The organism is Tenacibaculum gallaicum (assembly GCF_003387615.1).
GTDB classification, from domain to species: domain Bacteria; phylum Bacteroidota; class Bacteroidia; order Flavobacteriales; family Flavobacteriaceae; genus Polaribacter; species Polaribacter gallaicus.
In genome coordinates, this window is sequence record NZ_QUNS01000007.1 from 57,672 (window position 1) to 115,342 (window position 57,671).

The window sequence follows — 57,671 nt, forward strand, 5'->3', positions numbered from 1 at the left end:
TTAACGCACCCTAAACATAATGTTCGTAAATTATACCATGCTTCTTTAGATAAAAAATTAAGCATTGCTGATTTAGAAAAATTACGTGGTGATGTAATTATAGAAGGCAGAAAAGTATTTATTGATGCTGTTTCTTATGTTGAAGGCGAACGTAAAACTGAGGTTGGTATTGAGATTCACTCTGGTAGAAACCGTATTGTTCGTAAGATTTTTGAACACTTCGGATATACCGTTACAAAACTAGACAGAGTTATCTTTGCTGGTTTAACTAAAAAGAATTTACCTCGTGGTAGATGGCGTGAATTAACACAACAAGAAATTAACACATTACAAATGTTGTAAAATAAAAATCCCGAGTTTAACACTCGGGATTTCTTTTTGATTATTTCTTTGGTTTTTTATGGTCTTCCTGTACCTCTTCATCTCGATATTTACAACATTCATGTAAATTGTCATAGGCTTCTTTAGTTGCTTTAAACTCTTTCGTATCATGCCCTACACCTGCCACACTTTTCTTAACCGTTTCTGCAGTTGTTTTACGTTCATCTATAATTAAGCTTAATTTATGAGTGTTTACATCCCATTTTGCAAATTTTACTCCTTTAGTTTTTAATGCTGCTTTTTCTATACGTTGTTTACACATCATACAAACACCATCTACTTCGAAAGAAGTTTTGGCATTTTTTTTCTGAGCAAATGCTGATGTACTTAAAAGCAAAACAACTGCTAATAATATATTTTTCATAAGTTCTTTGTTTTTATTTATTGAATTAATTAATCTATTTTAAATCGTAATCCTGCGTAGAAGTTACTTCCAAAAACTGGTGCATATATAATAGTGGTATCAAAATTTGCTCCAAAAGGATTATCACTTCCCAGTATAGGATTTTTTTGTTTGTAATTTGTAATGTTTTCTGCTCCAGCATACATTTCAAACTTTTTTGAAAACACTTTTGTTATTTGAGTGTTTAACAAATTATAGCTATCTGAATATGTTGGCAACTGGTTGTTTGTATTAGGTAATCGTTGCTCTCCTATCCAGTTATAGGTTACGTCAAATTTCCAGCTAGCATCGCTTTCCTCCGTTTTAGTTTCGTAAGATACGTTGGCAAAAAAACGATGTTTTGCTTGTAAAGCTTTCGCTAAGTTTCCTGATTTATAATCTGTAGAAACATCATAAAACTTATACGAGAATCGAGCATTGAAATATGGAATAATATTTTGATTCATTTCTATCTGGAAGCTATTTGCTATACTTTTCCCTTCTAAATTATAAAAAGAAATTTCTTGTGGATTCTCCCAATCAACTACTACTTGGTTTGAAAAGTTTGTTTGATAAAAATCAAATGTAACATCTCCTTTTCTTCCAAATAATTTATATCCTTGCAAAAACGACACCCCATAATTCCAAGCCTCTTCTGGGTCTAAACCATAAATATTTCCGCCTGTATTTTCAATAGTAATCGCTCGTGATGAAGCAAAAAGCTGTTGATTCTCTGCAAAAATATTAGCACTTCGTTTTCCTCTTCCTACAGAAGCTCTTAACACTGCTCTTTCCCAAGGAACATAACGCATGTGCAATCTTGGTGTTACAAAAGTTCCTAATAGGTTATGATGATCTAATCGAACGCCTGCTGTAACGCTTAAATTATCTGCATTATCATAAGCATATTCAAAAAAAGCTCCTACAGAGTTTTCTTTTCTATTAAAATTCGGAGACAACATCTCACTAATAAACTCTTCGTAGTTATCATAGGTAAAGCTAGCACCTGTTTTGAATTTGTTACGAGTATCTCCGATAATAGAGCTAAACATAAAACTGCTATAAAAGCTTTGATGCTGAATATTGTAATCTCTCAATCCAAAATATGAATCTTGTTTATGATTACTATACGCTGCTTGAAAGCCCATATTTTGAAATGGCATATCAGGAAATACGTAACCTACTTTTACAGAAGTATCAAAACGTTTGGTTTTAATTTCGCTTCCCCAAACAGTAGTTGATCCTTTATCTATTTCTCGGTTAAAACCAACTTCCCCTACTTGTTTTGAATCGTCTAAATACCTAAAATTGATAAAACTTACCCAACCTTTTTCGGCATCAGTATATTGCCAACGATTCATCACATTAATTTGTTCTGCTAATGGATTGTCTAAAAAGTTATCCTTGTTTTTATCAAATTTTTCTCCTCTATAATTACCATGTACATACAAACCTGTTTGCCATTTTTCACTTACTTTTTGATTGAAATGCGTATTGAACTCTAACCTACCTCCTGCTGCTCCATAAGCGTTAAGGTAAAATTTATGATTGGTTGATGGTTTTACTAACTCAGTATTTATTTGACCTGAAATACTTTCAAAACCATTCACAACACTTCCTGCGCCTTTAGTTATTTGAATACTTTCTACCCAGGTTCCAGGTGTAAATGTTAATCCGAATGCTTGTGCAGCTCCTCTAATTGACGGAATATTTTCTTGAGTAATTAACAAATACGGACTTGTTAATCCTAACATTTGAATTTGTTTCGTTCCTGTTAAAGCATCAGAAAAGTTAACGTCTATTGACGGATTGGTTTCGAAACTTTCTGACAGATTACAGCAAGCCGCTTTTAACAATTCATCACTATTTATAGTTACTAAGTTTTGTGTTTGCAAATACGACCGTTGGGTAGAGTTTCTTTTCGCAGAAACCGCAACCTCTTCTAACGTGTTACTTTCTGTTAAATAATGACGAACAGGCGTTAAACTATTAACTATTATTGTATCTGTTTTATAACCAACAAAGCTTATTACCAACTTTTGATACTCTTTTTTATATGGAATACTAAACGTTCCTGTTTCATTAGTGGTTGTTCCTACACTTGTATTTAACCAATACACATTGGCTCCTAATATTTCTAAATTATTATTATCTTTTATCACTCCCTTTAACTCTTCTTGAGCAAAAAGTGATAGAGAAATCAGTAAAAAAATACTGATTATAAAGTTTTTTCTCATTGTTTATTTTATCATACTACATTATACAATTCTTATTTTTTTAAGTAAGAATTGTAAATCATATGATAAAGACTTCGTGAAGTACCTGTATATTATAAAACAGTTTGGGTGGTATATAAAATTCATGTGGAACAAACTGTTTTTCTAAATCTTGAAATAACAGACTGTTAAAAACATATGAAGTAACCGCTGTAGCAACCTTTATAAAGGTTATTTTTTCTACAGACGATTTTTGAATTTGAGTTTGCCCTTTTATAAGCTCTGCATCATCTTTACAACATGATGCTTCTATTGCTTTACTCTCGCAGCTATCTTCTTCTACATCATCACAGCTAGCTACACTTCCTACATAAGAAACAGCCACTAAAAAATCACCACAAAAATGCTTTTCTACATTAAATGAGAATGTAGATAGCAACACTGTTATTGCTAAGGTTATAGCTGTTATTTTAGAAAAATGTTTCTTCATGCCTTGCAAAGGTACAAATTTTTAAAACTTTGTTTTTTAATTTCCTTTAACTTCTATTTATTTAATGTTTTTAGTAAAAAAACAATTTCATCATCTTTATATGTAAAAATAAACCTTTAGCACAACAAAAGCCCGGATAGCAAATAATATTATTTGACCTACAAAATAAAAAAACCTTTTCTTTTTTACTTAAATACTTTAAAACAATTGTTCTAACATCCTTTCATTTAATTTACTTAGTTTAAAACCATGTATCTTTTAAAGTAAGTGATGCTACCTCATACTTTTCATCTTCTGGAGGGAGAAATCCTTCTCCTTTTTCATTGGTAAGCATGTACACAACTTTATCATTAGCAAAGGTAAATTCATACCATTTGTTAGCAAGTACCGCTTCTTTTTCTCCAAAAACACATGGACTCCAATTCTTATGCGTTCTTTTATTAAAAATTTCTGAATCCTTAGGCCTTTTAATATCCGGAGCGTAGTACTCTTCGTCTTTCCAATATTGTTCTCTTTCGGCTTGTTGTTCTGGAGTTACTTCTGGGGTAGGAATACCACAACTGTAATATAACGGTGGCGGAAATCCTTCTGCTTTTCTGCGTTCAAAATCTTTTTGACGATACGGATCAAAAGCATCTCCTGGTGGCAAAGAACGGTTTTTATCCATATACCAAACGTAAAAAGATAGTCTATCCATAACTCCTGTGACAGATAATATAAATCCTCCAAATTTTACGTTTGTGTATGGAGCTACTAAAGTTGGAACTGATATTTTTCCTTTATGAGTTAAAATTAAAATAACTTCTTTAAAATAAACAATTGCAGGAGTATTTGACCAATAATTAGGATAAGAAAAAAGACCTTGCATTCTATCCATTATTAGTTTTTTATTTTTAAAAATAAATGTTTTTATAATAAAACACAAACCAAACAAAAAAATTGGTGCTGTAACAGGAAAAGGTGCTCCGGTACTAAAACTTCCACCGATTCCAAAATGTAAAATTAAAGAAAAAAGAATAATCCCTCCCCCTGACTTCAAATCCCCTTTTGGGTAATAATAGTCAAAAACAAAATATTCATCATCTACATGTAGATATCCTTCTTCACCTTTTAAATGTATTAACTTTAATTTCTCTGGGATTCTTACAATTTCTAAAAGAAATGCCTTTTTAGTTTTTTTCCTTTTATAAGTAGCTACTTTATTTTTATCTAACTTTATATCAATCATTCACTTTTTTCTTAAAAGGTTTATCTTTCCATGCCTCTTTAGATAATAATTTAGGAAGTATATTTATTGCTACCGGCCCCTGATAATTGGAATATTTTTTAATAACCTTTCTTATCAATACTTTCTGCTTAAAACCATGTATCTTTTAAAGTAAGTGATGCTACTTCATATTTTTCATCTTCTGGAGGAAGAAACCCTTCTCCTTTTTCATTGGTAAGCATGTATACAATTTTACCATTAACAAAGGTAAATTCATACCATTTATTAGCAAGTACCGCTTCTTTTTCTCCAAAAACACACGGGTTCCAACTTTTATGGGTTCTTTTATTAAAAATTTCTGAGTTTTTAGGCCTTTTAATATCCGGAGCGTAGTACTCTTCGTCTTTCCAATATTGTTCTCTTTCTGCTTGTTGTTCTGGAGTGGCTTCTGGAGTAGGAATACCACAACTGTAATATAACGGTGGCGGAAACCCCTCTGCTTTTCTACGCTCAAAATCTTTTTGACGATACGGATCAAATGTTTTACCTGGTGGTAAAGGTCTGTTTTTATCCATATACCAAACAAAAAAAGATAATTTACTTTTAACCTCTATTCCTGCTAAAATAAATCCATTAATTCTCCAATTAGAATATGGAGCCATTAATGAAGGAGCTCCCATTTTTCCTTGTGGTGCATTAAGAAAAATAGCGTCTTTAAAATTTACTATCACTGGAGTATTTGACCAATAATTTGGGTATGAAAATAAACCACCTAGTCTATCCATAATTAATTTTTTCTCTTTAATTGCCAAAGGTTTAATCATGAAAGATAAGCCTACAAGAAAGATTAATCCTGTAATCCAAAAAGGACCAGTTACTAAACTACCCCCTGCCCAGAAATGAAGTATAATTGAAAAGATAATTATCCCTAAGCCTGTTTGCAAATCTCCTTTAAAATCATAATAATCGAAAACATAATACTCATCATCAATCCTAATAAAATCTTCTTTAAAATCAGAGTATCTATCTTTTGGCCTTTTTTCTATTTCTAGGAAAAGAACCTTTTTATGTTCTTTTCCTTTAAAAGCAGTTATTTTATTTTTGTCTAACTTTATATCAATCATTTACTTTTTTCTTAAAAGGTTTATTTTTCCATGCCTCTTTAGATAATAATTTAGGAAGTATGTCTATTGCTACTGGTCCTTGATTATTGGAATATTTTTTAATAACCTTTTTTACCAGTACTTTTAGTTTAAAACCATGTATCTTTTAAAGTAAGTGATGCTACCTCATACTTTTCATCTTCTGGAGGGAGAAATCCTTCTCCTTTTTCGTTGGTAAGCATGTATACAACTTTACCATTAGCAAAGGTAAATTCATACCATTTGTTAGCAAATACCGCTTCTTTTTTTCCAAAAACACACGGGTTCCAACTTTTATGCGTTCTTTTATTAAAAATTTCTGAATCCTTAGGCCTTTTAATATCCGGAGCGTAGTACTCTTCGTCTTTCCAATATTGTTCTCTTTCGGCTTGTTGTTCTGGAGTGGCTTCTGGAGTAGGAATACCACAACTGTAATATAACGGTGGCGGAAATCCTTCTGCTTTTCTACGCTCAAAATCTTTTTGACGGTACGGATCAAAAGCATCTCCTGGTGGCAAAGGACGGTTTTTATCCATATACCAAACGTAAAAAGATAATTGACTAATAACGTCTACTATAATAAAGACAAAACCATTTATTGACCAATTAGAATAAGGGGCCATTAGTGTTGGGGTACCCATTTTTCCTTGTGCCGCATTAATAAAAATAGCATCTTTAAAATTTACTATCACTGGAGTATTTGACCAATAATTTGGATATGAAAATAAACCACCTAGTCTATCCATAATTAATTTTTTCTCTTTAATTACCAAAAGTTTAATTATAAAAGATAAGCCTACAAGAAAGATTAATCCTGTAATCCAAAAAGGACCAGTTACTAAACCACCCCCAGCCCAAAAATGAAGCACCACTGAAAATATAATTATACCTAATCCTGTTTGTAAGTCTCCTTTAAAATCATAATAATCAAAAGCATAATACTCATCATTAATACAAATAAATTCTTTTAAAAAAGAGGATTTTATATCATAAGGTTTTTTTGCTATTTCTAGAAAAAGAACTTTTTTATGTTTCTTTCCTTTAAAAGTAGTTATTTTATTTTTGTCTAACTTTATATCAATCATTTACTTTTTTCTTAAAAGGTTTATTTTTCCATGCCTCTTTAGACAATAATTTAGGAAGTATGTCTATTGCTACTGGTCCTTGATAATTGGAATATTTTTTAACAACCTTTTTTACCAGTACTTTTAGTTTAAAACCATGTATCTTTTAAAGTAAGTGATGCTACTTCATATTTTTCATCTTCAGGAGGAAGAAATCCTTCTCCTTTTTCGTTGGTAAGCATGTATACAACTTTACCGTTAGCAAAGGTAAACTCATACCATTTGTTAGCAAGTACCGCTTCTTTTTCTCCAAAAACACATGGACTCCAATTCTTATGGGTTCTTTTATTAAAAATTTCTGAATCCTTAGGCCTTTTAATATCCGGAGCGTAGTACTCTTCGTCTTTCCAATATTGTTCTCTTTCTGCTTGTTGTTCTGGAGTGGCTTCTGGAGTAGGAATACCACAACTGTAATATAACGGTGGCGGAAACCCCTCTGCTTTTCTACGCTCAAAATCTTTTTGACGATACGGATCAAATGTTTTACCTGGTGGTAAAGGTCTGTTTTTATCCATATACCAAACCATAAATGACCAAAATCGATAAGGTGCATAATTATTTATGTGATAGTTTGTTAAAAAAGAAGTTTGTCTTAATTTTAAAATTAGAGCCCCATAACTTCCTTTTCCTCCAATGACAGCCACTAAATCTTCAAATTTAGTTGTTATTGGCTTTTTAAGTAAATAATCTGGATAACTTATCAATCCTTGACTTCTATCTAAAATAAACTTCTTTTTATTTCTTTTTAAATAATGAAATATTATATAAATAATTCCCATTAACATGGGACTTGAATAAAAGTAAAGAGCTTTTCCTCTTATATTCAATAATAAAATACTTAATAAACCTAATAAAAAAGCTCCACCTCCAATATAAAGATAAAATACCATATCATGTGGATTATACACATATATACTATCATTCGATTTTAATATCTTTTTACTGTACGTCTTCGAATAATCGATATCTTCATTTTCTGGAGAATTAATAATTTCTATTCTTATTTTTTTAAACACCCTTTTTTCTTTATTCAAATCAACAACATTTTTCGGGTTTAATTTTATTTCCTCCATGCCTCTTTAGATAATAATTTAGGAAGTATGTCTATTGCCACTGGTCCTTGATAATTGGAATATTTTTTAACAACCTTTTTTACCAGTACTTTTAGTTTAAAACCATGTATCTTTTAAAGTAAGTGATGCTACCTCATACTTTTCATCTTCAGGAGGAAGAAATCCTTCTCCTTTTTCGTTGGTAAGCATGTATACAACTTTACCATTAGCAAAGGTAAATTCATACCATTTATTAGCAAGTATCGTTTCTTTTTCTCCAAAAACACATGGACTCCAATTCTTATGGGTTCTTTTATTAAAAATTTCTGAATCCTTAGGCCTTTTAATATCCGGAGCGTAGTACTCTTCGTCTTTCCAATATTGTTCTCTTTCTGCTTGTTGTTCTGGTGTAGCTTCTGGGGTAGGAATACCACAACTGTAATATAACGGTGGCGGAAATCCTTCTGCTTTTCTGCGTTCAAAATCTTTTTGACGATACGCATCAAAAGCATCTCCCGGTGGTAAAGGACGGTTTTTATCCATATACCAAACGTAAAAAGATAATTCACTATTAACATCAACTGTTGATAATGTAAAACCACCAAATTTAACATTCGTGTATGGAGCTACTAAAACTGGGACTGCCATTTTCCCTTTGTAGGCAAAAAAAAGAGCTGCTTCTTTAAAGCGAATAACTACTGGTTTATTAGACATATAATTGGGGTACGAAAATAACCCATCCATCCTTGATAAAATTAGCTTTCTATTTTTGACAATGAATGTCTTAATAATAAAACACAAACCGAACAAGAAAATTGGAGCCGTAATAGGGAAAGGAGCTTCAAAGCTAAAACCTCCACCAACCCCAAAATGAAGTATAATAGAAAATAATATTATACCCCCTCCCCACTTAAGATCATCTTTAAAAACATAGTAGTCAAAAGCATAGTATTTATCATTTAAGCAAAGAAAATAATCAACATCCTTTAAATTAATTTTATAAGGAGAAGTCCTTATCTCTAAAGGTTCAGATTTTTTAGTTTTTTTTCTTTTATAGGTAGCTACTTTAGTTTTATCTAGCTTTATATCAATCATTCACTTTTTTCTTAAAAGGTTTATCCTTCCATGCCTCTTTAGATAATAATTTAGGAGATATGTTAATAACTACATGTCTTGGTAGCCTGTGTCTTTAAACACTTTTTAACAAACCTTTCTTATCAATACTTTCAGCCTAAAACCATGTATCTTTTAAAGTAAGTGACGTTACTTCTTATTTTTCACTTTCTTGTTGTATAAACCCTTCTTCCTTTTCTGTGCCAAAAACAATTAATTTTCTAATTTTTCAGTTTTAATAATTTTTCCTTTTTCATCATATACCATTGCTTTTTCTATTTTACGTCCTTTTTGGTATTTTTTATAGAGTTTTAATTTACCATTCTCATAATACCATTTTTCTTCTCCATGTTTATCTCCTTCTTCATATTCAATTACTTCATCAAATGTCCCCTCTTTAAAATATGACACCCATTTACCATGTTTTAAATTATTTTTATAACTTTTTATAAATTCTAAAGAGTGATTATCATTATTATAATATTTTGTTTCCTTTATCTTATTCCCTTCTTTATCATATTCAAAAACCTCATTTTTATGTCCATTCCTATAAAAAGATTGCATACCAGTAGTTAAGCCATTTTTCTTTTCAAAAAAGAATTTTATTTTATTATCTGTATACCATGCCCATTTCCCATTTTTCTTTTTATCTAAATATTCTCCAGATCGATATAATGTTCCATCCTCATTGTAAGTTTTCCATTTAAATGATGTTAACTCTTCATTTATCAACCTACCTTCTATATCATATTCTTTAGTCCATTTATAAACTCCTGTTCCTTCTCCATAACCTACTTTGGCTTTTTTGGAATTATCATGATACCTTATTATCTTACCCTGTACATTTCCTTCTTCATTGTACATCGCTACCTCAAATAACTGACCATTTTCATGATATTTTTTCCACTCTCCATTTTTTTTATTATTAAAATATTTTCCTTTCTCTTGTAATTTACCATTCTGGTAATATGATTTCCACTCACCTAATAAATCGCCCTTTTCATTTTTTAAACATTGCTCTTTTAACTGACCGTTAGGATAGTATTCTATATGTTCTTTTTCTACTTCATCAATAGTAGTTTCAATAATACTCTCTTCAATTATATCATCTTCTTGAGCAAATACAATGCTTGGTATTGCTAACAATAAAAAATTTAAAAATAATGTTTTCATTTTGTTTATTAATTTTACCAACCTCCAATACGTTCACGCTCTGCTTGCTGTTCTGGTGTAGTTTCTGGTGTTGGTATGTTACTTGGAAATAATGGTTTTGGAAAACCTGCTGATTTTCTACGCTCAAAATCTGCTTGCCTGTACTCATCAAAGGCAGTACCCGGTGGCAATGGACGGTTTTTATCCATATACCATAGATAAAACGACAAATCTTCGTAGCAATTATTACCTAACGTGCATAAAAACAAAGAGTATGTTTTATCTGGCCTTACTATTTGGAGATTAAATGCTCCTCCTCCTTGTACACTAGGGCTAGACATTGAAAAAATAACCTTATCAATAGGCATGGTAATATTTTGATGCCACATAAAGCCAGGAAAAGTGACTAAACCATCCTCTCGATTCCAAAGAGACTCTTTATATGGCATGGTATAATAATAAATTGCAAAAAACAAAAACCCTAAAAAAAATAATAAAGTTACCAAAATAAATATTACACTTTCTTCATCAGATGTTGTATAGGTAAATAAAAAGCTTACAAAAAGTAATAAAAAAACTCCCCCCCCCATATTGGTAGGATTTTTGGGGCTGTTGGGGTTTGTAAAAACTTGTCATTCGCATAAGGAAAGTTTTCTGAATTTACATGGTTTTTACTTACTACTTCTTTATTGTGCGTAATTTGCATGGAAAGCATTCTGCTAAATCCTCCTTTTTTTACTTTTTTATCACCATGCTTATATTCAGTATGCGTAACTTTTCTTTTATAATCAAAAGTTTTTTCTACCATGGTTTATCCTCTTTTAAATTAGCTAGGGTGTCAAACACTAAATCTTGTTTATCAATATTCTCTTTTCCTGAACTTGAATAAATACTACTACGCAAACTAAACTTGGCTCCGATATATCTTTCTGGCTTGTTACGTAACGGATGTGGAAAATAATGATTGTTAGCTTTGTCAATACGCATTCTTATCGCCAATACTATTTCTAAATCTTCTTGTTTAATAAGTTTTCTTTTTTCTAAGATTTCTGTCTACACAGAAATGACAGTTCCTTTTACCATCCACCTATACGTTTACGTTCTGCTTGCTGTTCTGGTGTGGCTTCGGGTGTTGATATTTTACTTGGATATAAAGGTTTAGGAAACCCTTCCGCCTTTCTACGTTCAAAATCTTGTTGACGATATCGATCAAAAGCATCTCCTGGAGGCAAAGGCCTATTTTTATCCATATACCAAATAGTAAATGCCCAATAGTTCTTTATGTTATATTCCGTTAATAAACCTCCAACTCTATCTTTACTTTTACTTGATACAAAAGCTAACATACCACTAATAACTCCTGGACTAGAATTTATATGCTTAACCCTTGCAAAACCAGAACTAAAAGGAATAGTTACTGTACTTCTAAAATTTCTAGGCATAACTATAACCCCATTCATCCTATCAAAGACTAAGTATTTAATAGGTGCAACAAAACCATAGATAACCGTTACAACTCCTGGGATTCCAAAAATCGTCAGTATTATAATTTTTGGCCAAAAATCGTCACTCTTAAAAAAGAAAGAAATTATTATTGGTACAATTATTAACACTATACCAATACCCCAAGACATCCAGCCTCTTGCTGTTCTTTTTTCTTTGTAAAACAAATCGTTGGCTTCCTCTATAAAATACTTATTACTTTCTACTGTTTCTTGCGTAATACCTTTCGGTTTCTCTTTAATTGTCTTTGATAAGTACTCCATTATCTTTTCCAAGTATTAGGGTTATACACTTCATCTTCAGTTCCAATTCTAATATTTGTTCCCCACACTTCATCTAAAACATCATTAATCCTATCCGCTATAATCATATCACCTGTAGGAGCTACCCAATCGGTAGCTGATAATTTATACCCCATATAACGGTCATTACCATTTTTATGTGGCCAATATTCATTTAACTGTTCGTTTATAATGGTTCTACTTATAAATACAAATTCTGAGCTTAAAGAAATTTTATTAAGAATAGCCTTGGATAAAGTATACGAAACTTCAAGCACATCTGCTCCATTATCATCTGAAGTAACTTCTACTTTATCAGCAATCAACATTTCATCTGAACTTGAAACTTCTTTAGTACCTTTTACAAAAAGTCTCATCGCAAAATCAAAGCTACTCTTATTGTATAAGAATTTACGTAAGTGTACTTTTAGAGTTACTTTTTTTACTTTTTTATACTTAACTCCCGCACTCAATTGAATTGCATCTCTTATATAATCTCCCCAAGATTTATCTGGTTTATCTTCGTAGAAAAATTGTGTAACATTTTCTTTTACACGATAGCTAATTAATAAATCATATAATAATTGTGAAGCCTTTTTAAAATCACGCCACTCTTTAAAATCGCTCTCCACCAGACGATCTCGTTCATTATATATTTGCTGTATATAAACAGAAGGAGCTTCATTTCCTGCAACTAATTGATGTTCGCTTCCTAATACATTATTTTTCAAAAACTTTTCTAGAGGTGTATCAGTAAAGTAAATAGCTAGTGCTACTCCTACCAACACTAAGACAAATAAAATAGCTAATGGCCAAAAAGTTAAAAAACCAAACGCAGCTCCAGTTGCAAAAGCAACAATACTATCTGCCAATAACACCGCACTTAATGCTCCAGTGATTGCCCATGTAAGTGAGGCATCATAATCTCGCGCTTGGTAGGTTTCTATACTATCCCATACACACATAGTAACACCTACACCAGACCCAACAAACCCTGTTATTTTAGATATGTTACCTATTGATCTCACAGCACTTACACTCCCCCCTCCTTTATTTGCTAGCATTTTAGCCTCAGCATAACTGGTTGAAGCAGATATTAAACTTAACACTCCACCTGTAGTATCTATTCCATTTTTAATATTAGCTTGAGAACTTAATTTATTTACACTAACAGCAGTACTTATTACTTCTAAACCTGCCATAAAGGCTCTAAACTTAGGGTGTTCTAGAGCTTTCGTTATCCATTCACTGGCTTTATTACCCGCCCCTTTAATAGGAACTTCAAAACGTTTATTTGCTACAATTTCTTCTGGTGTTCCCTGTAACGCTGAAGCCTTTATCCTTATATGCCTATGTCCACTTCTATAATTTGCTAACTGATCTTCTTCTACCCATTTTGACATATTTAGAAAAAAACCTTTTTTTGAAATACTGTTTTCAAGCTCTTTTCTTTTTATCTGAATAACAACTTCATTTTCGTACTCAAAAGATTTTATATATCCTAAAACTACCTCAAAACTTGATTCTGAAGTTGCATATTTTGCATAACTCTCTGTTATACTTTTAAGAGTATCTATAAATTTTTTAGACAGCGAAAAACCTTTACTAGCATCTAAAATTGTTTCCTGTAATTCTTCTAATTTAACTTTTTTACTTAATAACTTTGAAATTTCATCATCATCATTTTCCAACGTTTTAATATAAAAATCTTTCCAACTATCTTCTTTTCCTGTGTAATCTTTTTTTAGGTCTAAATGTCTATCTTTATCATGCTGATGTGCAGATAAGACCTCTAAATGAGAAGCTAGAATATAATTACCTTCAAATACTGCTTGATTCCCTCCTTCAGTATACAGTGGCAAGTAACATTTATAATAATCATTTGACAAAAAAGTTCCAAAGTCTCCTCTTATGTTTGAAATTACTTTTCGTAACTCTTTTCTTTCCTTAACAGCTAAAATTTTTAATAACTTGTCTTTATCTGTAGTTTCAGCATACTCTTCTTTCATTTTCTCATCATTATAGATAAGTTGATAGGTGGTTAATGCTGTTGAAAAGAGTCCACTTACTTGTTCTTCGTAATCAGAAAAAGTACTAGATCTATTTTCTCCTTTTTCTATTCTAGTAAAAATGTCTTCTTTACTTTGCCCTGTTTGTATAGACTCAATAATCGCTTCATGTTTCTGATGTTTTGTAACAAGTACACTTCCAATATCATTAGCACAACCAATAGGGTCATTTAATGTAACAAACATATCTTCATAAAAGTCATTATTTCCTTCATCTGTTTGTTCTTCTTCATCAACATGAATTTCTCTTAAATCATCTCTAAACTCTCCACCTTGAAGATGATTTTTAAACGAAACTACTTTTACATCTTTATACGAAACTACTTCGTCTGACTCGGGGTTACATCCTACTTCAATGCCTACACAATTAATAGTTTGCATAAACTTTTGCTTCTTTTCATCACTACCGTTAACTTCATTAAAAAAAGCCTTGCTCCACTGAACTGGTGAATAAGCTATGTAATATTCTCCTGGAGTATTTATAGTAATAAATGATCTAGCATTACCTGTAGCTTTTCTTATATCTCCATTATTATCTTTAGTCCAGACAATACCCTTTAATTTTCCTGATTCGTTTACTTGATACTCTTTATATTTATTATTATCACTCTTATTAATAATATAAATATATCCTAGTCTTAAAAATGTACGAGCTAAATAAAAGTTTTCAATTTCTGGTATTTTATTATTAGCTACTTTTACCTCATCAACACTATACTTTTTCTTTCCTTCCAATATACCATCTATATCTATAGCAGTATCTTCGGTAGATTTTTTCTCAAAAAAACCATACCTAAAAAGGTGAAGTTTGATTCCTTTTTTCAAAGCTTCTTTTTTGGGACTTGCTACTGGTTCTGTAACTCCACCTCCTGTACATTCAAAAAAATATTCTGCAATTACTTCTTGATATTCCTTTTCTTGATATTCTACTAATAAATCGTCAGCCATTTTTTGTTTCTTTAATTTTTAGAAGATTCTTTTTCCTTTTCTGTAGCATCTTCAACCTCCCAAGTAACTTCTACTTTTTTATCTTGTACTGTTCCTGTTAATTCTACCACTTCTTCTTCATTTGTGGTTGTACTACCGTTTTCATCAGTAGCTTCAACAGGCTTCTTTACTTTAAACGTAATACTTTCTCCTTCTGGTATATTATACACATAAGCTCGAAGTGTTACTTCTTTTAACACTTTTGATTTACGTATTATATTCTTCTCTTTTAGCCATTGCAAGTTATAAATTCGCGGTTCTCCTTGCTCTTCTTCTTTTAACTTTTCTTGGTTTTCTTCCGCTTCTTTTATTTTACTGTTATGAGCTAATCTATCTACAATGCTAATTTTAGGAAACGGTATCTTGTTTACAGGCATATTAACTGAAGGAACTGGTACAGCGCTACCTACTATGATATTAGCTTCTCCTGCTGTTATTGTTCCTCCATGAGCTGTTAAGTCTCCCAAACATGCTACGGGTTTTCCGTTAATTAAAATATTAGGAAATCCTTGCGCTATGGTATCTGGTGGGCCTACACAGGTACATATACTACCTATAGTGGCCACGGGTTTTCCGTTGGCTAATACATTTGCTTCTCCTTGTGCAATAGGACCGCCCACATGAGGTACGGTTCCACTACACATAGGGCACACGTGCATGCTTCCTACTGTTGCAACTGGTCCTGGCATAATTATTATGTTTTAAAATTACATTATATCAAACTTACCACTTGCTCCTTGTACTACAGTCATCTGTCCTTGCACTTTGGTTTGTTGTCCTTTTAACTCGGCTGCTGCTTGCCCCTCAATTGTAGTATTTTGTCCTTTTATATCAGTATTACTACTTGCTTCTATAGTTATATTCGCACTACTTGTAATACTGGTATCTTTGTCAGCTTGTGCGTTAATTGCTCCTTTTGACAAAATTGAAGTATCTTTTTCTGATGCTGTTTTAATCTCTCCTTTTGCTTGTAGCTCAATGTTCTCTTCTGCAATTATTTTTACATTTTTTGCAGAAAACTCCATAGTTTCAGCAGACTGAACAAATAATGACTTTTCTTTAGTATCAAAGGTTATGATACTTCCATCTTTATCTTTGATGGTTATTTTCTCTTTATCTTTTGTGTCATCTAACTCAATAGTGTGTCCACCACGTGTAATAATACTCTTTCGTACATTTTCTTCATCTCCTCCTGCTCCGTTTTTACCTGTAAACATGCTTCCCATAACAAAAGGACGGTTAGGATCGTTATGCTCAAAACCTACCATTACTTGATCTCCTATTTCTGGTATGAAAACAAAACCTCTATTAGTTTTAGTAAGATCACTGCTTCCTGCATCAGGAGTCATTACACGAATAAAATCTGTTTTTGCGCCAATAGCTTCTTGCCAGTAAAACTGAACTTGTACACGTCCTTTACTTTCTGGGTCTTTATTACTTACCACCGTTGCTACTTGATTGTTAGCTACTGCTGACACTATGTTTTCGTTTAATGGTAAACTTTTTGTATTTGCAGGGATAGCTTCAAAAGTATTAGAATATGCTCCTCCTACATCTGCAAAGTGGCTTATTTGAGTTATAATATATTCTCCATACTGTTTTACAGTATATTTTCCTTCGTCATACTTTGCTGCACTTACTTTTATTACGCTTCCTAAACTTAATCCTTTCGCTCCTCCACTTGCCTTAAGTACATTACCTCCTGCACTTAAACCTTGTAAACGTTTTTGTAAATACTCATCTAATGATGATTTGTCTTGTAAAAACACATCACTTACTCCAAAGTCTTTTACTTCTTTATAAACTTGTTCTGATGCTTTAAGTGCTGTATTTGCTAAATCGTTTAAGCCTTCGTTAGTTGCTTTTAAATCGCCTTCAAAGAATTGATCATTTAACGAATCGTAACTGTAGGTTGCTAAAGTAGGATTGTACGTTTTCGTTTTTATTTGTAGTTCTTTTAAATCTTTACTGTATTCTAGCTCTATTAGCTTTTGACCTTCAGATTCGGGTTTTCCAAAAACAACATCTACTCCATCAAAATAAAACCATTCGTTATATTGATATGCTAATCTTTGCAGGTATTTGTAGTCACTCTCTGCATATTGACATTGGTAAGGAATTACTGTAGTATATGCTGGACTAATCTTGTTTTTTATAGCGGTAGTATCCATGATCTCTGAAACAATACTTCCTAGATCTTTTTCTAACCAAGATTTTTGTTGTTTCCCATTTTCTAGTAAAACTGTCTGAGACAACCCTTTAAGTATTAATTCGCCGTGTAATCCTATTTCACTATGGCGCATTGATACGTCTAATACAACTCCTATAAAGGCTTTACCTGAGACATTGGTGGTAAGCTGTTTTCCTAACCATTCTTTTGATTTTTCTAACGTATAGCTTCCTGCTTCTTCAACAGTTTCTATATCTACTAAAACTTCAAAGGTATGATGCTTGTATAAAAATTGATTAATTGTAATTGTTTTATAGCTCTTTACAAAGTTACCATCAATGGTAATTTGCTTATCTAACGCTTCTTCTTTTATCTTATGCATGGGGGTGTTTTTTCTTTGTTATAGTTAAAACTATCAACGCTTTTTTTGAAACAAAAAAAAGACCTTCTTTTATAAAAAAGAGAAGGTCTTTAATAAATAAATTATATAAAACTAAAAGTTATTTAGTCCTTCTCATTAAGCTACTGGCCAACGGTTATCTAAGTTAGCGTTACCAATAAGTAATTCTTCAGCAGAGAAAGTAACTGTTAATTTCATTGGAACTTCATTGTTTACATCTAAATCTTCTTTGAAATAAACGATGTAAGCATTTTTGAACTCCACTTCTTTCATTTTTGAATCTTCATCTGTTTTCTTAAAAACAATTTTTCCGTCTACAGCTTTAAATTGGCTATTTACCATTGCCTCGATTACAGATGTATCTGATGTAGATTCGATAGTTAAAGTAACTCTACCTCCATTTACACTTGAAGATGGTTTACCTTTTGTATCTGTGTTTCTGTTTAAGCTATACTCAGCTTGTAATACGTCGAATTCTTTTCCTCCGAATTCGAAACTTGCTCTAAATGATCCCATAGTTTCTTTTTTTTGGGTTAACTAATTAATTTAAAAATACTTTTTAGAGCTTTCTCAATAAAAAAAAGAGAAAGCTTTAAACAACATAAAACCTTCTCTTTTTTTATTTTTTGGCGCCATTCTATAAAGAAGAAAGAAGATAACAAATATTGCCTTATGTGATGTAAATGTATGTTATAGTTTTCTTACTGCCAAATTTTTATGTAAAAAAATTGTTGCTTTTTTAAATTCTTCTTTTCAAGAAAATTGAACATTCTTAGCTAAACAAAGACTAGTACTGGTTAAGTTGACTTTTACCTTCTTTTTATTAAGTCTTTGAAAAATGTTTTATTTTGAATCCCATATTTTCATATAAAGTAATGAGTTCATCTTTATCATTATAGTCTTTAATATCTTTTACTTTCCAACTAACTTTTTCTTTTGTATTCTTATCAATAAGACTAAATAAATGCATCATTGCAATTTCTTCGAAGCCTTTGTCTTTTCCATTTCTATCTTGTAAAAAAACTTCTTTACTTCTAATTTTATCCCACATTTTCACCCATAGTCCAGATTCTTTTACTAAAGGTGTATTCATAGTGTCGATGTCAAAAACTTCTATTTCATTTTCTTTAGAGTTTATCGTTACCAACACGGAAATACCTTTATTGGTTGTTTCTATTACACATTTTGTTCCTTCACCTATTCGTTCCTCCAGTAAATACTTAACTTTTTTTAAACGGTTTCTTTCAAGTTCTATTCCTTGCTCTTTCTTTTTTAATTCTTTTATTTTTTTTCTAAATATCAGTTTAAAAATCATATATATAAATTTAATTGAAAAACTGCTACTAACACGTTTATAGTTATAAGAAGAAAGAATTGTATTATACTTTTAAATTGGCTGCTACCATACTATAATTTTATAGTAGCTCTTTTTCTTCTTCAAAATATAAGAATGTTAGATTTATTCTTTTTTTAGCAGTTACACAAAAGTAGTAAGTTTTTTATATTGACTGACAGTAATTACTAATAATATACTTGTGTAAAATTAAAGAGTGTTAGAGTTTAGTTACTAATTATAATAGTTCACTTCAGCAGTAGCTAATCTTGTAATATTATTACCTCAGATTTTTTTAGATAACCAGAGGTGGTTTTTACTCCATCAAAATACACTTTTACAGAATTATTATTAATTTCCTCTAAGTATGTTTTATCGTTTTGAATTAAAAAAGCTCTTTTTTTCACTTCTAAATTTTCGTCTTCATAAAAATAACTCTTAGGAACATTAACAACCACCTTTGAAGAAAGCTCAGCAATATCAAACTCTTTAATAAGATTAATTTCTTCTTCAGATTTAGAAATTGATTTAATTACTTTGAACAAAGTAAAAGGTAAAGAGTGTCTCTTTACAAACGAAAACTGTTGACTTTCATCGTCCTCGTTAACCATGTATGAAAACACTAAAGAAGTCTTGAAGAGACTTAAATCTTCATCAAATTCAAATTTATCATCAAATTTAACTTTATTATTTTTTAAGTCTTCATCATAAGTTTCATAAATTAAATAATCACCCTGATCTTGAGCTCCTACTTGATTTGATTTAGAATCATTTGTAAAACCTATTTTACCAGTTTGATAGAATAAATTCTCTTCATCACAAACACCTTCGATACAAGTTAAATCTAAAACATTATTATCTTTTATAATTCTATAAGATTCACTTTGATTTAAATCTTTTTCACCTTGCCAAACACCTTGAATTTGGTCAATAGTTAGAGTACTTTTTTCTCTTGTAACATCTTTTACTTCTACAGTCTTTTCAATTATTTTTTGTTTTTTTCTTTGAAAGAAGGCTTTTGGCTTTTACAACTTACTATAAAAACTAATAGAATTAGAGTAAGTATTTTATTTCTCTTTTTCTTTTTTTCAAAACTCATATATTTCTGTTTTTATTATACACAGATACATACTATAAATTAACCAGCTGCCCCCATACCTTCCAATAAAATCCCTCCCTCTTTAGCTTTAATAAAATAAAAAATCAATGTGCTTTCACTAGAGTATTCTTCTCCATCATCTATAACCTTAACCATATAATTATAATAAACGGGTAATAGGTTACAATCAACATCATCTTCTTTTATTTCAAAAGTTGGTTTAGCATCATTTTTTAAAGCCTGTTCAAAAAGTTCATTGGGAAACTTTTCAAATGTTTCTATGTAATTTTCAGATAAGTATTCAGACATATCCTTTTTTAAATATTCTTTACTAATTTTTTGCAAAAGAGAAGATATTTTTACACTATCCTTACTTTGAAAACAATCTGAATTATTCTTTTTTATTTTTCTCTCAATAGAGCCTTCTATTTCAACTTGTTCTGAAGTTTTAACTTCTATAGTCTCTTTTTCTTTCTTTTCACAAGAAAAAAGCGTGAAAATTAAGATTAACAATAGGTGTTTCATAACACACTTTACTTTTATGAATCAATGGACATTCTAAACTATTAACATCTACCTGTCCTTTAAAAGCAAACTTAAAGTCTCAATAAAATATCTTTCTTTTGTAGCATCTTTTATTTCACTATTTAGTATATCATTTATTAGTTCTTCTTTCTCTGCATCATTTTCAAAAAATTTAGGTATGCTAATTTGAGTATCCTCGCTTTTTAAACTCTTCCAAAAAAATATTTTTAGGTCATCAGGCTCTTCTCCATCACAACTATCCAGAATACTAAATATTAAACTATTATTAACTATTTTTGGATTTATCAGTTCTATATCACATAAAATACTTTGGTTTGAGAACTCTATTTTGTCAATTACTTTTTCCTTTTTTAAAATTAAAACATCTATATATTTCTCAAAATTTCCATCTCCTAATTCTCCTTCTTTATCTATAGTAAAAACAACTGATTGCTCTTGATCAATTATTAGTTTTTTAACCACATTATTTTCATCATATACTACCTCCTGTTTTTTCACTTCCTGAGAATTATATTGTGAATCTATTACATTTAATTCTTTGTTTTTTTTATTCTCCTTACTTACATTACATGAAAGTAGAAACGCAAAAATATTAACGAGTAGAAGAAAGTGACTCAAAGCCTTCATTTGTCGATTTGATTTATTACATTTTCTATTTCTTCTTCTTTTTTAGTTTTTTTTAATAATTCCCATTTGCCATCTGTAGTAGCAGAATAAATGGAAATTACTCTATCCTTTTTATAATATTCACATGGATTATCTATAGTTTTATTAAGTGGTAAAAAAAAGTTCTTATGAGTTATCTCTGCCCATAAATTAAACTTTGAAAATAGGCTTTCATCTAAATTTCCATTAATCAACTCAATTATACTATCTCTACTCTCAGATGTTCTCCAATATTTTAAGTTTCCTTTTTGAGGTTTCAGGTAAATTTTCCCTGAAAAAAGAACACTATCATTTTGAATCTTACAACACCAGGCATACAATCGTAAACTATCGACAGTATCCTCTTGAAAGCCCATATCTTTATCTATGAAATTTAGAAACTTTTCCTTAGTTATAATATTTTCAGCCTTTGAAATTTCTTTTTGAGTTTTTTTATCAAAAACTTCTCTTTCTAAATTTTTATTTTTTGTTTTGCAACTAATTAATAATGCTATTATTGCAAATAAAAGTAAACAGTTTTTCATTTTATAATGTTTTAGTATAATTGATTGGTCTAAAATATCCTTTCCAGCCAGAGTGAGAACTCAGAGCCTTACCTGTTCTCTTATATACAGCTGTTCTTGAGCAACCTGTCCCAGTATGCCCTCCATTCTTTTTATTCGTTTTTTCATCAGCACTACCAACTTTTCCTATTGCTTCTAAAATAGTTACTAAATCCTTTTCTTTATCATATTTGTATACAATCCCAGTATGTCCAACTCCATTGGATTTTCTCCAAACAAAAATATCTCCTCTTTGAGGTTTAAAATTATTCTCTTTACTTTTTTCTACATGTTTTATTTTATTACTACCAACAGCTTTTCTAAAATTATCTTCGCTTGTCATAATTCCAGTATATAGAGTTTTAAGCTTTGGCATAACCCCTAACTTATATAAATATATTGCTACCGTTTCAGAGCAATCTAAGTTTTTCAATCCTTCTTCAGAAAGAGAATTTCTTACTCCTGTTTGACCATATTTTATATGTCTATCAACGAGTTTTTTCATTTCGTCTAAAACTCCATTTCTACAAAACAACTCAAACCATTTACTATCTATATCTAACCATTGATTAGGAGTAGTTCTTTTATCTAGTTCTCCGTTTTTATCAGGATTTCTTCCGTTATACACTACCTTTATATCATTAGGAGTGTGGGCATCAACTAATAAATACATAAATGCCTTTTTATCCTTAAGCTTACCCAACTCTTCTTTTTCTTCTTTGGTATCTTTACCTCCTAACGTGATTTTAAAAATTGCCCAATCTTTAAAGTCAGTTTTGTTAGTAATTTTGTCATCTTTTGTATAAGCTCCAACAACTGCTTCAGCTTGTGTATTTGCCCCTTTATCATGCTGTAACATTAAACCTTTTTCTTCAGTTTCTAATTTTAGCTTCTCAACCTTTCCCTGCTTTACATTTAACCAAACTTTTTTATTTGCTAAATTTGATGTTTTTACAACTACATAAACTTCATCACCTAAATTTGCTGACTTTAACTTTTTAAAAGTCACTTTATCTCCTATTTTTTCTTTTTTAGGTTGTGAACCAATACTTAAAGTTTTTCCTACATAAATGGTGTCGTTGGTTAAACCATTGTCTGCTTTTATTTTTGCTACTGTAGTATTGTGCTTTTTTGCTATTTTACTTAATGTATCTCCTGAAACAACTTTATACTTAACAGGTTCTTTTTTATCGCTTTTTTTATACGAAACAATTAAACGATAATTTTTCTACTTACCCTTCAAACTCCCCACAATCATGAATCTCTAGCTTTTTTAAGTCCCTTTTAATTATATAAAATTTATTGATTTGAGAATAATTCTCAATCATTTAATAATTATTTCTATATTTTTTTAAAATGACCATGAGTGTCTATTTGATATCTGTTTGTATACTTTACTTTTTCAACTTCTTTTTCTTCTTCTATATCGTAACAAGATTGTTCATCAATAGTTGTAATTGTATAATCTTTATCAATTTCAAAGCTTCTATCCCATGCACATTCATAATTCCTTCCTCCCACAACTATCAGCTTATCAACAGTTTTGTTATTATTATCTATAGTCTGTAATTCAAAATATGGCAAATAATAATCTTGTTCTTTATTTGAATAAATAAATAAAAGTACTTTATACTTATTTTTATCTGGAAACCTCTTATAAAAGTATCCTTTTCCTTTATAAGGGTAAGTATCTTCCTCTTTAGCGTATAAATCCTCTTTTAGTTTAAACTCAGTTTTATCAGAAAATAAAAAATTCAACTCAGATTTCTCATTTATTTCTTTTTTCTGTTTTAGGCTATCTATAAGAGCAAATAAAAAATCATTATTATAATCATATGAATACTTATAAGGTAACTTTTTAATAGAAACATTATCCCAATTAAATGTTTGTATATTTTCTACTGGAGGAACTTGAACAAGCTTTTTTTCGTTATCCTTGGGTGCTTTACAGGAAACAAATAAATAAATGAATAAATAAATAAATAATCTCATATTAAACCTCTTTAATTTTAGAAAAATCAAATCCAAAAATATGGATATGATGATAATGACGTACTTTTTCAGTTTTATAATGCTGAGTATGTGGCAATAATGTAGTTTTAGTGACCTTTACTTTTTCTTTTTTCTTAGTTTTAGGATTTAATACTTCTTTTTCTTCTATAAACCTCTCATAATTTTCAGATAACATTTTTTTCTTTCTTCCCCACCCAAACTTATATAATGCTTTATTAAATTTCACTTGTCTTTCATAATCAAAATGTGAGTGTTGTAGATACGTTTGACCTCCATCTTTATTTGTACTTAAATACCTTAAATCTCCAGCTTCTCCATTTATGTGGCTACTACTATTTCCAGGACCTCCATTAATATCACTAAAACCTGTAGAACCTAGATCTTCTATACCTTCCTCTATCATAGCACCAATTAACCCAGCAAAACAATCAGGATTTATATAGTATCTTTTTTTTGATGTTGACCATTTAGCTATCCCATATCTCACTCCTTTTGAAGAAAATTTATCTAAATTTCTAGCATCTAACAAAAATGTTCTTTCTATCGGGTTAGTTTTTACATTTTTCTTTTTCCACTTATCTACTTCAACCAATTTGGATTGCCCTAACTTATGTTTATTTCCTTTAACATCGTAATAGTTATATATAACTTCTTTAGGCTTTTTAATATTATTTTTTTCAATTTTTCCACTACTATAAATATTATACTCCAATATTGAGTTATCTTTCAACTCAAACCAATTACCATCACCGTAATACCAAAAGTTAGGGCGGTTATCAAAAATCTCCTCATATTTTACTTCTAACCAATTTTGATTTGCAGGCTCTGCATCTACAACCATAAACAGCTTCGTTTTTTTATCGGTTGTTTTATTTAGAGCTTCTCTGTATTTTTTCTGACCCTTCTCTTCTTTAGGTGATAGTGTAACTGCATCTATTGCAAAGTTTCTAAAATCTTCGGCATTTGATATGTTCTTTTTATTTTGCTCTGTAAATCTGCTTACATATGTTTCTACAACACTAGCTTTTTTACCATCTTGCTGTAAAACTATAGGGCTATCTTTTGCTACTAAGCAATCTTTTTCGGCTTGTTTTAAACTTAACTTTATACGTTTATTAGCCATATTTTCAGTTTCAACCACCATATACACTTCATCACCAAAATTAGCACTAACTAGTTTTGTAAACTCTATTTTTGGCAGAATTAAAGGAATATCAATACAATCTCCTTTTGTATATGAGTCTTTTTTAAGTACCTCTACTATATGAGCAACAGTAGTCTGCTGTTGCTTTTTTTGTAAATCTCCCTTAATGTTTTTATAAATGATTGTCGCTATTTTTTCCTTACGAGCTTTTGTACTTGTATTATTGCTCCCTTTAAAAGTATAACTTTCAGTTTCTCCTGTTTTCTCTGTGCCTTTAATCTCTTTTTTTGCTAAATAGGCTTTTTTTACTCGTTGAGTTTTTATTCTTAGAGTATTACTTGGTTTTACGGTTAATGTTGCCATAGCTAATTAATTTTGTATTGTTTCTCTTTCTCCTTCTTGTTGAACAACTACACGTAACTTCAATTTATGTTCACTACTAGTTACCTTAAAGTCTTTTATAATATCATTTTCTATAACCTTGTCATTATATACAAAATCTTTGGTGTGGTTACTTAAATCAATATCTATTGTTTGCCCTATAGCATTTTCTGTTTTCAATACTAAGTACACTTCTTCTCCTGTATGTGGTTCTGCTTGTTTATTACCTTCAAGGTCGGTATAATAACAGGTAAAACGTGGTGTTGTATCTTCTTTAGCTTTGTAGGGTGCAGCTTCTTTTATTGGTATAAAACTTTCTTGCCAGTGTTTTATATAGCGTGTGGTACTTTTTTTGCTCCAACTAGAGTTGTTAAAAAATCGGTAGTCTTGCATAGCTGGAGATATGGTTAGAGTTACCTGCATACCTGCTTGGTTGCAAAATTTTTCATGGTAATTGATGAGTGTACCATCTTGAAAATTATATTCAAAAATTTCTAATCCGTCATAATCATCTTGATAAAAAACAATTTTACCGTCTCTTAACTGATATAAGTCAAAAGGATATCGTATTTTTTTGTTTTCGGTTCTGTCGGCAATAATCCATTCTAAAAAACTATCATCGTACATTTGTGATTCAAATGTAACTGAGATGATTCCTCCCATTAAGGCAGAGGTAGGCTTTCCGTTCCAATCAATAAATCGATCGTAATTTAAATTTGTATTGAATAATTCTCGTTCTTCTCCACATACAAATAGTTTTGCTTTTACATTCATTTTTTTGCAATTTTCGGGGGTTCTTCCTAACTATTAACTAAGGCAATATCTCTAAAGGTATAAAGTACACTTCCCTTTTATAACCTTCTTCTACTTTTTGTAACTTATTTTTTAAAAATAATTCCTCTAATTTATCTATTTTTTCATACTGTTGAAAATAAAATTTTTCAAAACCATTTTTCCCTACTCTTTTTCTTGGTAATTTATATATTCCTAAACAGTAATAACCTTTATGATTCAAGGGAATCCCTGATTTAAAGTAAAATAAGTCCGCGATTGTTGCTTTTCTACTTAAAACATATCTATACGCTGTTTTGTTTAGTATTTTTATTTGTTTTTGATACAAACGTTTTATTACTCTTCGCTTTTTTCTTGTAATGGGTTTTGCCATTTGAGGAAACGTACTGCGATAATTTTCTATTAATTCTATAATTTCATCCTTATCAAAAACATAGCCTTTTTTTATAATACTATCGTTAAGCAATGATACTTTTTGGTATAATACTTCGTGTAAATTGTTTCTGCTTAATTGAAAAAGGCGTAAACTGTCTGTATTTAGCTCTCTGTATCTTGTTTTTATCGTCGCACTTGGTTCGCTTCTTAAAACTCCTAGTTTTTTATTGAAGTAATTTAAAGAGGATATAAGTTTATGATTGGTTAACGTAGATCTTTTTAAAACAGTATCTATCGCTTTTTCTAAAGACAAGGGAGTTAATGAACTTTCTATTCTTGGAAAAATAACGCCTCCATTAAAAAGACTATTATCTGGAGCATCGTACACATAAATATTATCTTCGTCTGCAGGTATTTTTTTTAGGATATTGTTTTCTACAATAATTTCATTATCTACAATAAAATTCTTGATAAACTCGTTATAAAACTTCCCTGTTTTATACAAAAACTCTTTGCTTCCTAATATATAATTCTGAGATCTTACACTTTTATTATTGTCTAATTGCGCAAAAATAATTTTAGGTGATTTTTTAGCTATTTTTTCAAAAAAAGCATCTTTTTGTCTTTTAATATCATTTGTGTTTTCTTTACTTGAAGCAATGATGAAGAAATTGTTTTCAAAACGTTTATTTTCATCTGAAAAATTATCTATTGCATAATTAACTGCTTTGGGAATAGACATTGTTTTTTCTACATATTCTACAGCTAAATTGTTTTGATTACTCTCTATAAAAGATTCTACAAAACTAATCCACTCTGAAAAGGAGCTTGTTTTTTCTAAGATTGCTGTTCCCTTTTTATCGACTAAAATTGCAGAAAAACTGTATTGAGCTTCGGTAGATTCTTGAAATAAGGTTATGTATAAACTTTGTAGTGAGTTCAGTATTTTTTTTAGGTGTTCGCTTTCTTCATTTTTAGAAATAAAGTGGAAGTTTACTACCTTCGACTCCTTTTTCATAAACTTTATTTCTTTTGTATAAAAGCTGTTTCCTTTTACATTAATAAGTTTATTTTTATCATGGTTCCAAACATGTACCGGAGCTATCAAGTCTTTAGTAACATCTGTTTTTAAGTTTTTATATCCTGTATATAAGTATTTCGACAACACATCTTCACCAGTAAGTTGAATTGTATCTTTATTACTAACTGCCAACAAACTATCAGTGTCATTTATAACATATACTTGATTTTGTCCAATACGTGTAATTAAGTTTGATGGTATCCAACCTACTGTTTGAGAAATAGAGTCTTTTAAAACGGGTTTATCTGACACAAATACTGCTTTCCCTTTTTCATCATACTTATAAGGGTATACGATTTGATTGGACACTAACTTCTTATTTGACTTTGTTCTAAAAAAAGGATCTTTAAACACATTTACAGAGTCTACTTCCATATAAGGTTTTAAATCGAAAAGTCTTAGTGTTTTATCTGTTCCTACCTTATATTTTATAGGTTTGTTATTACACGTTTCTAAAAATGAGTGATCATACTCTATTACATTACTTGCAGGAACCCACCCTAAATACTCCACCTGCTCCGTATCTTTAAAGTTAAATTTATCACCATAAAACATAGAGAACAATCCTTTAGGTTTCCCTATTTGATCTGGGTTGGCTACTACTACTTCATATGAATTTTCTTTTTCATCAATTACATACAGCGGGGTAAGTAGTCCTTTTTTCTTAAACTTTTCTTGTACATATGGTCCTTTATAAAAAGAGTTTTCATCTCTATCAGAAAAAACCATTTTTAACGAAGCATCGTGCTTAGTTTTTGCTTTTTTTAGATAGTTAAACCTATCTGTTTTTACTTCTTTTACTTTTTCATATTTTCCTATCGTTTGCGATACAATAGGGAAGGAATATAGCGACAGCAAAAAAATAAAAAGTGTTATTTTTTTTTGCATTATTATCTTAGTAAACTTTGTGTTACGTTTAATCTTTTGAAACATTTAATTGTATCTATTTCAACTTTATTTATAATTATTTTGCTTCTTTTTTTATTCTCTAAATAGTGTAAACCTTGGCAGTAACTAAAAAAGTCATTATACCTTCCTCCATTAACAATTACGAGTATATCTTCTGCTTGGTTACATGTATAGTTGTTTTTTATATAATTTAAATTTTTATAAAAAGTTCCCCTGTCTGTAACCTTACTATCTGCTATTGCTTGAAGTCTTTTTCTAATATCATTTTGCACAACTCCTAAGGAGTCTATCTTTTCTAATTCTTCTACTTTTTCAAATCGTGGTAAGATTCTTATATTATGAAATATGGGATATTTTAGTGTATTTGTTTGAAGTCTCACTCTGTAATCCCCTGGCTTACTGTACCTATAAATAACTTGTTCTTCATAGGCATCAACAGTTCCTGTTTCTCCAAACTCCCAATACCAAGTGTTTATTCCCTTACCTTCGGTAAAAAACACTAATTCTTCTCCTACATAACCTTCATCTACCCCATGTAATGTTACCAAAGAGTCTCTAGGTGATAATTTTGGTAAAGAAACTACACCTATTTTTTTTGATACAGTAAACTTATCATTTATCTTAATGGATACCAAGTACTTTCCTTCTTTACGATATTTATAATCTATATTACCTGGTTTTACAATGGAATCTCCATTACCCATATGCCATACTACTTTTCTCCCCTCAACTAAACTCGTATCGTTTAAAAGGAAAAACAGCTTTTCGTTAACTTCAAATTGATAATTGCTATTAGACTCTGATACATAAAAATCTAAGTTACTAAGCCTTGATTTGTAGGGTGCGAATATTGCTAGAATTAATACCAATAAGGCTATGAAAATTAAAACTGACAATTTAAATTTATTAGACATACTCTTTTATTTAAATGTTAGCTTTACACTCTTCTAAATTCTCTTTCAAAACTTTATTATTTCTTTTTAAAGCATTGTATTCTTCACTCAAATCGAAAAACATTTTAAGCGTTTTTGATGATTGAACTCCAAAAATATATCGGTTATTCATATCGTTATCTCTGTAGATTTTTTTGTACTGTTGTATTTCTTTATCTAATTCATCTAATACCTGAATCTGAATAACATCAAAAGGTATTTCTTGAATTTTTTTGTGTGTATTTTTTATTTTTTTCGTGTACTCTTCTTGAACATCAAAAATTTCTTCTGAAGCATCAATGCTATTTAACAACTCTTTGCTTTCTATTACAGGAACTTTAAAAACAAGTTTGGTTAGTATTATAAACACTACTGTAGAAATTATTATAAACAAAAGAGAGAACCTTATTTTTTCCCAAAAAACTTCATGATTATCCATAGCTTATTCTTTTTTTAAGTCTTTATTTATGTCTTTATACTTTTCTCTACATTTTTCTAGCTGCTCTTTATTAGCCTCTCTTGTATTAACTTCTTTATTATAGTTTTCAAGGAGTGACTGTATGTTCCTTATTTCCGATAAAAACTCACCGTAAATTTTATAGTAGTTATTTTCTTTTTTAGTACTATCAATACTTTGTCTTATTTCAACCCTAGTATTGGTAATAATCTTTTGCATTTGCCTATACTCTCCTATATTTCTTCTTTTATTTTTTAAGCTATATAAATTTTTAAAAAGTTCTTCCATTTTAAAATTTAACATTGCTTGTTTTTTAAAAACTTCATTATAATGAGATTGCTTACTCTCTATCAAAACAACTCCTTTTTCTGCTATAATTAAGGTGACATATAAACAGAAAAACACAACTACTGCTGTTAAAGAGAATGACGCAAAAAACTTAAGAATTTGTTTTTTTCTTTCTTTGTGATTTAAAGCCTTCATAAGAAATTTATATTAATCAATTATACTCCAAGAACTGTTTCCTCCTCTATTTCTGTTGAACTGCGATTTAGACTCTTCGTTAATTACGATATTGTCTTTTCTTTGTCCTATATACTCTAATTCACTCATCTTTTTAAATACACGCTCTAACATAGCTACAAACCTATTTAACACATCAAACGTTTCAGATATTTCCATATGATTGTATTTGACATTAACAGCATCTACTATAGAGTCTAGAAAATCAGAAGGTTTTATATCTGTCCATTGATAATAATACTGTAGTAACTGTTCTTTTTCTTTATCATCCATTATACTTAAACAAATAGAAAGTTTATTTGCTAGCACAACTAACCTATCTACCAAATACATAGGAGAGCTATTAACAGAAATATTTTCTAAATTAAAGATATTATCACTGTAATACTCTTGCAGCTTTTCACAGATTGAAAAAGTATTAGAAACTAATTTATTACTACTTTTTTGTCCGTTGTTCTTTTTGAAAATTTTAATAGAATAATTTTTAGACTTGATAAGTACTTGTAACAACCCCTTACCAAAACCTTCTAACCTTTCATTAGACGCTAAGTTAACTACTGGCGGAACATAACCTTCATCAATTGAAAACAATCCATTCGTCCATAAAACCTTTCCTATAACTAAAAAGTGTTCTTTTAAAAAACTGGTATTAATTTTTGAAACAGGAAGCGTATGTAACTCTAATTTTGGTAAAACATTAGGATGATGTAAGGGTACTACTTCAGGATCTGGCACACCTACTGGTAAATATTCAAAAGGAGATAAAGACAACATTATATAAAACTCTTCACTTTCTGTCTTATCAAAGTCAGATGTTTTAAGAGTTACTGATGGTGAGTTTGCTCCATACAAATCGCGGTGGTACATAATTCTGTATCCTTTTTCTGTAATCGCATTACATGACTTGAGTTTTATTACTAAAGAATTATCTCCATCACTTAAAACATCTAGTTGTAAGTTTTCAAAATCAGCACTACTTTCAATTAAACCATACTCATAATTTTTGAGAGAAACAGAATTATAATCTTTTACTGTTTCAATTGTATTATTATAGTTTTTAAAAAAATGTTCAGCAGATATTTTTACTCCGTCAGTCCAATTTATTGGTAAATAATTCATTTTATTATTTTTCTTATTCATCATCAATAGTATTTAAAGCAGTTCTTCTTATGTATATAGTTTGTTTATTTCTTATTCTGTTAAATTTACCGTCTTTTTCAGCATCTAAAACTTTTGTGAATAGAGGGAAATTAAACCATCTATTAGTGTAGAATATCCAACCGATAGGTTCTCCATCTAAGTAAGTATCAATCATTCTATCAGGAAACCTAAAATTCTGATCTTCAATAAAACGATTAAACCACATACCTACTGATACCTCCATAGGTAATTTCACTGAAAAGGAACTGTAGTTTTTATCATCAGGGTTTCTTTTAATCTTTACAGTAACTTGTATTAACTTAAAAACATCTACATTATCCCAATACATATCTGTAGCTCCATTACCTGAAACATTCCAAGCTTTATAAAATGATTTTGAGATATTTAAAAAATAACCTAAAGACATAGTGTACAGCAACGGTAACACAAACCAAATTATTGACAGCATTGCCCAAAGTGCATAAGGTAAGTTGCTTATTTTTTCAAAAATTAGGTAATACAACCACCCTGAAAGAACCATTACTATAAAGACAAAAAACAGTGTGTGAAATTTATTATCTAACCCTATAGACTTGTAAAACTTTGTGTTTTGAAAAAATATAAAAAACACACCTATAAAAAGATAACACAAAACTGTAAGTATTAATCCTACCCACACAAACTCATACTTTAACAGACTTAAAAAAACAGGAGCTATTAAAATAAGGGTAAGTAACAATACTAAAACAATTGCCTTTTTTATATTAAAAGACTTTTTAGCTTTTACTACATTGTTTAATACCATTAAAGAAATTATGGCTATTAAAGGTGCTAAAAGGAATTTTAAAAAATATACTATTATTATGTTCATAACTTTTTCTTTTCTTAATTAGTTAAATACGAATCATATCCTAAGAACCTCTCTGATAAAACAAAAGATTGATCAGAGTTTGTTTGATAGGTGATATGAATTTTTCTTGAGGAAATTAAAAAGAAGCTCAACACTTCTTTTATTTGTAGAACACTTTTTTCTAAAACGTTAAAGTTCTCTACTTCTTTTTCTAACACTACAACTACTTTAACATCATCTATCTCACTATAAACCTCACCGCTCAAGCCTAAATCAACCCCTAAAACTGCATCTCCTAAACTTAAAAAAGGAGAATCTTTTATAACACATGGCACATAATTAAGCTTTACTTTTAAGCCTAAAACTACCTGTATTAGTTTTTCTAACTCCGTTAAGTTTTCTTTAAAAAATTCAGATTTACATAAATTAAGAAATAGCTTGTATAAAGATTCATCTGAAACCAGCAAATCAGAACCTATAATTTGCTTGAAGATATTTAATAGATTCTGTTTTGATTTTTTGTCTGAGAAAAAATTTAAACTTCTATTATTAATCCTAACTCTTTCTTTAAATATTTCAGTATCAAAAAGAGTAAAAAAGTTAATATCTCCTTTTTCTTTTTCTCTATTCTTTCGAATAGTATCAATCACTTCTTTTTTGTTATCTGAATTAACTCCTAAAGAAAGTGGATAAAACAAAATTTCTGGTAGTTGATGATATATACTGTTTCTACTTAGGTTGACAACTAAATTTTCCTCGAAACCTGTATCTTTAGCTATAAAATTTGAATCAACAGATAAAATATCTTTAGACTGAGCTCTACTATTCATTCCATGGTTTCTTACAATTAGTCTCTCAGAAACACCTTTATCTAGTAAAAACTCTAGTTCTTCTACAAAAACTTCTCCAATAAAATTAGATGCCATATTGCGAACAAGTTCACCAACAACGACATCGCTTTCTTTTACACTAGCTCCCATACAAGATTATTGTTTTTATAATCTAATAATACATGATCTCCTTTATTCACTTGTTCAGAAACTATCATTTTAGATATTATCTTTTTCACATATGTTCTTACAACTCCAGCAATAGGTCTAGCTCCATACTTTTGAGAAAATCCTTTTTTTGATAAGAACTCTAAAGCTTCGTCAGAAATATCTAACACTATTTGTTTTTGTTGCTCCAATTGCTTTCTAAGCTTATTAAAGTGTATTACTAAAATATCTTGTGCTACTTTTTGATTAATTGGAGCAAATGGAACTACTTCTGTTAACCTTCCTAAAAATTCGGGTCTAAAATGTTGTGCCATCACCTCTATTAACTCATTTGAAGTTGGAGTTTTTCCTTCTGTTATTTGTTTAGCAATCCATTGACTACCTATGTTAGATGTAAAAATGACAATAGCATTAGAGAAATCCCCTTCTCTTCCTAATTTATCATGAATTACTCCTTCATCCATTAACTGAAGAAAAACATCGTAAACAGAAGTGTGTGCTTTTTCAATTTCATCAAATAAAACTACTGAATATGGGCGTTGTCTAATTTTAGTTACTAGCATTCCTCCTTCTTCATAACCTACATAACCAGGAGGCGCTCCATAAAGTAATGCTGCTGAATGCTCCTCTTTAAATTCAGACATATCAAAACGAATCATTGCAGTTTCATCATCAAAAAGCAACTCTGCCAATGATTTAGTTAATTCAGTTTTCCCTGTTCCTGTAGGCCCTAAAAAGAAAAAGGAACCAATTGGTTGTTTCGGATTACTAAGTCCACTTCGTGATTCAATAATAGCATCAGAGAGTGTTTGAATTGCATTTGTTTGCCCCTTAACTCTCTCTTTTAATTTTTTATCTATATTTAAAAGACGCTCTTTTTCTTCTGTTTGAATTTTCCCCAAAGGAATACCTGTAATTTCTGATACAACAGCTTCAATATCCATTTCACTTACAATGTCTATAGGCGTCTTAGCTAGTTCTTTTAACATAGATAAGAATTCTTCAACCTTAGATATTTCTTCCTGTAAATTTGGGTTATCAGATACTAAATTAAATGACTTAGTTACTTTTGAGGTTTGAATAACACTTACTTTTCTGTAAATGGTATTATACACCAATTGTAAATCAGAGAAATCAAATTTTTCTGAACCTTTAACTTCATTAAATTCTTTTTCTATCTTTTCAACTTCTTCTAATACCGTAGCATTGCTCATTTTTACAGCCGCTACGGTTTTATCTATCAAATCTATTGCTCCATAAGGTAACTTCTTTTCTTTAAAATACCTTTTTGAAAGATGTATAGCCTCTTCAATGGCTTTGTCAGAAATTTTAATATCAAAATGTACTTCAAGTCTTTTTTTATGTCTGTGCAAGCATTTTAACATTTCCAAGTCTCCTAACTCCTCTAATTTCAAGATTTCTAGCTTGCCATTTACAGGGTGTCTTTCAAGACTTTTTCGGTAAGAATCTGAATTAATTGTAAAAATCATATTAATTCGTCCTCCACTTAATTGAGCATTTAAAATGTTAACAATGGCATTTGTTTTACCAGAAGAATTTTCAAGTAATACATGAAGATCATCTATCACCAATATAGATGGAGTATCAATAGACTCTAACTTCTCAAATAACTCTGATACCTTTTTATTTACATCATTTTCTGAACTTGCTGCAGCCAATAATTTCGGAACATTAAGCTTAAACACCAAATGACTTTTTAAATACTCATCAGTACTATTACTTAATTCTCTTACAAAATAATTTACTGTCGCTGTTTTACCAATTCCAGATTCTCCTACTAGAATAACTCCTTTGCTTTCAGATCTTTCAAAATTCTCTAAAATTAATCGTACTTCCTTTTCTCTTCCTAAAATTAAATTTCCTTTTTGAATTACTTCTTGTGTCTGAAGATCTTCAATATATGAACTTATAGTAGAAATGTTTTCTTTGGTATTTGACTCTAAAAAAGTAGGAGTATTTGCGTTATACTGCTTTAGTATTTCTTGCTCTGTTATTCCAAGTGTTTCTATTTGTTGACCAGAATATACGACACCTTCTCTTACCACCGCTGTAAAAATGCATAACGCATCAATATTTTCTGTTCCTAATTTGATTTTTGAACGTTCAGATTCTTCAAAAACCTTAGCAACCTCACTATCTGGATGTATATCTCCAGAAGCTTGTAGCGGAGTTGACTTGTACATTTCTTTCATTACCTCAAACCATTCGAGAATGTAGTTAGCATCCTTTCCCATACCATCAATAATTTCCTCTAAACCAGTAGGCTCATTAATTAATGATGTTACTAAGTGGCTAACACCATAAGTACTTTGTTTTTCTTTGTAGGCAATACTTTTAGCTCTTTTTATACTTGATAAAGCGCTTGAACTGTAATCTTTTTCCATCATTTTTAAATAAAAAATACTTTATAAGTTATATTTGATATAGATTTTTTTTCTAATTCCTTTTCAAGATAATAACTGAAAAGGTTTTGTTTCTCTATAGAAATTAACTCTTTTTTAGTTTTTATATGTATATCAGTGGTTCTTATCAACCCTTTTTTCTTTTCTTTTGATATAGCAACACCATCTTTTATAGAAACATCTTCAACAAAACGTCCTATTTTACTATTTACAAAGCTTTTTACATCTTCTTTTGTTACAATTCTTTCCCTTGTAAGTAATCCATAGCGTAGACCATTTATTTTGTCATGCTCTTCTTTTCTAATATAACCTCCTATTGTTTCCGTTTTTAGTTTAATCTTACTATCAATAAACTTACCTGTTCTATATTGATTAAAAGTGTAACTAGTAGTAATGCCATTTGCTTGACTAGCATTAGTCAACCAATACTGAAATTCATAATTAAAAGCTTCTTTATGTGGGTAGGTTAATAAGAAAGTTTTATCATTATTTGCATTTACCTCTCCAAACTCTAAATGAATTTTCTTATCAATTTCGTCTAATTTTTCATGCAAATCATCTAAATATGCTTGTATAATATCATAACCTATGGAAGAGAAAGCACTTCCTTCTTCTCTTACTGTTTGAGAAGTTTTACTCAACATCATTTTAGCACTTCTTGTATCAAACCTTCCTATATCTCCAAAATATAATGAGTAACCTCCTTCAAGGCTTTCGGTAGAATTCCCTATAACATTGGCATAACTATTTCCTTTATCATCATTTAAACTTTCAATGTTTAAAAAATAATCTACTCCTTCACTAAGTACAGATAAAATTCTTCCATTTTTCCTAAAATTATGCTGTTTATACTCTAATTTTCTATTAACTATAGGAAAGGTGTTTAAGCTTACTTCAATTCCTTTCAGCTTATCTTTAGAAAAAACTTCTGGGAGTTTAACTTTAAACCACAACAGTTTTTGATTTAAATCTTCTGGTTCAATAAAAAAGTCATCTTGTTCTCCAAACAACTCATTAATCGTCTTTTTAACCTTACAAGATTCATTTAAATTTAATGTGTAAAAACAATCTTCATAAAACGAAACAACGTCTTCAAAATAATGAACTTCATTATTCTTATTCACTAAGCTTTCTTTATCTAAAAACATTTCATTCCCTGCAGCATCATAAACCTTCATTGTTTTTAAAAAAGGTAAAAGAGAACTATCATTTAAAATAAAACATAGTGATAAGTTATTTGTATCCTCTAGTAACTCATTTGAAATTTCCACTCCAAACCAAAGCTCATAATCTTTAATTTTATTCTCTTGAGGCAAGTAAAGAGCGTCTTCTATATTACCAAATTGATTTTCACTTATTAACAATTTATCGTCATAACCTAAATATTTAACAGAAGCATTTATAAGTTCTTTTGCTATAATAGGTGTAAAGAAGACATCTAGCTTTTCTTCTCCGAATCGTCTTTTAGAACAATAAAAATGATCTGAAACGTAAAGCTGTGTTGTATCGTCTTCTGGTTGTGCTTTCAACAAAGCATGTGAAGGTGATGGTAAAGACCATTTGTTACTCACCAGTATCCTAGACAGTCTATCTAACAACTCTTTATCCGATACGTCTACTTGTTGATGTAATTTTGATATTTCATAAGCAAAAGTATGTAGTAACAAATCTAAAATAGGGTCAACACTTCTTTTGTCTTTAATACCCCATAGTTCCATCGAACGCAGCAGCATTCGATTTTTAATTTTCATAAAATATTCGTCTCTCATTGCGTTTTTTTTATTTTTTTACTGAGATAAAGGACTGATGTAAAAAAGTGTAGCGAAATTAAATGGAGCTTCGGTTTCAATAATTATTCCGAATACTTTTATTTCTGCTTTTCTTCTTACATGAACATCAGTAGTCTCTGCATCATCATCTATTTCAGACAATCTTACACTAACTCTAATATCTTTAAGTCTTGGTTCATACTCAATAAAGGCGTAATATAAAGAATCTTTAACTTTTTCTTCCCATTTATTAATTTTAACCAACTGATTAAACTCTAAATCCCAAATATCGGAACCATAGTTAGGTCTTCCAAAAACCTCACCTTGTTTTGAAGTAGCAATTATCATGAGGTGCTGAGCTATGGATTCTTCAAGCGTACAGCCCAATCTATTATCCTCTTTATTTGTTTTTGTTATGCTGGAAAAGTCTAGGGGGATTTTCAAATAATTCATTTTTCCTTAAATTTTTTTCTGTAAAAATAATTTTTTTTATCAAATATTTAATAGATTCGTAGCAGAATAAAAAAAATTATTATGGCAATGTACAATTACGGAATTGGAGGTAATGAAGTTAAAGTTGATGCTAATGAGTCAATCGCAAACATTTCTTCCAACAAAACCTTATTAATCCAAAAACTTACCGACGAAGCTCCTGCAACCCCCGAAGCTACCTATGGTTTAGACACAATCGAAGCAGTTTTCGAGAAATTTTCACCTTCTGTGAAACTTGAACACACCGATGAAAATGGCGCTGACGTTAAAGAATCTTTAAACTTTAATAATTTAAGTGATTTTAACGTTGAGAACATTAAGGCTAATAGCTCTTTTCTAAATAAACTTGATATAGAAAAGGATCAGTACTTAAGAATTTCAAGACAATTATCTTCTAACAGAGCACTAATGAAAGCTCTTAGTAACCCCGAAACAAAAGATACATTTATTAAGATTTTAGAAGAATCTATTAAAGAAATCGATCAAGCTGAACAATAAAAACAAAAAACATAATTAGCTATGTCTACAAAAGTAAAAACGCAACAATCAGAAGCGGTTAAACAACAATCCCCTAGTCAAGAAGTAGCGAGCGCTATTGATGGTATAAAAGAGTACGGAGGTTTCTCTTTTATTGAAAACATCGTTGATGGATACTCTAACTTAAACCCTAAAAGAAAAGCTAGAAAAAGTCTATTTTTAAATGACGAGCAGTGGAAAGGAGAAAGAAAAAACTTAAAAAACAGACTTTCTGTTTGGTTAGAAATTCTTAAAAGTAGTGAAAACATCGAATCGATGTGTGATACGGCAAAAGAAAAGTCTACCAGTATCGAAGGAGTTTTAAATTACAATCTTAAGAAAACCTTAGAAAGAACTAAGGAATTAGAAACTTCGTATAGATCTGTAGCTTTATTCTACAAAAACACTGAAAAAGATAAAGTAAGAAACATCACCATCTTAAATGCCGATTTAAGTCAACTAAAAGATTTAGAAAACCCTCTTTTTATAGATTATGTATCAAATGAGTTTAAACAAAACTTTGATAGATTAGACTTAAAAGACAACTATTCTATTTTAGTAGTTCCTGGATATTTAGGCTCTAACGTAGTGTTAGACAAATGGTCTAAAATAGCCTATGACAACAAAGCTGTTTTATTAACCGATTTTCAAGATTTAGAAACAGCTGACGATATTGTTGACATGTTCTCTAACGCAAATCATTCAGGAGGAGAGGTTCACAAATCAAACACTTTAATGACTTGTAACTGGCTTTTAGGAAGAAAGAAAGAAGACGCTGTAGGCGAAGAGGATAACTTATACGTTCCCGCATCATCTGCTTTAGCAGGTAAAATATACCACACGTTAATGTCTCAAGTAGTAGCAGGTAAAAAGTTTGGTGGTATTAACGAAGTAGAAAGCGTACGATTCGACCTTAAAAAGAGTGAAATTTCAGAAATTGAAAAAATGGGACTTGTTCCTATGGTAAATGAATACAGTAAAGTAATGGCATTTTCTGCTAAAACTTTATTTAACGGAGATAATTTAGGCCTACAAACCTACTCTGTTGTAAGAGTATTTGACCATATAACCAAAGTATTATTTGATTTCTTAAATAGACGTGCATTTGAGAACTGGAGCTCTAGAACTGAGGCTGATTTACGTCGCCAAATAGTTAAGTTTTTAGATGATATTCAAGGACCTACTAAGTTAATTGAGCGTTTCAAGGTTATAAAAATAGAGCAAGATCAAAATCAGAAAGATCGTGTTTTATTAGATATCCACATCACTCCTTATTTCCCTGCTAAAAGTTTTGTTATCCAATTAGATGGACATAAAGGAGATGGACCTGAAGATGCTGTATGGCACAGTGAATACGTTCAACAATAATTTAATCCTAAATTATATTCGTTTTCTTTTATAGAAAAAGACAAAAATAAAAGCGGAAGTTTTAAATTTAATTTAAAACTTCCGCTTTCTTTTATAAAGCCATTTTATAGAACTACAAGAACCTTTCTCACATATACCGTGAAACCTTCCCCTTTTCATAAAAAACTCTTAAAACACTCCATTTAAACCATAAAAAACGAAATTCTGTTTTTTATCACAATTCATACAACTATTTTTGTAAGCTTTAAGTCCCCTTTACGAATAAAATAAAAACACTTTTATGAATTTACAAGAACTAAAAAACAATATAAATACAATAGTTAACAACAATTCTTCAAAAGAAGAAAAGTTACAGCAAATTTGCGATTATTTAGCTTCAGAAATTTCTTATTACGATTGGGTTGGCTTCTACTTTAAGAATGGAGATAAAGAAGAATTAAAGCTAGCACAATTTAACGGAGAACCTACAGATCATACAATTATACCTTTTGGAAAGGGAATTTGCGGTCAAGTAGCAGTTAGCAATGAAAATTTTGTAGTGCAAGACGTAAGCGAACAAGACAACTACATATCATGTGGATGGAAAGTAAAATCTGAAATTGTAATTCCTATTTTTGTTAATGGAGAAAACGTTGGTCAAATAGATATTGATTCTCATACAGCTAACCCATTTACTCAAAATGATGAAGCTTTATTGGAGTATATTTGTAAAAAAGTGGCTAATTTTATATAATTTTTATATAATCACTTGATTATTAAGTTTTTTTTTGTTTTATTTGGTCTGATTTTAACAACCCCATTAATCCCCTTAAATTATGAGCAGTAGAGAACATCCTTCTTATGCGGCATTAGGTAATGCTAATGCTCGTTCAAAATCTCAACAATCTTTAGTAGAAAAATTCACTATCTGGTTTCGTAACTTTTTAGAAACTGCAGAATAATTTTTTATTTTAAGATTTTGTTGTAAAAAAAACACCACCAAAATTATTTTATTTTTGGTGGTGTTTTCAATCTTAAAAACTTAAAAAATCATTGTGTAACGCCTACTGTTTTACTAGCTTTGCAAGCTTAACAACACAACAATAATGAACAATACTAAAACTATTAAATCAGCATTAATATCCGTTTTTCACAAAGACGGGTTAGAACCTATTGTTAAAAAGCTTAACGAACTAGGTGTTACTATTTACTCTACAGGAGGCACTGAAAAGTTCATAAAAGACTTAGGGATTGATGTAGTACCTGTAGAAGATGTTACTTCATACCCTTCTATTTTAGGAGGAAGAGTAAAAACTTTACACCCTAAAGTTTTTGGAGGTATTTTAAATAGACAAGATCACGAAGGTGATGTTGCTGAGATGGAAGAATACAATATTCCGCAATTAGATTTAGTAATTGTAGATTTATATCCTTTTGAAAAAACAGTTGCTTCTGGCGCTTCTGAACAAGACATAATTGAAAAAATTGATATTGGTGGTATTTCACTAATCCGTGCTGCAGCTAAAAACTTTAAAGACACTCTAATTGTTTCTTCAATGGAACAGTATGAAGGGCTTTTAAATATTATTTCTAAAAATAACGGAGACACTTCGTTAAACGATAGAAAAAAGTTTGCTGCCAAAGCTTTTAATATTTCTTCACATTACGACACTGCTATTTTCAACTATTTTAATGAAGACGAAGTTGTGTATAAAGCTAGTGAAACTACTTCTAAAGTATTACGCTACGGAGAAAACCCGCACCAGAAAGGATTTTTCTTTGGTGATTTAGAAGCTATATTTGATAAGTTACACGGAAAAGAGTTAAGCTACAACAACTTATTAGATGTTGATGCCGCAGTAAACTTAATTGAAGAGTTTAAAGGTGAAGATCCAACATTTGCCATTTTAAAACACAATAACGCTTGTGGTTTTGCTCAACGTAAAACAATTCATCAAGCCTATGTTGATGCTTTAGCTGGTGACCCTGTCTCTGCATTTGGAGGTATTTTAATATCAAACACAAAAATTGATAAAGCTACTGCTGAAGAAATTCATAAATTATTTTGTGAAGTTGTAATTGCTCCTATTTATGATGCTGATGCCTTAGATATTTTAAAAGGGAAAAAGAATAGAGTAATTTTAATTCAAAAAGAAGTTGAATTACCTAAGCAAACAGTAAGAACAGCTTTAAACGGAGTGTTAATCCAAGACAAAGACTATATTACTGATAAATTAGATGATTTATCATATCCTACCAACAATAAACCATCAGAAAGTGAGTTAGAGGATTTGTTATTCGCATCTAAATTATGTAAAAACACCAAATCTAACACAATCATCTTAGTAAAAGATAAGCAGTTATTAGCTGGTGGAACAGGACAAACAAGTAGAGTTGATGCGTTAAGGCAAGCAATTGAAAAAGCTAACAGTTTCAACTTTGACTTAAAGGGGGCAGTTATGGCTAGTGATGCTTTTTTCCCTTTCCCTGACTGTGTAGAAATAGCAGATAAAGCAGGTATAAAAAGTGTAATTCAACCAGGGGGTTCTATTAAAGACCAATTAAGCATTGACTATTGTAATGATAACAATGTAGCAATGGTTTTTACAGGAACAAGACATTTTAAACATTAATTATACTGAGTGTAAAATACCCACAGATTTTTATTAGATTTGTGAGAATACATTAAAATTAAATATAAATAACGAAATCTTTATGGGTTTTTTCGATTTCATGACAGAAGATATTGCAGTAGATTTAGGTACTGCAAATACACTTATAATCCACAATGGTAAGGTAGTTATTGACAACCCCTCTATTGTTGCTAGAAACAGGCTCACTGGTAAAATTATTGCTACGGGACATGAAGCTAGTAGAATGCAAGGAAAAACCCATGAAAACATCAAGACCATACGTCCTTTAAAAGACGGTGTAATTGCTGATTTTCAAGCTTCAGAGGAAATGATTAAGGAGTTTGTTAAACAAATCCCTGCTATAAAAAAGAGGTTATTTCCACCTTCGTTACGAATGGTTATTTGTATTCCTTCGGGAATTACTGAGGTTGAAAAACGAGCAGTTATTGATTCTGGCCGTCATATGAACGCTAAAGAAATCTATTTGATTTATGAACCAATGGCTGCTGCTATTGGTGTAGGTGTTGATATTATGGAGCCTAAAGGAAATATGATTATTGATATAGGTGGTGGTACCACTGAAATTGCTGTTATAGCACTAGCAGGTATTGTATGTGACCAATCAGTAAAAGTTGCTGGAGACTTATTTACCAGTGACATTATGTATTACATGCGTACACAACACAATTTACATGTTGGAGAAACCACTGCAGAAAGAATAAAGTTACAAATAGGTTCTGCTACAGAAGATTTAGACACTCCTCCTGAAGATATGATGGTACAAGGGCGTGATTTATTAAGTGGAAAACCTAAACAAATACAAGTTTCTTACCGTGAAATTGCAAAAGCATTAGATAAATCTATTTTACGTATTGAAGATGCCGTAATGGAAACCCTATCTAAGACCCCTCCTGAATTAGCCGCTGATATTTACAATACAGGTATTTATTTAGCTGGTGGTGGTTCAATGTTAAGAGGTTTAGATAAGCGTTTATCAAGAAAAACAGATTTACCAGTATATGTTGCTGAAGATCCGTTGCGTGCTGTAGTTCGCGGAACAGGTATTGCTCTTAAAAACTTAGAAAAATACAAAACCGTATTAATCAAATAAACTTGAATGATTATTTATGCAACAGCTTATTTATTTCTTTCAGAAGTATAAGTATTTCTTATTTTTTCTATTTTTAGAAATTATAGCTGTTGCATTAATCATTAACAACCATTCTTTTCATAAAAGTAAGTTTATTAGTTCTACCAATTTTATCACAGGTGGACTATATCAAAAATCATCAAATATATCAGAGTACTTAAACTTAAAGGAAAGAAACGCTGTACTAGTTGAAGAAAATTTAGCACTAAAAAATAAACTAGAAAAAATCACTACGTATCTTGATAGTATTTCTAGTAATCAAACAATCGACACCCTAAAACTCAACCAAAATTATAACTATATTTCTGGAAATATAATTAAAAACTCTTTTCATAAAGCTGACAACTTCATAACAATTAACAGAGGTCAAAATTATAATATTTCAAAAGAAATGGGAGTTGTAAACAGCAAAGGTATTATTGGTATCACTGATAATGTTTCCAATAAATTTGCAAGAGTACAATCTATTCTAAATTCAAAAAGTAGTATTAATGCCAAGTTCAAAAACAACAACCACTACGGAACATTAATTTGGGATGGTAAGGATTATAACATTGTACAATTAACCGATATTCCACGTCAAGCTCTTTTTAAAGAAGGTGATACTATTGTTACCGGAGGAAGATCTACCATTTTCCCTAACGGAATACCTATAGGAACTGTTATAAAAGTACCTGAAGAATTATCAGCTGTTAATAGCATTAATATTAAGCTTTTTAATGATATGTCTAACTTAGGGCATGTTTATATTATAACTAACCTAAATAAAGAAGAAATAAAAACTGTAGAAAACAACAATGAATAAAACGCTATACTTAATATTTTTATTCGTACTCCTCTTGTTGTTGCAAGTATTGGTTCTAAATAATATTTTATTTTTAGGGTATGTAAATCCCTATATTTATATCGTTTTTATTTTTTTGTACCCTATTAAAGAAAACAGGTTTCCTATATTATTAGTTGCTTTTTTGTTAGGTGCATGTGTTGATGCATTCTCTAACTCTGGCGGAATTCATGCTTTTTCTACTGTATTCATAGCTTATATACGTTTATTTACTTTTAAAGCTATATTCAAAAAAACATCGTCAGATTACCTACTTTTTAACCTAAGACATGAATCTTTTGATAAAGTATTTAATTATACAGCAATTTTAACATTCACACATCACTTCATTTTATTTAGTTTAACTAACTTTAGTTTTTATAACATTTCAAATGTACTTATCAACACACTATTTTCTAGTGTTTTTACGTTACTGTTATATTTTTTAGGAAGTTTTATATTTAGGAAAAAGCTAACATGAAACGAAGTTTCTTACTTATATTTTTAATTACTATTATTGGAATTGTTTACATCACTAGATTATTTCAATTACAAGTAATACATGGAGGTGAACAAAGTTTAACTCATAGTGCCACAATTAAGATTGAATATGATTACCCTGAACGAGGGTATATTTACGATCGTAAAGGAAAATTATTAGTTGCCAATCAATTGTCTTACGACGTAATGATTATCCCTAAAGAAGTTGAAGCTTTAGATACTTTAGAGTTCTGCTCTCTTTTAAAAATTGATAAAGAAGATTTTATAAAACGATTTACAAAAGCAAAAAATTATGCCCGTTGGCTTCCTTCAGTATTTTTAAAGCAGTTAGCTAAAGAAGATTATGCTTTTTTACAAGAAAAACTACCAAAATATAAAGGTTTTTATATCCAAAAGCGTATTATTAGAAATTACCCAGTAAAATCCGCAGCTAATGTATTGGGCTTTATTAGTGAAGTTAACGAATACATAGCCAAAAATAGCGATTACTACGAACAAGGAGAGTTAATTGGTAAGCTTGGTGTTGAAAAACAATATGAAAAAGAACTAAGAGGCGTTAAAGGAAAAAAATATTTTAAAAGAAATAACTTAAATAAAATTACTGGTTCTTATAAAAATGGAAAATACGATACTCTTGCAGTACCAGGTAAGGACTTAACATTGACTATTGATAGTGAATTACAACAATATGGAGAATTATTAATGTCTGGTAAGAGAGGTGGAATTGTTGCTATAGAACCTCAAACAGGTGAAATTTTAGCATTAATCACTGCTCCTTCTTACGATCCAAACTTACTAGTCGGAAGGCAACGCTCCCCTAACTCTGTAAGACTTTTTAACGACAGCATTAATATGCCTACTTTTGACAGAGGCCTGCAAGCAATGTATGCTCCTGGTTCACCTTTTAAAATACTTACTGGCTTAATTGGTTTACAAGAAGGAGTTATTGATGAAAATACCGGGTTTTACTGTCAACATGGATACCGTTACGGTAAGCGTCCTAACGCTTTTATGGGGTGCCACTGTAGAATTGTCGGACGACCTGTTCGCTTAAAAACTGCCATTGCTAAATCTTGTAATACTTATTTCGCTAACACCTACAGGAAAATTATAGATAATTATGAAAACCCAACAATAGGAACTGATGCTTGGAGTGAACATGCAAAAAGTTTTGGATTAGGTAATTATTTAGGTTACGATCTTCCCTCTGGTCAAAAAGGAAGAATTCCCAATGGAAGTTTTTACGACAGAAATTATGATTTTAGGTGGGGAGCTACAACTACAATTTCGAATGCTATCGGACAAGGAGAAGTAGAGACTACTCCTATTCAATTAGCAAATATGACCGCAGCTATTGCTAATAAAGGTTATTTTTATACTCCTCATATTGTTAAGAAAATTGAGAGCAAGTCTATTCTCGACTCTATTTATGTAACTCGTAGAAACACAACTGTTTCACCAGAACATTTCCCTATTGCTATTGAAGCAATGCACGAAACTTTCACAAGGGGTACAGCAAGGCGTAGTAGAATTGAAGGTATAGAAATATGCGGAAAAACAGGAACTGTAGAAAATTTTATTAGAGTAAATAAAAAGAAAGTTCAGTTAACAGACCACTCAATTTTTATAGCTTTTGCTCCAAAAGATGACCCGAAAATAGCCATCGCTATTTTTGTAGAAAACGGAGGATATGGGTCTACAATTGCTGCCCCTATTACCAGTTTACTTATTGAAAAATATTTAAACAAGTCAATATCAAGAAAACACATTGAAGACCGTATGATTAACCTGAGCCTTAAAGAAAGATACGAGAATCAATTATTAATCCAAAAAAGCGATACTCTTGCGACAAGAACGAAATAATATTTTTGCTGGAATCGACTGGCTACTGGTTTTACTCTACGTAGTATTAGTTGGCTTTGGGTGGGTAAATATTTATGCTGCATCCTCTTCAGAGGAATCTAGAGAAATTTTTGATTTTTCTACAAAATATGGAAAGCAACTAATTTTTATAGGACTTAGTGTCCCAGTTATCATCTTTATTCTCTTTTTTAATTCCAAGTTTTACGAACAGTTTTCGAGTGTAATGTACATTCTCTCTCTAGTTCTATTAGCTGGTGTACTTGTATTTGGTAAAAAAATAAATGGTGCTACTTCTTGGTACAACTTTGGAGGAATAGGACTACAACCTTCTGAGTTTGCAAAAGCTTTTACCGCCCTTGCTTTAGCTAAGTTAATGAGTGATCGGCAATACAATCTTAAACTTATAAAGAATCAAGCGAAAGCCTTTATTATTATCTTTTTACCGGCCTTTTTTATTGCATTACAACCTGATATGGGCTCTGTGCTAATATACTTCGCTTTCTTTTTTGTATTAAACAGAGAAGGACTTACGTTAGCTTATATTTTATTTGGAACCATATCTATTATTTTATTCTTATTAACAGTTTATTTTGAAGCAAAATGGATTCTTATTTCATGTTTACTTATAATCACATTAGTCGTTTTTTATGGTGTTTATAAAGACAAACGATTTTTTCGCTTCAACGTTTTAAAAATAATTGGATCCTATCTTTTTGCAATTTTCTTTATTTTAGGAATCAGCTATACCTATAACAACATATTAAAACAACATCAGAAAGATAGATTTGATATTTTACTAGGAAAGATTCAAGACAACAAAGGTATTGGCTATAACTCTTATCAGTCTGAAAAAACTATTAGTTCTGGTGGTTTTTCTGGAAAAGGTTTTTTACAAGGAGATAGAACGCAAGGAAATTTTGTTCCTGAACAACACACAGATTATATATACAGTACTGTAGGTGAAGAATGGGGGTTTTTAGGCAGCTCTTTTGTTATTATTTTATTTATGTTGCTTCTTTACAGAGTTATTTATTTATCAGAAACACAAACCAATAAATTTGCAAGAATATATGGCTATAGTGTAGCTTCCATTTTCTTTTTTCATATTCTTGTTAATATTGGTATGGTAATAGGTTTATTGCCTACTGTAGGAATTCCTCTTCCGTTTTTTAGTTACGGAGGTTCTTCTTTATGGGGGTTTACACTACTTCTATTTATTTTCATCCGTTTAGATGCTCACAAAAAATATGACTGGTAATCAGCTTCAAGTCTTGTAGGCCCCCTTATTCTTTCTTCTTCATCTATAAAGACAAGGATGGTATTGATTTAATATTAACTGTTATTAAAAACGTATCGTATCATGTAATGATATTATTATTTCTATACTAAAATAAAAATAGAAAATCTAAAATAAATTTTAATCAAAAAAAAACGCTTCGATAAAATATCGAAGCGTTTTAACTATTAACTAACCTTAAAACTCTTATAAAGCTGCAACGTGTTTAGCCAATTTAGACTTTAAATTTGCTGCTTTATTCTTATGAATAATGTTGTTCTTTGCTAATTTATCTAACATAGATACAACAGTCGAAAACATTCCTTCTGCTTCCTTCTTATCTTCTGTAGCTCTTAATTTTCTAACAGCATTACGAGTTGTTTTATGCTGATATTTATTTCTTAAGCGCTTTGCTTCGTTACTTCTAATTCTCTTTAATGCTGACTTATGATTTGCCATTGTACTAATGCGTTAATTGTTTATAAAAAACTTGTAGTCCGTACGGGAATCGAACCCGTGTTACCAGGATGAAAACCTGGCGTCCTAACCCCTAGACGAACGGACCAAAACAATCGTTCTGATTGCGGGTGCAAATATACAATTCTTTTTGTTATTTGCAATTAAAATTATTTTTTTATTTGTTTTATTTTTACTCTAAAACAATAAAATAGAACTTGTAGTCCGTACGGGAATCGAACCCGTGTTACCAGGATGAAAACCTGGCGTCCTAACCCCTAGACGAACGGACCAAAAACAATCTTTTTTGCGATTGCGGGTGCAAATATAAAAACTGTTTTTTATTGCGCAAAGCTTTTTTTTATTTTTTTAATATGCTTTTGCAAAAAGTACTCTTTTTGCTGAATATTTCCCTGTTAATACGCATACTCCTTCCTCTTCTTTTGCATCATTAGGAATACATCTTATAGTAGCTTTTGTGAGCTCTTTTATCTTGTCTTCAGTTTCAATTGTACCGTCCCAATGAGCTGACACAAATCCTCCTTTATTTTCTATCACATCTTTAAATTCTTCAAAAGAGTTCACTTCTGTAATATGCTCGTTTCTGTAAGTTAATGCTCTTTCATATAAATTTTCCTGAATTTTACCTAATAAATAATAAACATGATTAGCAACACTTTCTTGTTTAATAATTTTTTTTTCAAAAGTATCACGACGTGCAACCTCAACAGTACCATTTTCTAAATCACGTTTTCCCATTGCAATTCGTACAGGGACACCTTTTAATTCATACTCAGCAAACTTAGCTCCTGGTCTAAAAGTGTCTCTATCATCAAATTTTACTGATATTCCTTTAGCTCGTAACTCTTTTACAATTACATTAACCTTTTCAGAAATAGCATTTAACTGTTCTTCTCCTTTATATATAGGAACAATTACCACTTGAATTGGCGCTAGCTTTGGAGGTAGTACTAAACCAGCATCATCAGAGTGTGTCATTATCAACCCTCCTATCAAACGCGTAGACACTCCCCAAGAAGTTGCCCATACATATTCCTGTTTTCCTTCTTTCGAGGTATACTTTACGTCAAATGCCTTAGCAAAATTTTGCCCTAAAAAGTGTGAAGTTCCAGCTTGTAATGCTTTACCATCCTGCATTAACGCTTCTATTGTTAAAGTATCATCTGCTCCTGCAAAACGTTCACTTTCACTTTTAGCTCCTTTAACAACAGGCATTGCCATAAACTCTTCAGCAAAGGTTGCATACACCTCCTGCATTTGCTTTGCTTCAGCCATTGCTTCTGCTTTTGTTGCATGCGCAGTATGACCTTCTTGCCATAAAAACTCAGCAGTACGTAAAAACAAACGTGTACGCATTTCCCATCTTACAACATTTGCCCATTGATTAACTAACAACGGTAAATCTCTATGCGATTGAATCCATCCTTTATAAGTATTCCAAATAATTGCTTCAGAAGTAGGACGAACAACTAATTCTTCTTCCAATTTAGCTTCAGGATCTACACGTAGCTTTCCTTCATTATCTGGATCATTTTGTAATCGATAATGTGTAACCACCGCACATTCTTTTGCAAATCCTTCAGCATTTTTTTCTTCTGCTTCAAACAAACTTTTGGGTACAAAAAGAGGAAAATAAGCATTTTGATGTCCTGTTTCTTTAAACATTCTATCTAATTCTTTCTGCATGTTTTCCCAAATTGCAAATCCGTAAGGCTTTATTACCATACAACCTCTTACTGCTGAGTTTTCAGCTAAATCAGCTTTTACAATCAATTCGTTATACCATTTAGAGTAATCTTCGGCTCTTTTTGTTAAATGTTTGCTCATAATCAAAAGTTTGGCATAAATATTGTTATTTTTTATGCGTAAATTGTATCTGCAAAACTACATTAAAAAGGTAACAAGCCCAACAAAGAACTAATTTTTTGCAGCTCGTTAAAAAACAATTTGCTTTAACCTAAAATAAAAAAGTCATGAAACTACATTACACCAAAACCAAACTCCCTTTTTATATCCTATCATTTTTAATGGCAGCTACGTTTATATCTTGTGGTTCTGCACAAACGGTTACTGGTAGTGATGATGGTATTTATGCTGATGAGATAGAGCAACCTCAACGTAGAGTGATTGTTACCGATGATCGTGCATATGATGAATATCAAGAAAATTATTTCACCAAAGAAGTAGAACGTTTAGGCGCTTTAAATGGTACCGACATTTTCACTGATATAGAAAACTATAAGTCTGAAAGTGTGGACTCTTATGATGATGAAGATATTATTTATGAAGAAGAGCCTGAAACAAGAATTACATATAACGGAAATGAACCTTGGGGTTATTCTGATAATAATGATGTGGTTATAAACATCAATACTTATCCAAGATGGGGTTATTACAACGATTGGGATTATGGCTATGGATACAATTATCATAGACCTTGGTGGAGGTCTCGCTACTATGGCGGTTGGGGATATAACTCTCACTGGTACCCTTACCATTGGAACTCTGGCCTTTATGTTGGTTTAGGTGGAATTTATTATAACTCTTACTGGAACTCTCCTTATTACAGGTACAACCATTATAGACCATATAGATACTATAACAATCGTTATTATAAACGTCCTTATAGAGGCGCTAACTATTATAGAGGGCACAGAACTGCAACAACTTCTAGAAGAGGTTACACTTCTGGTCGTAGAGGAACTACAACTTCAAGACGTTCTTCTAATGTTTACAGAAGAAGTAATGGTAGAACCTACCGCAATAACACTCGCTCTACAAGAAATACGCGAAGCTATAATACAAGAAGAGGAAACAGTTCTAACAATAGAAGCATCAAACGATCAACTAGAACAAGAAGGTACAACTCTAATGGTAATAGCAGATCTACTCGTAGCTACAAAGGCACACCACGTTCTACAAGAAGTTCAAGAGGAAACCCTAGAGCTTCCAGTAATAATGGTGCTCGTCGATCAACATCTGTAAGGAATTCTAGAAGTTATACTAAAAGAAATCAAAACTCTAATAGATCTGTTAGAAAATCGACTTCTCCAAGAAGCTATTCAAAGTCAACCAAAAATAGCAGAAAAAACTATGCTTCTCACAAAAGTAATAACTCAAGAAAATCTAGAAGTTACTCAAAACCTTCTAGAAGCTCTCGTAGTTACTCAGCCCCATCAAGAAGTACTAGAAGTAACTCAAGAGGAAGTAGCAGAAGCTCATCAAGAAGTTCTAGAAGATAATCTTAAGACCAAATTTCAAGATAAGTTTTTAACGAATTAATAAAAAAAATGAAAAGAATTTTAACCTTCGCGATAATTATCGCTAGTACGTATACTGCCTATTCACAATCACTAGGCTACAATGATTTAGGAATTTTATTTTCAAAAGACGATAATTACGGAACTGCTCGTTTTGAAGCAATGAGTGGAGCCTTTGGAGCATTAGGTGGAGACATATCTTCTTTTGGAATTAACCCAGCTGGTAGCGCCGTTGCTATTAAGAGTACTTTTGGAGTAACCCTAGGTAACAGAAACACCACCTATTCGACTAAATATTATGGGAATACTGTAGAAACTGAGGATGATTTTTTTAATATTACCCAAGCTGGTGGTATTTTATCTTTCGACTCTGCTCATAACTCTGATTGGAACCGTTTTGCTTTAACTTTTAATTATAGATTAAAAAGTGATTTTGAAGGTTTATTCTCTACACAAGGTAATAGTGGTCAAGCATTATTTAATGAACACCCAGATGATATCACCAACCAATTCAACAATGGACAAGAGCAACGTTTTTTTAACTCTACCTACGGAGAGAACAGTATTTTTGAAATGGGTTTCTCTGCTGTGCACCTAAATAAACTATATGCTGGAGCTAGTATAAAGTTTCATAATTTTAGTTTTGGTCAAGTTACCGAATTAAGAGAGGTTAATGAGGATGATGATGCGAATACCTTAACTGCTCTAAATATTCAAGACAGTTACTTTGAAGGAAGCGGAGTTTCTTTTAGTGCAGGTTTTATTTATAAAGTAAATCAAAGTTTTCGCTTTGGCTTAGCTTATGAAACACCTACATGGTACAACGAAGTTTTTGAAGATAGTAATTTAAATGTTTTCGACCCAAATGATTCTAGATATGATGACTGGGTAGGCTATACAGAAATTTCAGCGACAAACCAAAACACTGATGTTAATAGCGGTGAAGAATTTAATTCAAATATTTTTAGATTGCGAACACCAAGTAAACTTACAGCTAGTGCGGCATTTGTTTTTGGTAAACAAGGTTTAATAAGCGCAGATTATACTTACAAAGACTATAGTGGTACAAAATATAGAGAAAACGACCCTTATTTTATAGAAACCAATCAAAACTTTGATAATGACTTTAAAGGTACCCACTCCTTAAATATTGGTACCGAGTGGCGTTTTGATAAAATGAGTGTTCGTGGTGGTTATCATTATGAGCAAAGTCCTTATAAAAATGCTTTAGATGATGATAATATTTCTGGATTCTCATTAGGACTTGGTTATAATTTTGGAAACATTAAGTTTGATTTATCATATACTAATTCAGAAAACAACAGCCCGTATCATATTTACAACTCACCGGCTGTTGATGTGAACCCTATCGAACTAACAACTGATACATCACGAATTTCTGGAACAATTACTTTCAGTTTATAATTCATAAAAAATATAGAAGAAGAGTCCTGCTATATGCAGGACTTTTTATATATCCATTTCTCAGTTTTTTACCGTAATTTTGCTTCTTATTTACAACTTATGAGTTCAACAAAAATAAACATACAAGAAACCAATAACGAAACCATCCTAAAGTTTGTTAGTAACAAAATTTTAGTTAATGGTGGTAGTTATGAATACAATAACATAGACGAGGCTAAAAACTCTCCTTTAGCACAACAACTTTTTTATCTTCCTTTTGTAAAAAAAGTATTAGTTACGGCTAACTTCATTGCTATTCAACGATATGATATTGTTGAGTGGGATGATGTTGAAGAAGAGGTTCGCGAGCAAATAGAAGCTTATATACAAAGTGGTAGTTCTGTAGTAAAAGAAGAAACTACTAAGAAAGATGCTGTTGAAGTATATGCAGAGGTTACTCCAAACCCAGCAGTAATGAAATTTGGAACCAACAAAGCTTTAACACAAACTGATGTTGAATTCAAAAATATTGAAGAAGCAAGCAAATCTTCTCCTTTAGCACAAGCATTATTTAGCTTTCCTTTTGTAAAAGAAATTTTCATTTCTGAAAACTACATATCAATCACAAAGTATGATATGATTGATTGGAATGAAGTGTACCAAGAAGTACGTACCTTTATTCGTAGTTATATACAGGAAGGTAAGAAAATAATTACTGAACTACCTAAACAACAAACTACGCAAAACGTTGAAGTTCCTAAAGAGAGTTTAACAGATACTGAAACTAAAATTGTTGATATTTTAGATGAGTATATAAAGCCTGCAGTAGCTTCTGATGGTGGTAATATCGCATTTCAATCATACGATGCCGAGAACAAAAGAGTGAGTGTTGTTTTACAAGGAGCTTGTAGTGGTTGTCCATCATCAACAGTAACATTAAAAAATGGTATTGAAACCATGCTTAAAGAAATGTTACCTAACCAAATTAATGAAGTAGTTGCCATTAACGGGTAATTCACCGTAAACCAAATAAAACACATGCCTGAAAAAATCAAACCATATAAAAATTCTGAATTAGGAAAGAAAGAGCAAGTTGCTCAAATGTTTGACAATATTTCTGAGGATTACGACGGATTAAATCGTGTTATTTCTTTAGGAATTGATGTTAGTTGGCGTAAAAAAGTAGTAAAATTAGTAGGGGAAAATAATCCGCAACAAATTTTAGATATAGCAACTGGTACAGGTGATTTAGCTTTGATGATGTCTGAATTAAACCCTGAGAAGATTGTAGGCTTAGATATTTCTGAAGGAATGCTGCAAGTAGGAAGACAAAAAATAGCTAAAGCTAACTTATCAAATAAAATTAAGATGATTGTTGGTGATAGTGAAAACATCCCTTTTCCTGATAATACTTTTGACGCAATTACTGTTTCTTTTGGAGTTAGAAACTTTGAAAACTTAGACAAAGGATTAACCGAAATATTACGGGTATTAAAACCTGGAGGTAAATTTGTGGTATTAGAAACCTCTAACCCAACCAAATTTCCTTTTAAGCAAGGATATAAATTGTATACCAATTATATTTTACCTATTATTGGTAAACTCTTTTCAAAAGATAAAGTTGCGTACTCATATTTATCAGAAACAGCAAATACTTTTCCTTTTGGAAAGGCTTTCAACAATATTTTACAAAAAAACGGGTTTAAGAATGCAAAGAATATACCTGTAACATTTGGTGTTGCATCAATTTATACCGCTTTAAAATAGTATGTTAAAAAAGCTTTTACTTTTCGGAATTTTAGTAGTGTCATTATCATCACAAGCTCAAAGAGAAAAAATATTAAAACTTCCTAGTTTTGACAAACCTCTTTTTCATTATGGTTTCTACCTAGGTGCAAATAATAATGATTACAAAATTTCCTATGCTCCTAGTGATTTTGACGATGCCGAAATTGAAGTTGAGTCATCTATTGGTTTTAATGTAGGTTTAATTGCCGATTTAAGACTACATAATAACATTAACCTTCGTTTTGAACCTGGATTAATGTCTAACACGAAAACATTGCGTTTTAAACATATTCCTGGTGCAGATAACATAAATACTCGTGAAGTAGGCGCCACTTACCTACATTTACCTCTCCTTTTAAAATTAAGCACAAACAGACTTAATAATATGAGACCTTATGTTATTGGAGGGCTTTCATACGACCATAACTTTTCAAGCAATGAGAGAAATAGTGATGACAACTTTGCTGGTGAGTTCAGGACCACAACAAATAATTTTATGTATGAAGTTGGCATTGGTGTTGATTTTTACTTAAGTTATTTTAAGTTTTCTCCTTCAATAAGAGGTGTTTTTGCTATTAACAATGAAATTAAATATGACAATAAACCTTCTTCTCAATGGACGGATCCTATTAATTTCTTAGGAACTAGAGGAGTGTTTTTACATTTAGCTTTTGAGTAATATTTTTATTTAAAACACATACAATAAAAAAAAGGCTTTCTAAATTTAGAAAGCCTTTTTACATTTAAAAATAATATGAAGTCCCCCGAAATCTTATTACTCTATACCTATTAGACACACTTTATTTTTTAAGGTCACATTTTTTTACAAAAACTCACAAAAAAAGACCGCAAAAATGCGGTCTTGTTTCATAAAGATTACTCTTTATTAGTTGGATAGAAGTCCCCCGAAATCTATCGTACTGTTAAAAACATTGTTTTTAGCGTTTTCAAAGATATAAAAAAATGTTAATTTTATCACTTTTTTATAACTATTTTATTGTTAACCACATCTTTAATAGGTAAAATAACCTTTCCTGCTTCTGTATTTATTGTAATACATATATTATCTATAGCTACCACAACTCCCTCTATATCATTAATTATAACTTTTTCTCCTATTGAAATATTTTTTCTAGAATAATAACCAAAAAGTAGTCTTGAAACAGCATCTCTCGCGCCAAATCCAAAAGCTAAGGTAAAAGCTAATAGTACAGACCCTATTAAAAGAGTTAAATTACTTTTAATTACTGATGTATCTACTCCTGCTTGATCTAGTGCTGTTATAGATAAAAATACAACAATAAGATAAAAAGCAATATTACCTACTAGATTTCCTCCAGAAACTTCAATAGATTTGAACATGGATTGAATAGCTTTTTTTACCATAGTTCCTAAGTAAGTTCCACCTACAAAAATACCTACCGCTGTTAATAAGTTTGGTAAATACGCAAAAAAGCTTCTAATTCCATCGGATACTACAGTTAAACCAAACATTTCAGCACCGACCATTACAAAAACAAAAATCAAAAACCACTTTAGCACAGCCAAGATAACATTGGTAAGCACGATGTTTATCGTACTACTTCCAAAAATTTCTGTCTGTCTAAGTTTCTTTGACCATTCATCTATTTTTGTTTTTGCTAATGCTTTTCTAACAAGGTATAAAAAGACCTTTATAATAAGCCAAGAGAGGATTACAAAAGCTAAAAAGCCCGCTACTGTTGGTAATGAATCTACTATGTCTTGAAAAATATTCTTAAAAGGGGTTAAAAAATCTATCTTTAAAAAACTCATAACTTTTATGTATAGTGATATATTTGGTTAGTCTGGATTACTTCACTTCTTTTTTCCGTTTGGTTCTGTACCCCCAATTAAATCAACAATTGCACTGGGGTATTTAACCACGAATAAATCAGCCATATCTATTGATAGCTTTATCATTGCCACATCATTAAGCACCTTATCTTTTAGTACTTCTGGCAATTCTTCGTTATGTAATATTTTTTTAAATGGATTATCCATAATTTATTACAATTCGTTATACGCTTTCACCACTTTCGCTTTAGCTCTTTTTAATCGCATTTTTACTGCGCTTTCTCCTAAATCTAATCCTATTGAAATATCTTTAATACTCATTTCATCTTGATACTTCATTAATAAAATCATTTTCTCTAAAGGAGAAATCATTTCTAGTGCTTTAGCTAATTTATCTGACTTTAATTCGAACAGTGTAGCGTCATCTATATCATCAATATTACTTTCCTCTCTTATTTCATCTGTTACTACCGTTACTCTTTCTTTTTTCTTCTCTTTATTTCTCTGTACATAATTAACACAAAAATTGTAAGTAAAAGAATACAACCAAGTAGAAAACTTAGATTTCCCTTTAAAAGTTCTCAATTTAACAAATAAACGAATAAATACATCATGTGTTAAATCTTGAGCCTCTTCTTTACTTTTGGAAAACCCATAGCACTTATTATACACCACACCAGCGTAA

General features: G+C 30.7%; 57 protein-coding genes and 2 tRNA genes (2 of these 59 cut by a window edge). 16 read left to right on the top strand and 43 right to left on the bottom strand.

Annotation, left to right across the window (positions count from 1 at the left end; genetic code table 11):
* Window positions 1–342 carry the end of a pseudouridine synthase gene (locus C7448_RS12485; protein ID WP_211321915.1) on the top strand. It extends 495 nt beyond the left edge of the window, so 342 of the gene's 837 nt are visible here — the last part of the coding sequence; the start codon falls outside the window, past its left edge; it ends in the stop codon at window positions 340–342.
* Between the two features lie 40 nt (window positions 343–382).
* Here the strand turns inward: C7448_RS12485 and C7448_RS12490 are convergent, their stop codons facing one another.
* The 36 genes from C7448_RS12490 to C7448_RS12670 form a co-directional block, all read right to left on the bottom strand.
* The gene (locus C7448_RS12490; RefSeq protein ID WP_115901723.1) at window positions 383–745 is read right to left on the bottom strand and encodes a heavy-metal-associated domain-containing protein; all 363 of its coding nucleotides are present in this window, start codon (window positions 743–745) and stop codon (window positions 383–385) included.
* Window positions 746–774: 29 nt separating this feature from the next.
* The gene (locus C7448_RS12495; protein WP_115901724.1) at window positions 775–3,000 is read right to left on the bottom strand and encodes a TonB-dependent receptor; all 2,226 of its coding nucleotides are present in this window, start codon (window positions 2,998–3,000) and stop codon (window positions 775–777) included.
* Between the two features lie 58 nt (window positions 3,001–3,058).
* A complete protein-coding gene (locus tag C7448_RS12500) occupies window positions 3,059–3,469 on the bottom strand; it encodes an HYC_CC_PP family protein (RefSeq protein WP_115901725.1) in 411 nt (136 codons plus the stop codon).
* A gap of 241 nt (window positions 3,470–3,710) precedes the next feature.
* Window positions 3,711–4,697 (bottom strand): hypothetical protein, encoded by a 987-nt coding sequence (locus tag C7448_RS12505; RefSeq protein ID WP_115901726.1) that lies wholly within the window; start codon window positions 4,695–4,697, stop codon window positions 3,711–3,713.
* Between the two features lie 128 nt (window positions 4,698–4,825).
* On the bottom strand, window positions 4,826–5,800 hold the full coding sequence (locus tag C7448_RS12510) for a hypothetical protein (RefSeq protein WP_115901727.1): 975 nt from the start codon (window positions 5,798–5,800) through the stop codon (window positions 4,826–4,828).
* 128 nt (window positions 5,801–5,928) lie between these two features.
* Window positions 5,929–6,903, bottom strand: coding sequence for a hypothetical protein (locus tag C7448_RS12515; protein WP_115901728.1), 975 nt, complete (start codon window positions 6,901–6,903; stop codon window positions 5,929–5,931).
* Window positions 6,904–7,031: 128 nt separating this feature from the next.
* Complete coding sequence (locus tag C7448_RS12520; protein ID WP_115901729.1) at window positions 7,032–8,015, bottom strand: hypothetical protein; 984 nt, start codon at window positions 8,013–8,015, stop codon at window positions 7,032–7,034.
* A 96-nt stretch (window positions 8,016–8,111) separates the two neighbouring features.
* A complete protein-coding gene (locus C7448_RS12525) occupies window positions 8,112–9,089 on the bottom strand; it encodes a hypothetical protein (RefSeq protein ID WP_115901730.1) in 978 nt (325 codons plus the stop codon).
* Window positions 9,090–9,320: 231 nt separating this feature from the next.
* On the bottom strand, window positions 9,321–10,280 hold the full coding sequence (locus C7448_RS12530) for a toxin-antitoxin system YwqK family antitoxin (protein ID WP_115901731.1): 960 nt from the start codon (window positions 10,278–10,280) through the stop codon (window positions 9,321–9,323).
* A gap of 14 nt (window positions 10,281–10,294) precedes the next feature.
* Window positions 10,295–10,849 carry a hypothetical protein gene (locus tag C7448_RS12535; RefSeq protein ID WP_115901732.1) on the bottom strand — a complete coding sequence of 185 codons (555 nt, stop codon included), beginning with the start codon at window positions 10,847–10,849 and terminating at the stop codon, window positions 10,295–10,297.
* Window positions 10,816–11,067 (bottom strand): hypothetical protein, encoded by a 252-nt coding sequence (locus C7448_RS12540; RefSeq protein WP_115901733.1) that lies wholly within the window; start codon window positions 11,065–11,067, stop codon window positions 10,816–10,818. Before C7448_RS12540 ends, C7448_RS12535 begins: the two co-directional genes overlap by 34 nt.
* A complete protein-coding gene (locus tag C7448_RS12545) occupies window positions 11,061–11,246 on the bottom strand; it encodes a hypothetical protein (RefSeq protein ID WP_115901734.1) in 186 nt (61 codons plus the stop codon). The genes C7448_RS12540 and C7448_RS12545 overlap by 7 nt, the downstream gene beginning before the upstream one ends.
* A gap of 89 nt (window positions 11,247–11,335) precedes the next feature.
* Window positions 11,336–12,025, bottom strand: a complete 690-nt coding sequence (locus tag C7448_RS15945) for a hypothetical protein (protein WP_211321916.1) — start codon at window positions 12,023–12,025, stop codon at window positions 11,336–11,338.
* The gene (locus tag C7448_RS12555) at window positions 12,025–15,060 is read right to left on the bottom strand and encodes a toxin VasX (protein ID WP_115901735.1); all 3,036 of its coding nucleotides are present in this window, start codon (window positions 15,058–15,060) and stop codon (window positions 12,025–12,027) included. Before C7448_RS12555 ends, C7448_RS15945 begins: the two co-directional genes overlap by 1 nt.
* Window positions 15,061–15,071: 11 nt before the next feature.
* Entirely contained in the window at window positions 15,072–15,788 is a 717-nt protein-coding gene (locus tag C7448_RS16130; protein WP_115901736.1) for a PAAR domain-containing protein, read from the bottom strand.
* Window positions 15,789–15,806: 18 nt separating this feature from the next.
* On the bottom strand, window positions 15,807–17,651 hold the full coding sequence (locus C7448_RS12565) for a type VI secretion system Vgr family protein (RefSeq protein ID WP_115901737.1): 1,845 nt from the start codon (window positions 17,649–17,651) through the stop codon (window positions 15,807–15,809).
* Window positions 17,652–17,786: 135 nt separating this feature from the next.
* A complete protein-coding gene (gene tssD, locus C7448_RS12570; protein WP_115901738.1) occupies window positions 17,787–18,185 on the bottom strand; it encodes a type VI secretion system tube protein TssD in 399 nt (132 codons plus the stop codon).
* A 307-nt stretch (window positions 18,186–18,492) separates the two neighbouring features.
* On the bottom strand, window positions 18,493–18,984 hold the full coding sequence (locus C7448_RS12575; protein WP_115901739.1) for a hypothetical protein: 492 nt from the start codon (window positions 18,982–18,984) through the stop codon (window positions 18,493–18,495).
* 281 nt (window positions 18,985–19,265) lie between these two features.
* Window positions 19,266–19,613 carry a hypothetical protein gene (locus tag C7448_RS12580; protein WP_115901740.1) on the bottom strand — a complete coding sequence of 116 codons (348 nt, stop codon included), beginning with the start codon at window positions 19,611–19,613 and terminating at the stop codon, window positions 19,266–19,268.
* 527 nt (window positions 19,614–20,140) lie between these two features.
* Complete coding sequence (locus tag C7448_RS12585) at window positions 20,141–20,614, bottom strand: hypothetical protein (protein ID WP_147300532.1); 474 nt, start codon at window positions 20,612–20,614, stop codon at window positions 20,141–20,143.
* Between the two features lie 60 nt (window positions 20,615–20,674).
* Window positions 20,675–21,274, bottom strand: a complete 600-nt coding sequence (locus C7448_RS12590) for a hypothetical protein (protein WP_115901742.1) — start codon at window positions 21,272–21,274, stop codon at window positions 20,675–20,677.
* Entirely contained in the window at window positions 21,271–21,837 is a 567-nt protein-coding gene (locus tag C7448_RS12595; RefSeq protein WP_115901743.1) for a hypothetical protein, read from the bottom strand. The genes C7448_RS12590 and C7448_RS12595 overlap by 4 nt, the downstream gene beginning before the upstream one ends.
* A 1-nt stretch (window position 21,838) precedes the next feature.
* Window positions 21,839–22,864, bottom strand: a complete 1,026-nt coding sequence (locus C7448_RS12600) for a CHAP domain-containing protein (RefSeq protein WP_211321917.1) — start codon at window positions 22,862–22,864, stop codon at window positions 21,839–21,841.
* Between the two features lie 332 nt (window positions 22,865–23,196).
* Complete coding sequence (locus tag C7448_RS12610) at window positions 23,197–23,847, bottom strand: hypothetical protein (protein ID WP_115901744.1); 651 nt, start codon at window positions 23,845–23,847, stop codon at window positions 23,197–23,199.
* Window position 23,848: 1 nt separating this feature from the next.
* Window positions 23,849–25,375 (bottom strand): hypothetical protein, encoded by a 1,527-nt coding sequence (locus tag C7448_RS12615; RefSeq protein WP_115901745.1) that lies wholly within the window; start codon window positions 25,373–25,375, stop codon window positions 23,849–23,851.
* A gap of 6 nt (window positions 25,376–25,381) precedes the next feature.
* The gene (gene tssD / locus C7448_RS12620) at window positions 25,382–26,167 is read right to left on the bottom strand and encodes a type VI secretion system tube protein TssD (RefSeq protein WP_115901746.1); all 786 of its coding nucleotides are present in this window, start codon (window positions 26,165–26,167) and stop codon (window positions 25,382–25,384) included.
* 37 nt (window positions 26,168–26,204) lie between these two features.
* Entirely contained in the window at window positions 26,205–28,529 is a 2,325-nt protein-coding gene (gene tssR / locus C7448_RS12625; protein ID WP_147300533.1) for a type VI secretion system protein TssR domain-containing protein, read from the bottom strand.
* A 2-nt stretch (window positions 28,530–28,531) separates the two neighbouring features.
* A complete protein-coding gene (locus C7448_RS12630; RefSeq protein WP_115901748.1) occupies window positions 28,532–29,464 on the bottom strand; it encodes a PKD domain-containing protein in 933 nt (310 codons plus the stop codon).
* 10 nt (window positions 29,465–29,474) lie between these two features.
* Window positions 29,475–29,921: a type VI secretion system TssO gene (gene tssO, locus C7448_RS12635; RefSeq protein ID WP_115901749.1), complete on the bottom strand. Its 447-nt coding sequence runs from the start codon at window positions 29,919–29,921 to the stop codon at window positions 29,475–29,477.
* 3 nt (window positions 29,922–29,924) lie between these two features.
* Entirely contained in the window at window positions 29,925–30,422 is a 498-nt protein-coding gene (gene tssO, locus C7448_RS12640) for a type VI secretion system TssO (RefSeq protein ID WP_115901750.1), read from the bottom strand.
* 12 nt (window positions 30,423–30,434) lie between these two features.
* Window positions 30,435–31,604 carry a hypothetical protein gene (locus C7448_RS12645; RefSeq protein WP_147300534.1) on the bottom strand — a complete coding sequence of 390 codons (1,170 nt, stop codon included), beginning with the start codon at window positions 31,602–31,604 and terminating at the stop codon, window positions 30,435–30,437.
* Entirely contained in the window at window positions 31,594–32,472 is an 879-nt protein-coding gene (locus C7448_RS12650; protein WP_147300535.1) for a TssN family type VI secretion system protein, read from the bottom strand. Before C7448_RS12650 ends, C7448_RS12645 begins: the two co-directional genes overlap by 11 nt.
* A 14-nt stretch (window positions 32,473–32,486) precedes the next feature.
* On the bottom strand, window positions 32,487–33,431 hold the full coding sequence (locus C7448_RS12655) for a hypothetical protein (RefSeq protein ID WP_115901753.1): 945 nt from the start codon (window positions 33,429–33,431) through the stop codon (window positions 32,487–32,489).
* Window positions 33,416–35,857: an AAA family ATPase gene (locus tag C7448_RS12660; protein ID WP_115901754.1), complete on the bottom strand. Its 2,442-nt coding sequence runs from the start codon at window positions 35,855–35,857 to the stop codon at window positions 33,416–33,418. The genes C7448_RS12655 and C7448_RS12660 overlap by 16 nt, the downstream gene beginning before the upstream one ends.
* Window positions 35,858–35,859: 2 nt before the next feature.
* On the bottom strand, window positions 35,860–37,641 hold the full coding sequence (locus tag C7448_RS12665) for a type VI secretion system baseplate subunit TssF (protein ID WP_147300536.1): 1,782 nt from the start codon (window positions 37,639–37,641) through the stop codon (window positions 35,860–35,862).
* 18 nt (window positions 37,642–37,659) lie between these two features.
* Complete coding sequence (locus tag C7448_RS12670; RefSeq protein ID WP_211321918.1) at window positions 37,660–38,085, bottom strand: GPW/gp25 family protein; 426 nt, start codon at window positions 38,083–38,085, stop codon at window positions 37,660–37,662.
* Window positions 38,086–38,175: 90 nt separating this feature from the next.
* Between C7448_RS12670 and C7448_RS12675 the strand changes: the two genes are divergently transcribed.
* From C7448_RS12675 to rodA, 10 genes are all read left to right on the top strand, one after another.
* Entirely contained in the window at window positions 38,176–38,631 is a 456-nt protein-coding gene (locus C7448_RS12675; protein WP_099215504.1) for a hypothetical protein, read from the top strand.
* Between the two features lie 21 nt (window positions 38,632–38,652).
* Entirely contained in the window at window positions 38,653–40,017 is a 1,365-nt protein-coding gene (locus tag C7448_RS12680; protein ID WP_115901757.1) for a DUF5458 family protein, read from the top strand.
* A gap of 280 nt (window positions 40,018–40,297) precedes the next feature.
* A complete protein-coding gene (locus C7448_RS12685; RefSeq protein ID WP_115901758.1) occupies window positions 40,298–40,750 on the top strand; it encodes a GAF domain-containing protein in 453 nt (150 codons plus the stop codon).
* 82 nt (window positions 40,751–40,832) lie between these two features.
* Window positions 40,833–40,958 (top strand): hypothetical protein, encoded by a 126-nt coding sequence (locus tag C7448_RS16110; RefSeq protein ID WP_262510991.1) that lies wholly within the window; start codon window positions 40,833–40,835, stop codon window positions 40,956–40,958.
* 144 nt (window positions 40,959–41,102) lie between these two features.
* The gene (purH, locus tag C7448_RS12690; RefSeq protein ID WP_115901759.1) at window positions 41,103–42,629 is read left to right on the top strand and encodes a bifunctional phosphoribosylaminoimidazolecarboxamide formyltransferase/IMP cyclohydrolase; all 1,527 of its coding nucleotides are present in this window, start codon (window positions 41,103–41,105) and stop codon (window positions 42,627–42,629) included.
* Between the two features lie 82 nt (window positions 42,630–42,711).
* On the top strand, window positions 42,712–43,740 hold the full coding sequence (locus C7448_RS12695; protein WP_115901760.1) for a rod shape-determining protein: 1,029 nt from the start codon (window positions 42,712–42,714) through the stop codon (window positions 43,738–43,740).
* Between the two features lie 16 nt (window positions 43,741–43,756).
* Window positions 43,757–44,584, top strand: a complete 828-nt coding sequence (mreC, locus tag C7448_RS12700) for a rod shape-determining protein MreC (protein WP_115901761.1) — start codon at window positions 43,757–43,759, stop codon at window positions 44,582–44,584.
* The gene (gene mreD / locus C7448_RS12705) at window positions 44,577–45,083 is read left to right on the top strand and encodes a rod shape-determining protein MreD (protein ID WP_115901762.1); all 507 of its coding nucleotides are present in this window, start codon (window positions 44,577–44,579) and stop codon (window positions 45,081–45,083) included. The genes mreC and mreD overlap by 8 nt, the downstream gene beginning before the upstream one ends.
* The gene (gene mrdA / locus C7448_RS12710) at window positions 45,080–46,966 is read left to right on the top strand and encodes a penicillin-binding protein 2 (RefSeq protein ID WP_115901763.1); all 1,887 of its coding nucleotides are present in this window, start codon (window positions 45,080–45,082) and stop codon (window positions 46,964–46,966) included. The genes mreD and mrdA overlap by 4 nt, the downstream gene beginning before the upstream one ends.
* Window positions 46,947–48,224 (top strand): rod shape-determining protein RodA, encoded by a 1,278-nt coding sequence (gene rodA, locus C7448_RS12715; protein ID WP_115901764.1) that lies wholly within the window; start codon window positions 46,947–46,949, stop codon window positions 48,222–48,224. The genes mrdA and rodA overlap by 20 nt, the downstream gene beginning before the upstream one ends.
* A gap of 225 nt (window positions 48,225–48,449) precedes the next feature.
* Here rodA and rpsT read toward each other — a convergent pair whose 3' ends face one another.
* The 4 genes from rpsT to proS all read right to left on the bottom strand — a co-directional run bounded on the left by rpsT (window position 48,450) and on the right by proS (window position 50,546).
* Window positions 48,450–48,701 (bottom strand): 30S ribosomal protein S20, encoded by a 252-nt coding sequence (rpsT, locus tag C7448_RS12720; protein ID WP_028891217.1) that lies wholly within the window; start codon window positions 48,699–48,701, stop codon window positions 48,450–48,452.
* 34 nt (window positions 48,702–48,735) lie between these two features.
* Window positions 48,736–48,807, bottom strand: a tRNA-Glu gene (locus tag C7448_RS12725).
* A 112-nt stretch (window positions 48,808–48,919) separates the two neighbouring features.
* Window positions 48,920–48,991: transfer RNA gene (locus C7448_RS12730), tRNA-Glu, on the bottom strand.
* A 76-nt stretch (window positions 48,992–49,067) separates the two neighbouring features.
* Window positions 49,068–50,546 carry a proline--tRNA ligase gene (proS, locus tag C7448_RS12735; protein WP_115901765.1) on the bottom strand — a complete coding sequence of 493 codons (1,479 nt, stop codon included), beginning with the start codon at window positions 50,544–50,546 and terminating at the stop codon, window positions 49,068–49,070.
* A 146-nt stretch (window positions 50,547–50,692) separates the two neighbouring features.
* Between proS and C7448_RS12740 the strand changes: the two genes are divergently transcribed.
* The 5 genes from C7448_RS12740 to porT all read left to right on the top strand — a co-directional run bounded on the left by C7448_RS12740 (window position 50,693) and on the right by porT (window position 55,850).
* Window positions 50,693–51,961, top strand: coding sequence for a hypothetical protein (locus C7448_RS12740; protein ID WP_115901766.1), 1,269 nt, complete (start codon window positions 50,693–50,695; stop codon window positions 51,959–51,961).
* Window positions 51,962–52,009: 48 nt separating this feature from the next.
* Window positions 52,010–53,404, top strand: a complete 1,395-nt coding sequence (locus tag C7448_RS12745; RefSeq protein WP_115901767.1) for an OmpP1/FadL family transporter — start codon at window positions 52,010–52,012, stop codon at window positions 53,402–53,404.
* 99 nt (window positions 53,405–53,503) lie between these two features.
* Entirely contained in the window at window positions 53,504–54,397 is an 894-nt protein-coding gene (locus C7448_RS12750; RefSeq protein ID WP_115901768.1) for a NifU family protein, read from the top strand.
* Window positions 54,398–54,421: 24 nt separating this feature from the next.
* The gene (gene ubiE / locus C7448_RS12755; protein ID WP_115901769.1) at window positions 54,422–55,150 is read left to right on the top strand and encodes a bifunctional demethylmenaquinone methyltransferase/2-methoxy-6-polyprenyl-1,4-benzoquinol methylase UbiE; all 729 of its coding nucleotides are present in this window, start codon (window positions 54,422–54,424) and stop codon (window positions 55,148–55,150) included.
* Between the two features lies 1 nt (window position 55,151).
* Window positions 55,152–55,850 carry a type IX secretion/gliding motility protein PorT/SprT gene (porT, locus tag C7448_RS12760; RefSeq protein ID WP_115901770.1) on the top strand — a complete coding sequence of 233 codons (699 nt, stop codon included), beginning with the start codon at window positions 55,152–55,154 and terminating at the stop codon, window positions 55,848–55,850.
* A 296-nt stretch (window positions 55,851–56,146) separates the two neighbouring features.
* Here the strand turns inward: porT and C7448_RS12765 are convergent, their stop codons facing one another.
* The 3 genes in view from C7448_RS12765 to C7448_RS12775 are tightly spaced (at most 42 nt apart) and all read right to left on the bottom strand, a layout consistent with a single transcriptional unit that may run on beyond the window.
* Window positions 56,147–56,965, bottom strand: coding sequence for a mechanosensitive ion channel family protein (locus tag C7448_RS12765; protein ID WP_115901771.1), 819 nt, complete (start codon window positions 56,963–56,965; stop codon window positions 56,147–56,149).
* A 42-nt stretch (window positions 56,966–57,007) separates the two neighbouring features.
* Window positions 57,008–57,193 (bottom strand): hypothetical protein, encoded by a 186-nt coding sequence (locus tag C7448_RS12770; RefSeq protein ID WP_115901772.1) that lies wholly within the window; start codon window positions 57,191–57,193, stop codon window positions 57,008–57,010.
* A gap of 6 nt (window positions 57,194–57,199) precedes the next feature.
* Window positions 57,200–57,671: the 3' portion of an RNA polymerase sigma factor gene (locus tag C7448_RS12775; RefSeq protein ID WP_115901773.1), read on the bottom strand. Its footprint extends 98 nt past the window's final position; only the last 472 of its 570 coding nucleotides appear in the window; its start codon lies off the right edge, out of view; its stop codon occupies window positions 57,200–57,202.

Excerpts from the sequence above, each read along its gene's own strand:
- C7448_RS12650 (WP_147300535.1), bottom strand. The coding sequence starts at position 32,472 with ATGAACATAATAATAGTATATTTTTTAAAATTCCTTTTAGCACCTTTA.
- C7448_RS12515 (WP_115901728.1), bottom strand. The coding sequence starts at position 6,903 with ATGATTGATATAAAGTTAGACAAAAATAAAATAACTACTTTTAAAGGA.
- C7448_RS16130 (WP_115901736.1), bottom strand. The coding sequence starts at position 15,788 with ATGCCAGGACCAGTTGCAACAGTAGGAAGCATGCACGTGTGCCCTATG.
- C7448_RS12525 (WP_115901730.1), bottom strand. The coding sequence starts at position 9,089 with ATGATTGATATAAAGCTAGATAAAACTAAAGTAGCTACCTATAAAAGA.
- C7448_RS12510 (WP_115901727.1), bottom strand. The coding sequence starts at position 5,800 with ATGATTGATATAAAGTTAGACAAAAATAAAATAACTGCTTTTAAAGGA.
- proS (WP_115901765.1), bottom strand. The coding sequence starts at position 50,546 with ATGAGCAAACATTTAACAAAAAGAGCCGAAGATTACTCTAAATGGTAT.
- C7448_RS12565 (WP_115901737.1), bottom strand. The coding sequence starts at position 17,651 with ATGCATAAGATAAAAGAAGAAGCGTTAGATAAGCAAATTACCATTGAT.
- C7448_RS12665 (WP_147300536.1), bottom strand. The coding sequence starts at position 37,641 with ATGAGAGACGAATATTTTATGAAAATTAAAAATCGAATGCTGCTGCGT.
- C7448_RS12680 (WP_115901757.1), top strand. The coding sequence starts at position 38,653 with ATGTCTACAAAAGTAAAAACGCAACAATCAGAAGCGGTTAAACAACAA.
- C7448_RS12575 (WP_115901739.1), bottom strand. The coding sequence starts at position 18,984 with ATGATTTTTAAACTGATATTTAGAAAAAAAATAAAAGAATTAAAAAAG.
- C7448_RS12595 (WP_115901743.1), bottom strand. The coding sequence starts at position 21,837 with ATGAAAAACTGTTTACTTTTATTTGCAATAATAGCATTATTAATTAGT.
- C7448_RS16110 (WP_262510991.1), top strand. The coding sequence starts at position 40,833 with ATGAGCAGTAGAGAACATCCTTCTTATGCGGCATTAGGTAATGCTAAT.
- C7448_RS12545 (WP_115901734.1), bottom strand. The coding sequence starts at position 11,246 with ATGCGTATTGACAAAGCTAACAATCATTATTTTCCACATCCGTTACGT.
- rpsT (WP_028891217.1), bottom strand. The coding sequence starts at position 48,701 with ATGGCAAATCATAAGTCAGCATTAAAGAGAATTAGAAGTAACGAAGCA.
- C7448_RS12580 (WP_115901740.1), bottom strand. The coding sequence starts at position 19,613 with ATGGTTAACGAGGACGATGAAAGTCAACAGTTTTCGTTTGTAAAGAGA.
- C7448_RS12660 (WP_115901754.1), bottom strand. The coding sequence starts at position 35,857 with ATGATGGAAAAAGATTACAGTTCAAGCGCTTTATCAAGTATAAAAAGA.
- C7448_RS12610 (WP_115901744.1), bottom strand. The coding sequence starts at position 23,847 with ATGAGATTATTTATTTATTTATTCATTTATTTATTTGTTTCCTGTAAA.
- mreD (WP_115901762.1), top strand. The coding sequence starts at position 44,577 with ATGAATAAAACGCTATACTTAATATTTTTATTCGTACTCCTCTTGTTG.
- C7448_RS12505 (WP_115901726.1), bottom strand. The coding sequence starts at position 4,697 with ATGATTGATATAAAGTTAGATAAAAATAAAGTAGCTACTTATAAAAGG.
- C7448_RS12655 (WP_115901753.1), bottom strand. The coding sequence starts at position 33,431 with ATGGGAGCTAGTGTAAAAGAAAGCGATGTCGTTGTTGGTGAACTTGTT.
- C7448_RS12490 (WP_115901723.1), bottom strand. The coding sequence starts at position 745 with ATGAAAAATATATTATTAGCAGTTGTTTTGCTTTTAAGTACATCAGCA.
- C7448_RS12695 (WP_115901760.1), top strand. The coding sequence starts at position 42,712 with ATGGGTTTTTTCGATTTCATGACAGAAGATATTGCAGTAGATTTAGGT.
- C7448_RS12520 (WP_115901729.1), bottom strand. The coding sequence starts at position 8,015 with ATGGAGGAAATAAAATTAAACCCGAAAAATGTTGTTGATTTGAATAAA.
- C7448_RS12740 (WP_115901766.1), top strand. The coding sequence starts at position 50,693 with ATGAAACTACATTACACCAAAACCAAACTCCCTTTTTATATCCTATCA.
- mreC (WP_115901761.1), top strand. The coding sequence starts at position 43,757 with ATGCAACAGCTTATTTATTTCTTTCAGAAGTATAAGTATTTCTTATTT.
- C7448_RS12535 (WP_115901732.1), bottom strand. The coding sequence starts at position 10,849 with ATGGGGGGGGGAGTTTTTTTATTACTTTTTGTAAGCTTTTTATTTACC.
- ubiE (WP_115901769.1), top strand. The coding sequence starts at position 54,422 with ATGCCTGAAAAAATCAAACCATATAAAAATTCTGAATTAGGAAAGAAA.
- C7448_RS12645 (WP_147300534.1), bottom strand. The coding sequence starts at position 31,604 with ATGATGAATAAGAAAAATAATAAAATGAATTATTTACCAATAAATTGG.
- C7448_RS12765 (WP_115901771.1), bottom strand. The coding sequence starts at position 56,965 with ATGAGTTTTTTAAAGATAGATTTTTTAACCCCTTTTAAGAATATTTTT.
- tssO (WP_115901749.1), bottom strand. The coding sequence starts at position 29,921 with ATGGATAATCATGAAGTTTTTTGGGAAAAAATAAGGTTCTCTCTTTTG.
- C7448_RS12495 (WP_115901724.1), bottom strand. The coding sequence starts at position 3,000 with ATGAGAAAAAACTTTATAATCAGTATTTTTTTACTGATTTCTCTATCA.
- C7448_RS12770 (WP_115901772.1), bottom strand. The coding sequence starts at position 57,193 with ATGGATAATCCATTTAAAAAAATATTACATAACGAAGAATTGCCAGAA.
- C7448_RS12555 (WP_115901735.1), bottom strand. The coding sequence starts at position 15,060 with ATGGCTGACGATTTATTAGTAGAATATCAAGAAAAGGAATATCAAGAA.
- C7448_RS12745 (WP_115901767.1), top strand. The coding sequence starts at position 52,010 with ATGAAAAGAATTTTAACCTTCGCGATAATTATCGCTAGTACGTATACT.
- tssR (WP_147300533.1), bottom strand. The coding sequence starts at position 28,529 with ATGCAAAAAAAAATAACACTTTTTATTTTTTTGCTGTCGCTATATTCC.
- C7448_RS15945 (WP_211321916.1), bottom strand. The coding sequence starts at position 12,025 with ATGGAGTACTTATCAAAGACAATTAAAGAGAAACCGAAAGGTATTACG.
- C7448_RS12615 (WP_115901745.1), bottom strand. The coding sequence starts at position 25,375 with ATGGCAACATTAACCGTAAAACCAAGTAATACTCTAAGAATAAAAACT.
- C7448_RS12500 (WP_115901725.1), bottom strand. The coding sequence starts at position 3,469 with ATGAAGAAACATTTTTCTAAAATAACAGCTATAACCTTAGCAATAACA.
- tssO (WP_115901750.1), bottom strand. The coding sequence starts at position 30,422 with ATGAAGGCTTTAAATCACAAAGAAAGAAAAAAACAAATTCTTAAGTTT.
- tssD (WP_115901738.1), bottom strand. The coding sequence starts at position 18,185 with ATGGGATCATTTAGAGCAAGTTTCGAATTCGGAGGAAAAGAATTCGAC.
- C7448_RS12630 (WP_115901748.1), bottom strand. The coding sequence starts at position 29,464 with ATGTCTAATAAATTTAAATTGTCAGTTTTAATTTTCATAGCCTTATTG.
- C7448_RS12750 (WP_115901768.1), top strand. The coding sequence starts at position 53,504 with ATGAGTTCAACAAAAATAAACATACAAGAAACCAATAACGAAACCATC.
- porT (WP_115901770.1), top strand. The coding sequence starts at position 55,152 with ATGTTAAAAAAGCTTTTACTTTTCGGAATTTTAGTAGTGTCATTATCA.
- C7448_RS12530 (WP_115901731.1), bottom strand. The coding sequence starts at position 10,280 with ATGAAAACATTATTTTTAAATTTTTTATTGTTAGCAATACCAAGCATT.
- C7448_RS12540 (WP_115901733.1), bottom strand. The coding sequence starts at position 11,067 with ATGGTAGAAAAAACTTTTGATTATAAAAGAAAAGTTACGCATACTGAA.
- C7448_RS12590 (WP_115901742.1), bottom strand. The coding sequence starts at position 21,274 with ATGAAGGCTTTGAGTCACTTTCTTCTACTCGTTAATATTTTTGCGTTT.
- mrdA (WP_115901763.1), top strand. The coding sequence starts at position 45,080 with ATGAAACGAAGTTTCTTACTTATATTTTTAATTACTATTATTGGAATT.
- tssD (WP_115901746.1), bottom strand. The coding sequence starts at position 26,167 with ATGAATGTAAAAGCAAAACTATTTGTATGTGGAGAAGAACGAGAATTA.
- C7448_RS12675 (WP_099215504.1), top strand. The coding sequence starts at position 38,176 with ATGGCAATGTACAATTACGGAATTGGAGGTAATGAAGTTAAAGTTGAT.
- purH (WP_115901759.1), top strand. The coding sequence starts at position 41,103 with ATGAACAATACTAAAACTATTAAATCAGCATTAATATCCGTTTTTCAC.
- C7448_RS12685 (WP_115901758.1), top strand. The coding sequence starts at position 40,298 with ATGAATTTACAAGAACTAAAAAACAATATAAATACAATAGTTAACAAC.